Genomic DNA, 57,671 nt, shown 5'->3' with positions numbered 1-57,671 from the left:
GACCCAAGCTTTTTAATTCGAGCCCAAATGCAATTGCAAGCTCAACAAAAACAACGCCCACAACAACCTCAAAAGGAGTGGTAAGTCAGTGATAAAAAAAAGTACAACGCTGGTCATGATTTTTGTAGCTAGCCTTCTATCAAGTGCTTCATTACTTGCCCAAACCCTAGAGGCGAGTGTAAATAAAACTCAAGCCGTCAAAAATGAAGTCATTAACCTGAGAGTCAGCGCAGACACTGAGCTCAATTCTGACGCGCTCGATTTCACCCCATTGGAAGATGATTTCTTTTTAGGTCAACCAAGATACGGGCGTTCGAGCAATAATATTAACGGCCATACATCGGTACGTACCGAGTGGAGTATTTCCATCGCACCGATGAAAGAAGGCATTCTGACCATTCCTAGCTTTTCCGTTAACGGAATGCGTACCGAACCGATCAAATTAACGGTCTCGGCAAACCCATCCGAGCCCAACATCGACGATATGTTCAGCTTCAATATGAGTATCGATAGCCATACTCTTTACCCACAACAAGCCGCTAATTTGCGTATGGAGTTGCTGATTAAAGCGGATACCCGCCGCTTAGATAGCCCAAAAATCATCTCTCCTAGCGTCGTGGGTATGAAGTTAGAACCCATAACGAAACTGCAACAAAATCAAAAAGTCATTGATGGCCTGGAGGTCACTTCAATTGAACAGACGTTCCGTTTAACGGCTAAAGAACCGGGGGAATATACTCTCAACGGTCCAATGCTCACAGGATCCTACATTTATGGAGACAGCTTAACGGGTTCAACTAAAGTCATCCCTATCAGCACCGAAGTTGAGAAAATGCCACTCACTGTGAAACCTATTCCAAAGGAGTTTAAGGGTAACTGGCTGCCTGCCTCCGCGTTATCAATGACACAAAGCTGGCAAGACGATCAAGGTAAAACCCTCTCCGTTAAGAACTTGAATACCGTCAAACAAGGCACGTCTATTACACGAACCATTCAGATTAAAGCTCGTGGAACCCAAGCAGAGTATTTACCACGTATTGACTTACGCTACCCACCTTCGTTGCGCGTATACCCTGAACAACCTCAATTTGACACTGCTCCAGATGGCACATTAATCATGACCGTCAAACAAGTGCTCATCCCGACTGAAGTCGGAGAAGTAAGCCTGCCGAGCTACACGCTCGATTGGTGGGACAGCAAACGTGACGTCGCGAAGCAAGCCGCGTTGGATGGCATGACACTGAAAGTTGAACCAAGCAATGCAGGCCTAATCACTTTGCCTGAAATAGCATCAGCGCCACCAGCAGCCCAAAATACCAAAGACATGCCCTCACCGAGTGGCGTTAACGAGTTATGGAAAACCTTAACGTTCGTCTTTGCTGGTTTGTGGATAGTAACCTTGGTGGTTACATTTTCAGTTTGGAAAAAGCGCCCAGCTACCACTCATCCGAACGCCAAGCTGGTTGAAACGGTTGGCGATGTCGATGCGTTAAAAAGCGTGATTAAAAGTGGGGACGAAGCCAAAATTGAACGTGCAATTAATGCGTATTTAAATCGTTATCAGCAGCAGCTCGATGCAAATGCTGTAGACGCCGTGAGGCAGGAGCTTAAAGTCATGAATCAAGCTCGCTTTAGCCCCAATCAACAACCTTGGGACGCCACTGTACTGCTCTCATGTGTCGCTAAACTAAAAAGAGCGAAGCCAGAATCTGACCAGCCTTTAGAAAAACTATAGAACAAAAAAAGCCCCTCGTTTAGAGGGGCAAAATTACCATCGCTTTCGCTTATAGTTATTAATTTATTCCTGTAAATATGGCCTTTAACCTTTTACCGGTAACTTCTACCATTAACCAAAATCACCATTGACATAACCTTGAGTGCGATCATCTTGAGGATTACTAAAGATCACTTGAGTGTCATTATGCTCAACCAGCTCACCCATCAAGAAAAATGCGGTTCGGTCAGAAATACGACGTGCTTGCTGCATGGAGTGAGTCACGATAACGATGGTGTAGTTTTTCTTTAACTCTTCCATCAGCTCTTCTATTTTATGTGTCGCGATAGGGTCTAGCGCTGAAGTTGGTTCATCCATCAGGATAACATCCGGCTCCATCGCAATCGTACGCGCAATACATAGACGCTGCTGCTGACCACCTGAAAGGCCAAAAGCGTGCGATTTTAGGCGATCTTTTACTTCATCCCATAAGGCAGCACCACGTAAAGAACGCTCTACCACTTCATCAATATGTTTTTTGTCTTTAATGCCTTGAGCGCGCAAGCCGTAAGCAACATTCTCGTAAATACTCATTGGGAATGGATTCGGCTTTTGGAAAACCATACCCACTTTGATTCGTAGGTCAGAAATATCGATGTTGCCGTAGATGTCTTCACCATCCATTGCTAACTTACCCGTAATCTTGACACCTTCGATCAGATCGTTCATACGGTTCAAGCAACGTAATAGCGTCGATTTTCCACAACCAGACGGACCAATAAGTGCCGTGACCTGGCGTACAGGAATAGGCAGGTTGATGGATTTTAATGCTTGGTTTTCGCCGTAATATAAGTCTAGGTTTTCAATATCAAATTTGTTCATTTTCTTAATCTCTTAAATCTTGAATTCGTGTCTTTTAACGTGCGTTCTTAATTTGTGTAGTTAGTAAGTCGCGGTGTTAAAACGTCGTGCAATCAGTTTCGTCACCGTGTTGATCAAAAGAACAACCACGATAAGAACGGTTGCGGTACCGTAAGCCTGATTCCATTCTTCGACGGTGAACAGTTCGGTAGTCAGTTTGTAAAGGTGAACCGTTAGCGTACGGCCAGAATCCAATAAAGAATCAGGGATGCGTGCAACCATACCTGCTGTCAGGAAAACCGGAGCAGACTCACCAATGACACGACCAATACTAAGAATGACCGAGGTTAAGATACCTGGCATTGCGCTCGGAAGAATCAAACGCCAGATAGTATAAATTTTAGAAGCACCGAGACCGTATGAACCCTCTCGGTAGGTTTGCGGTACTGCCATTAGCGCTTCTTCCGTAGTACGGATGATAACTGGCAGAATCAGAATACTTAGTGTCAGCGCACCCGATAGAATCGAGAAGCCAAGACCAAGAATTGCCACGAAGAAAGTCATACCAAACAAGCCAAAAATGATTGATGGAATACCGGCGAGTGATTCTGTACAGAATCGAATGACTTTCACTAAACGGCTGCCAACTTTGGCGTACTCCGTCAAATAAATAGCGGTCATGATTCCCAATGGCGCAGCACAGCAATAGAAGCGATAACCATGTACACCGTTGAGACGATCATAGGGAAAATACCGTGCTCGTCCCCTGTACGAGTGTAATTATCAGTAATAAAATTCCAATCTACATGTTGTAGACCATTAGATAGGATGTACCAGATAATCCAGAACAAAAAACCTACCGTCAAGCCAGCCGCTATCCACACCAAAGCGTTGAAAACGTTATCCTTGAACTGGCGAGCTTGTTTTAATTTTGCGCGATCCATAATAGTCACCTTTAATGAGCGGTTACTTCGCTTTTTCTCGGTTTAGGTAAAGTAAGACAGCATTCAAGGACATGATGAATACCAACAGAACAACCCCTGTAGCATAGAGAGCGTTCGCGTGAATACCACTCGCATACGACATTTCTATCGCAATATTCGCGGTCAAGGTACGAGCGGAGTCGAGAATGCCTTCCGGCATCGCGGGCGCATTACCCATCACCATGATGATTGCCATGGTTTCACCCAGTGCTCGGCCGATACCCAAGATAACTCCAGTCATAATGCCTGAACGAGCCGCAGGAACGAGCAATTTAAAGATGGTATAAATTTTAGATGCGCCTAGCGCTAACGAGCCTTCTTTGTAAGCACGAGGCACTGCACGAATAGACGTTTCGGATACCGTGATTACGGTAGGAAGGATCATCACGCCTAATACAATAATCCCGGCCAGAATCGTATTACCCGCAGGGACATTAAAGATATTTTGGATAAGAGGAACAATAATAACCAAACCAAAGAAGCCATAAACTACGGATGGAATCCCGGCAAGTAGCTCTACAGCAGGACGAATGACATCGGCCAAACGCTTTGGCGCGATTTCAGCGATAAAAATAGCGGTGAGCACTCCAACAGGCACCCCAACCATCACCGCCCCTGCGGTAGATACCACAGAGGCCACAATCATCGTGGCGACACCATAAAGAGCAGGAGGCAGCCAGTTTTGGCCTAAGACGATGCCCGAGACACCCGCTTCCTGGAAGGCTGGGATACTCTCTCGGACAATAAAGAAAGCAATGACTGCTAATGACACGATACCAATGACGGCACTAGTCAGAAACAAGCCGTGAAAGATGCGCTCTTTCCAGTCAACCCCTTTTTTTTCACGGAGTTTTGACTTGCTGATAGCTTTAGCGTCAGTATTCATAAGCTTTTCACTATTTGTTGCGATGGTCATAAATAAATCTCACGGTTCTGGGTGCTTACCAAGGAACACTATGGATAGAAAGGGCTCAGCCCCAAACAGTGGGCTGAGCAAATTTAACAGTGTCTGGAATCAGATTAGTGGATAGAGATGTAACCGTTTTGGTCAACAAGTTTTTGCGCATCTTCACTTAGCATCCAATCTAGGAATTTTTGTGTCGCTGCAGTTGGTTGACCTTCTTTGTAAAGCACTAGGAAAGGACGAGCAACCTTGTATGAACCGTTTTTCACATTCGCGACTGTTGCGTCAACGTTGTCAACCGCTAGAGCGTGAACCGTGTTATCTACTGTACCTAGAGAGATGTAACCAATAGAGTATGGGTTAGAAGCAACCATTGTTTTTAGCGCACCGTTGCCGTTTGCAACTTGAGCGCGTTGAGAAATCGCCGATACTTTCTTACCAGACACTTTCATTTTTAGCGACATGATGTCTTCGAATGCACCACGAGTACCAGAAGCTGTATCACGCGTGATAGCGACGATTGGCTTGTCTTCGCCACCCACTTCTTTCCAGTTAGAAACCTCACCCTTATAAATCGCAGTGACTTGCTCAGAAGTGAGTCCTTTAAGCTTGTTTTGTGGGTTAACAACTACAGCAATGCCGTCTCGAGCTATGACTTCTTCTTTAAGTGCTGGCTCTTTTTCTGATTCCTTCAGATTACGTGAAGACATACCGAGATCAGCAGAACCATTTTTTGCTGCCTTAACGCCCGCAGAAGAACCAGGACCTTGAACTTCAATGAATACATCCGGGTTCGACTTAGTGTAAGTTTCAGAGAAAACTTCCATCAGTGGAGTTACGCTGCTAGAACCTACAGCAGAGATTGTTTCTTTAGCAGAAACTGGAGTCACTGCCATTGCGCCTAGAAGTGCGATTGCACCGATAACTGTCTTTTTCATCACAATATCCTTAAAGTGGCTTTATTGCCGTTGTGTTTCACTTGAACGGTGCTCACTTTAGAACTCAAATGTGACAGTTGTGTTTCAGTTAGTTGAAGCCTCTATGACACATCATTTTGTTCTGTTAAGGAACCAACCTTAAAATGGTGTCGTTTTCAACTGCGCCAGATCAACTTCTTATTAAATATGAATAATCATCATAATTTCTTTAATAAATAAGCATTTAAATATTTGAGAAAAGCAATTAAAATCCGCATGAAATCACATAAAAATGACAATAAATTTACTTTTTTGAGGACCAATCATGCGTCAATTTCTCAGCGCGCTTTCTATTAAACAGCAGATATTTTTACCTGTTTTGTTTACTGTCGTATTACTCATCATCGGATTGAGTTTAGGAATGAATAAACTGGAACAAGCCTTTGATCGAGTTTCCGAGTCAACTCATCAACTTGTTGTTCATAAAGATGAACTCAGTTCCATTGTCGATAATACCTATGCGATGCGAATCAAAGCTATCTATAGTTTATTTAACGCTGAAGATGTACAAACGCTCAATAAAACGCTTTCTGAACGCCAAGATGAAATTCGTACATTTTTAAATTCCATAGACAGCGTAGAAGGTGTCCAGCACGAAGTCGAGGCGATGCGCGATACAATGAATCACTACGTTGATTTTACGCGTATTACCATGACGCCGTTGCTGACCCAAAAGCACACCTCTAGCGCCCTCTCTGCTGACTTTACCCGTGAGTACGAAACGGCAATGGCAGAATATCGCATTGCGGGTGAAGCCATGATCACCGCCATTGATAACCTTTCTGAAAAGTTGAATAAAACGGTCATCAACGATGTAAAGAGAAGCGGACAAGAGCACGCCAGTACTCTGACTCAAAGCATCATATTAATCACCATTATATTGACCGCTGCCTCCATAATTAGCTGGATTCTGGCTAATTACATCGTCGCGCCAATCCGTCAATTGCAAAACACAATGCGAGAGGTCGCGCTTGGAAACTTGTCAGTTAAAGCGGAAGACTCTGGGAAAAACGAAGTGTCTCAGTTGGGTCACGACGTAAACCAAACCATCAAGCAACTGCGCACTACGGTTGGTGCATTGGTGCGCATCAGTGAAGATGTTGCCTCTGCTTCAACAGAACTGGCCACCGTAATGACTCAAAGCAGTGTCAACTCGGATCAGGAGAAACAAGAGGTAGAACAAGTCGCCTCAGCTGTGAATCAACTGGAATCCACCGCTTCTGAAGTATCAAGTAACGCCCAACAAGCCGACAGCGCTTCAAATCAAGCGAAAGAACTCACCTCACAAAGTTTGAGCATGTTTGAGGAAAGTACTCGTGCGAGTACAAAAATGGCCGACCAACTGAATGATGCCGCACAGGTCGTGACCTCTCTAAAAGAGCAGTCTGAGCATATTGGGCGTGTGATCGAAGTGATAGAGGGCATCTCAGAGCAAACGAATCTCCTTGCATTGAATGCAGCAATAGAAGCAGCTCGCGCAGGAGAAAGTGGTCGCGGATTCGCGGTCGTAGCAGACGAAGTCCGAATGTTAGCGGCAAGAACGCAAGAGTCTACGAAAGAGATTCAAACCATCATAGAAGAACTTCAACAGCAGTCAGGCCATGCCAACGAAAGTATGCACTCAAGTTTAGCCATGCTAGAAGACAATCAAACGATAGCAACGAAAGTCAGCCGCTGTTTGAACGACATCAGCGACGCCATTACAGACCTGAACTCGATCAATGCGCAAGTTGCAACAGCATCAGAGGAGCAAAAACAGGTGACCTCCGATATCAACAGCAACTTATCTAACATCTACTCACTGGTTAGTCAGAATGTAACGGGTATCACTCAATCAGCTGCCGCCGCTCAGGAATTGTCTGGTTTAGCCGAAAATCAAAAGCAGCAACTGCAACAGTTTCAAATTTAAACTGCAAGTTTAAACCAATCGGCTAGTCCTAATCTTTTTAGGATGAGTCACTTGAAGGTTTCATAGATAAGTCACCGAAGTATCAACTCATCTCAGGATGGGACACACAACCAAAAAAGTCCGAGCATTTATACTCGGACTTTTTTGTGCAGTTTCGTTCAACTCTATAAGATAATCAGAGCCGGATCAGTCTTCCGAGGTTGGCGCAGCAGGTTTCTTTTTAGGAATAAATACTTCATCACCCACGGATACATTCTTGTAAAAGCCTTTGTCGCGCTTAACCGGTTTCTTAGCCACTTTCTTCGCTTGAGGACGAGATTTCTTAACAGTGGCTTTCTTGCTACGGAAATCAGGGGTACGTGGCTTGAGTCCCTTAAACTTGCCTTTCAGATCCTCATATTCTGAGAAGCTCAAATCTTGCTGCAAATACGTTTCTACTCGTTTAAAGCTGTCCCAGTCTTTTGGTCCAACTAACGAGATAGCATCACCTTTATTGCCGGCACGTCCAGTACGCCCAACTCGGTGTACGTACTCCTCCGTGTGCTTAGGCATGTCAAAGTTAATGACGTGTGTAACCGTCGCGATATCAAGCCCACGAGACGCTACATCCGTTGTCACTAGAATTTTAAATACCGCGCGCTCAAACTGACTCATGATGGTATTGCGCTGAGTCTGATTTAAGTTACCGCTCAGTGCCACCGCCTTAAGTTTTTTCTCATTGAGTTTGGCTGTCAGGCGTTCGGTATCATCGCGAGTCGCTGTGAAGATGATCACTTGACGATATTCCGCTTCAGCGAGTACACGCTCAAGAATCGCTTCTTTATGATCAAGATGGTCGCACAAGTAGAATTTTTGCGTAATGTCTTTATGTTCTTCGTTCGACACACCGATAGCAATACGTTTTGGTGCATTAAGCATTTCAGACGCGATACCATTCACTTCGGCATGATCCAGCGTTGCTGAGAACATTAACGTCTGACGGCGACGATGTTTTGCGGCATTATGAATACGACGCAGCTCTGGTGCAAAGCCGAGGTCTAACATTCGGTCAGCTTCGTCCAAAATCAACGTTTCTAAACCATCTAAGTGAAGAGAGCGGTGTTCTAAATGGTCAGCTAGACGTCCTGGTGTGGCAACAATAAATTTTGGATAGCGGCGCAAGGCTTTGACTTGGTCATTGAAGTTCTCACCACCAAGAATCAACGTCGCGTCGTAAGACAAACCAACCAACATCGAGCGAAGCTCGCCATAAACTTGTTTAGCAAGTTCACGAGTTGGGGCAAGGATTACCGCACGAGGATCTCGCGCAGAAAACGACTTCGTCTTGAGGGCTTTATGAAGCATTGGCAATACAAAAGCCAAAGTCTTGCCCGAACCGGTTTTCGAAGATGCCAGTAGATCCTTGCCTGCAATCGCAACAGGAATGGCCTGCTGTTGAATGTCAGTCGCTTTCTTGAAATCATAGTGTTTTAGGTTCTTCAATAATCGGTTGTCTAAGCCGAGATCTTTAAATTGCAAAGTCTTCTCCAATAAATCAGTCAGCGTCTAAGCGCTCTGTCATGTTATATCTGCTCTAACGCCAGTGGCAGATAAAGCGCGGTATAATACCGCAGATCATAGGAGTATAGATAGAGATCGTACAAACTAATTCCTCAAATACTCCCACGTTGACTAAACTAAAGTCATCATTTCCAAATCATAGGTGGGTGAATTTGAGTAGGATATTGCACTTATTTAGTGACAGAAACTTTCATTTGCGTCAATTTCGTCTAAATTATTGATATCAGGTACGTAGCAAAGAGCTTGCTATAAGCACTGTTGTGAGAGAAATCATAGAGCGACATCGCTCTTGTGTTAGACTCATGTAAAAGTTAAAGTCAGGTACTCCATGAAATTCTTGGATTTTTTTGACTTTTGCTACATCATGTACTGATAGGATGTATACATACGTAACATCGCCCCCTGGTGTACAAGAGCTATGGAGCGATACTTTCACTCAAAGCAAGGAGTTCTTACATGAACAAAACGTTGATCGCAGCTGCTGCAACTTCAGTACTTTTACTAGCCGGTTGTGCTTCTTCTGATGATGCGGTAACAGCAAACGCAGCTAAACTAGATGAACTAAGCAACCAAGTTAGCCAATTGAGCCAAGATGTACAGTCTCTTCAATCTGACGTTCAAATGTCTAAAGATGCAGCTATGTCAGCTCAAGAAGAAGCAGCACGTGCTAACGAGCGTATCGACAACATCGCTCAATCTTACACTAAGTAATATTTACTCAAATAAGTTTGCTAAATAATATAAAGTGTAATGCCGCGCCTTACGGCGCGGTTATTTCTACAGGAACGCCATTCTGAGCAGCGATCACTGCTTTCGCCTTACTATCCTTCATTCCAAACTCAGAAAGCCACCATTCTAATTCTTTAGGTACTTCTAGATGATCTTTCTTGCCATTGCTGCGAGTTAAAGGTTCATGAGCTTCGACGAAAACACTTCTATCTGGTTCAAGTGATACTTTGATTGGTTGGTTGATGACCCTCACCTTTTCGCCACGGTTGACCTTGTCAAACAGCCATTCGATGTCTTCTGGGTTCATACGAATACATCCGGCACTGACTCGCATACCGATACCAAAGTCTTTGTTCGTACCATGAATCAAATACTCTCCGTTGCCATAGGCTAAACGAAGTGCAAACATCCCCAGAGGGTTATCAGGCCCAGACTGCACCACAGCCGGAAGATCAATACCCTTGGCTCTGTATTCAGCACGAATTGAAGCTGGCGGTGTCCACGTTGGGTTCGGGCGTTTTTGGCTGACACTCGTTTCCATCACTGGCGTATCACGTCCAATACGTCCAATTCCAACTGGAAAGACGTGTACCACGTCTTCACCCGCGGGGAAGTAATACAAACGCAGTTCCGCCAAATTGATAACAATGCCTCGATGGGAAACATTAGGTAGGATAAGCTGAGAAGGTATCGTCAACACATAGCCTTCTTGAGGCAGAAAGGGATCAACACCTTTATTTGCAGCCATGAGTGCGAGCATTCCCACTTCATAACGCTTGGCGATGTTTGCCATCGTCTCGCCTTCTTGTACAACGTGGGTTTCAAAGCGACCGATTATACGGCTCTCATCTTTTGGCAAGGGATACATTTTTGCAAACGACACTCCACTCGCTAAAGTCAAAGAGATAGCTAAAAGGGTTCGTTTCGCGAAACTCATCGATCGCTTTCTGCTAAGCATTTTCACTTAATTCCTTGGCACTTTTATAGAGACGTAAGGTTATCTCTCTTTCTGCCTTATGATCAACCATCGGCTTGTGATAATCCAGTAAAGAAAATTGCTCCCATTTCCACGGGTTATGAATAAACTTGTTTGGGACCTGCTTGATCTCTGGCACCCAGTAACGAACAAACTGCCCATCAGCGTCGAACTTCTCACCTTGGCTTATCGGATTAAATATCCGAAAGTAAGGCTGGCCATCACAGCCGGTCGACGCAGACCATTGCCACCCACCGTTGTTCGCGGCAAAATCACCATCAACCAATTTGCTCATAAAATAGGCTTCTCCCCATCGCCAGTCGATGTGCAAGTCTTTAGTCAGAAAGCTCGCGACGATCATGCGCAATCGATTATGCATCCACCCTGTTTGATTAAGTTGGCGCATAGCTGCATCCACTATCGGATAGCCTGTTTCGCCATTTTTCCAGCGCTCAAATGCCTGCTCATCGTATGACCACTGAATGCAGTCTTCCCAATCGATAAAGCCTTTCCCTTTTACGAGTTTTGGTTCAAACACCAACAAGTGCTGATAGAATTCTCGCCAGATGATCTCACTTAACCAGGTTGCTTTACCCTCAGTCAGATCAGCTTGATCGTTTTCGGCAAACAACCTTGCGATACATTGCCTAGGCGACAAAGCGCCTATCGCCAAATAAGGTGATAACTGGCTAGTCCCCTCAATGGCTGGGAAATCTCTTTCTACTCGATAATCGTCACTACGCTCCCGCGCAAACTGTCGCAATTGTTTGAGGATATCCTGGGTAGAGACGACCCAATGCTGACTGGATTCTCGTGGATAACTAAAATCGAAATCAGGTAAAAGAGTGTCTCTCTCTATCAAGCTCAGTATATCTTGCGGCAAGACATCCTGAGCATGAGGCTTTGAAACAGAAGGTAATTGAAATTGTTGGAGCCAAGCGCGTTTAAACGGCGTAAAAACTTTAAAGTACAGCCCTTGTTTGTTCAAAACCGTCGTTGGCGCGTGCACACATTTGTCGTGAAAACCCTCAAAGCTAATGTCATATTGCTTTAGCCTCTCAGAGGTTTGGTGGTCAAGCGCTTGCTCATTAACTTCATAATGTAAATTGGCCATGACACGCGTCGCACCAATGTGTTGTGACCAGCGACAAATCACATCAGGACACTCTTCAAAGCTAGGCACTTCACGGTAAAGTAATGGAATATTAAGTTCAGCTAACTCTTTATTGAGTATCTCTAAGCGACGAGCGATAAGATCGGCTTGCATCGGAGCCATGTGATGCTGCTCCCATTGTTTTGGGGTCGATATAAAACACGCCACAACGGGCAATCCTGTCGCTAAAGCTGCATTTAATGCCGTGTGGTCTAGCGTTCTTAAGTCCCGCCTGAACCATACCAGTACCATGCTCTCTCCTTAACTTTTAAGTGAATATACGCAACAATCCCAGCAACAAAGTTGACCGTTGATACTGTGATAGATGACAGTGAATGTTCAGTAGTAAAATTTACTGATTAAAATGCAATTTTCCGATCACGTCAGAGTATTGAATACGCTGTGGAAACTTAGCCTGAAGCGCTTTTAAGACGTCAAGTTGCTTTGCTGCAAGTGCTTTGTTAGAAAACAGATAAACGACCTGGTACCGTTCAAGAACCTGATGCTCAATCAACCCCGATATGTCTTCGACTTTATCAATCAAGGTCGTGTGATACCCTTGTTCACATAGCATTGCAGCTTGGATCCAACTTTCCGACTCGCGAGTTTGTTCGAAACTGATCAGTAAACATTTTCCTTTGGAAGATGCTTTATTCTCTGAGTCAATAACCAAAGCGAGTCGAGTGATCAGACAAGTTTGAAAAAGGCCGCGTTGCAAGGTTCTTAACGGGCCCTTCACCATCGCCAACGCATCGAAAATAGGCATAATGAACTGCTCGATAACTAAATTGAGTGGATACTCCTTCATTACCGACGACATTAGCGCCTCGGTCTTGCCATGATTAAGGTCGCTAAGGCCGAAAGTAGCACGCCCACTTCTTCTAACGGCGGTGTCTCAGTCCCAATGTCGACATCACTCGTTTGCCCTAATAACCCTTTAACTTTGCCAATTGCAACGCCTTTCGCCAGCCAGCCTTGAATCTCCTTAATCGTGTCAATATCCTGCTGACCATACAATCGATGCCCTTTCTCTGTCCGTTGAGGCTGAATAAGGTTATATCGTCTTTGCCAGGCTCTTAAGGTGACAGCTTAACGCCAGTGATTTCAGAGACATCTCGAATTGCGTAATATTTTTCTTCAGAGTTACAAGCCATAACGTAATCTCATCTCCTGAGGATGTGGATCTAAAAATTTTTGTTTTTGTAAATACTCATCTGGGTAAGTATTGAGGTAGTGCTTAATTAAGGTCAGTGGTGCAAGCAAAGGCAGCGTACCAATACGATAATCGTCAATCACGGTTGCCAATTCTTCCTTTTCCTCTTTCGTTAAAGAACGCTTAAAATACCCTTGCAAATGCATTAAGACATTGGTGTTATTTTTACGACTGGCTCGGTTTCCTAGCGCCTTCATCAAGCCCAATCGGTATTCTTGGTAAAACTCTTCTATGTCATACGCCGCGACATTGGCGACTAGACGCCCTAAAGAACGATACGATTCCGGATGGTGGGCCATTAGCGTTAATTTGTAACGGGAATGGAAATCTATAATTTTGCCTCTTGTGGGCTCTCCGTCCATTGAAGAATAGAAATCCTTGAGACAGAAAACTCGGGTAATAAAATTTTCTTTAAGAACAGGATCGTTTAATCGACCGTCTTCTTCAACGGGTAGCCACGGCATCTTTTTCATCAGGGTTTGCGTATATAGCCCAACCCCTTCTTTAGATGCATTGTGCTTGGTATACACCTTGACTCGTTCCATGCCACAGGTCGGTGACTTGGCACAAACGATGTAACCACATAAATCTTCACTCTGAAGCTCATCTACTTTATTCGCAGAGTAAGCTAGCATGTTGTCGGTATGATCATTTTCAGGGTTTTTTGTTTCCACTAAGGCAATTCGCTCATTATCAGAAATCAAACGAATCGTAGGCCTAGGAACTGGCATTCCGACCCCCACCTCGGGACACACAGAGACAAAATCGAAAAATTGACTGAGTTCTTTCGTGACGAAATTACTCACTTTGTGGCCAGAGTCAAAACGAACTCGTTCGCCCAAAACACAAGAACTGATACCGACCTTGATTAAAGAATCCATAACGCACCAACCTATACAAACGAATTTTATGTATAACTTATAGCAAGTCACTTAAAATTGTACAAGAAAATTAACTGTACAATTTAAATCTTCTACTCTGTTGTAGCCAAAGGCGATCATCAAGATGGAGAAAAGTTTTCAATAAACCATTATTTAATTCGGTGAGCTTGAAAATAACCGGAAGCAAATCGATTGCGCCTTTACTTTCAACATATTTAGTTATCTATATCGTTTACCTTGGGTAAATGAATGCTTTTTGTGACTAATCTCTCAAGTAAGTCCTACCTATCCCGATACTATTGCTTCAACGAAAACGAGCAATTTCAACAGAATTGGTAACAACGTTGTATAATTAAGACGTTTTATCAAAAAAAACTTTGGAGAGTACTTATGGCAACCCCACACATCAACGCACAACCAGGTGATTTCGCTGAAACCGTTCTTATGCCAGGCGACCCTTTGCGTGCCAAATACATTGCCGAAACTTTTCTAGATGATGTAAAACAAGTTTGTGATGTTCGCAACATGTTCGGCTACACAGGTACTTACAAAGGTAAAAAAGTTTCTGTCATGGGCCATGGTATGGGCATCCCTTCATGCTGCATTTACGTTCATGAGCTTATCGCTGAATACGGTGTGAAAAATGTTATCCGTGTTGGCAGCTGTGGTGCAGTACGTGACGACGTTAATCTAATGGACGTTGTGATTGGTATGGGTGCTTCTACAGACTCGAAAGTGAACCGTATCCGTTTCAACAACCACGACTTTGCAGCAATTGCTGACTTCAGCCTGCTAGAAGAAGCGGTCAAGCAAGCTCGCAGCCAAGAAGTGCCTGTAAAAGTGGGTAACGTATTTTCAGCGGACCTATTCTACACACCTGAAGCAGACATCTTCGAGAAGATGGAAAAACTCGGTATTCTTGGTGTTGATATGGAAGCGGCGGGTATCTACGGTGTCGCAGCGGATCTAGGTGCAAAAGCACTGACCATCCTTACGGTTTCTGACCACATCATCCGCGGCGAGAAACTGAGTTCAGAAGAGCGTCAAAAGTCATTCAATGACATGATGAAAGTCGCACTAGAAACGGCAATCAACATTTAATAAGCAATGATTAAACCATTCGCAGTCGGAGCCTGACCGACTGCCCGAATTACCCAGAGGGGGCGATCGTGTCTAACGGCAAACTGCCAAAAGACGCAGATGGGTTACAACTCAACTTTTGTAAAACATTGGCGTGTGACAACTTTGGATTGAGTGATGCAAAGTATTATATTTTGCAACATGCTAACCCTAAGCGTCCGGCGATGGTATGCCGTGAATGTGGAGCTTTCCCCCCTTTACTTAACAACCGAGACGTGGTGAACGAACTTCATCGCTTAAGACAGGTCCATAGCGACGGGCTGCCTGCGTGTCGAAATGACGCCTGTGAAAACTTCGGACTCTCAGTCCACACCCACAAACACCTCTATCACGCGTTTGGCTATAGTGGTGATCGCCAGCGATACCGATGTAAAGCGTGTCAAAGTACGTTTGTTGATAAATGGTCTGGTGCCAACAACAAGCTTCAGTTTCAAGAGAACCTAATGGGCTTGCTGTTTACCGGCTATTCGGTACGCGAGATCTGCCGCAAGCTAAGTATTAATCCGAAAACCTTTTATGATCACGTCGATCACATTGCCAGTCGTTGCCGTCGAAAGTTAGCCACCATCGACGCTCGTTGGGTGAACCATGCGAAACAATATGAACTCTCGTCCAATTACATCGCTCTACAGCCAAAAAGTAACAATGGCGTCTATTGGATTGTATCTGGTGAGGCTCATTCTGGTTATATTCTTTGCCAACACGTGAATTACTCATCAACCGATGAGCCTGTTGGTTCGATTGATCATAATCCCTACGACGATGTATCTCGTTTTGTCTCACATGAATATACGGCGGAAGCCAGCGAGCCGCTATCGGTTCCTTCTAACAACCTTCGTGAGCGTATTGATCATAAATACCAAACCATTCTGGCTCGCGGCAATGTAGAGGACCCATTAGGAAACCTCAGTACGTTCAATTATCCATCCAAAGGAGCGTTGATCTACCCGCCTTACACATCTTATGCGCATTATTTACACGTCTTGGACATGTGCGATTCAGACAAGCGGGTATCTATCTACATACCTCAAGATCCTCTACTTCGCTCTGCTGCATTAAGTGTTTGTCTTGACCGCATCCGACAAAAAAACGTCGATTTAATGTACGTAGAAGAGGATCCTGGATGGGACATCCGCGCACCGTTTGGGAAAATCGACATCGCCTACATGAGTTGGTGGCGAGATCGATGGGCTATTTCTAGTCAACGTACAGGAGAGATTGATTCCAACGAGCATAAGGAAAGTACCAAAAACAAAGGTGTCTGTTACCTTGCAGGGGACAACAATACTCCTGAAGCTTGGCTCAATGTGGCGACAATACATCACGTAGAGTTTTATCAAAGCCGCTTCCAACTTCTGTTTGAAAGCTTTATAAACGAACCTCGTCGCAAATTAAGACCTGGAGGGATTTTACCCCTTTTGGATATTTTCAGAGCTTGGCATAATTTGTGCTACCAAGATAAAGAAGGTCTCACCGCCGCACAAAGGCTATACGTTACTGACGCTCCTTTGACGATAAAACAGCTTCTATCCTAACTCTCTGAACTGTCCAGACGTTTTATATGAGGTGATGTTATGCGGTATTAATGTGCACCTGATAGTTGACTGTAATTCTAATTACAGGAAGTGCCAGTTCGATAGAGATGGGTGTTAAAGTTGGACAAAAGCCAAATAGTAGATGAGCTAAAGCAACTCAAAGAGCAAGCAAAACTTCACCCTGAAGCGACACTTCGGGCAACGGAGCTTTGTCGAATTCGTGCGGAGCAAACACTGTTTGTCGAAGGGGAAATCAAAGCGCTAATCATTATGGCTCATTGTCATTGGTGCTTAATGGACTACCGTCAAGGACTCAAGTTAATCAAAGAGGCCTATCGCAGACAGAATCAACTCGAAACAGACGATCATCTACCAGAAATTCTTCATTTATTCGCCCTGCAATATTGGGGACAAGCTAAATACTATTCTGCTCAGCAATACTGGATCAATGCACTTGAACAATCCGCACTGGTTGGTGACATAGAAATTCAAATAGAGTCTTTAATTGGCCTTGGTAACGTGTGGCGTATCACCAATGAGCACGAACTTGCCGCATCTACTCATGAGCTTGCTGTAAAAGTGGCAAACAACGTCCGGATAACGTGGTTAGAGGGCAAAGCGCGCATACTTTTGGCTTGGGATTACTACCTGCTTAAGCAATTCGTCAAAATGTTGACTGTTCTCGATGGCGCGACGGGACTGATCAGAGATCACGAAGACAGCACATGGGAAGCTGAAATTTGGGACTTTAGGGGTCTAGCTCTGATTGGTTTAGAGCGTTTTGATGACGCGGAAGAAGCAACAAACAAAGCTCACAACTTAGCCGTTAAACACGATCTGACTTGGATGAAAGCGCATTCATTCATTAGCCGTGCCCGCTTGGAGCTGCTGCGCAACAATACCGATAGTGCAGCAACACTATTACTCGCAGCGGAAGAGTCTGCACAAACCTTCGACAATGGTGAACTTCTTAGCCAAATCTGCTTTCAACAATCCCTGGTTGCCGAACAGCAAGAAGATTTTAAAGCAGCGTTTCTTGCGTTTAAAAAATATCGAAAACATGCGCTGAAGATGCTAAAAGAACAAACTTATCGAGTCAGTGCAGATAAAGCCCATAGCTCTAAACGACAACTTCAATTACGTGCACATAAATTGATCAACCATGTACGTTCACAGCATGAATACAATCCAGAGAAACAGTTTTCAAACGTAGTCTCCGAAACGTATTGGTGGGAGCAGTTGGTCTTGTTTAAAACCCAGCTAAAGCAATCCAAACATTCGGTCATCATGATTCAGCATGATGACCCCGATTTGTTAGATGTCTGCACCGAGCTCGTTCACTCATTAACGTTATCAAACGATCTTATTTCTCGTTTATCCAGTAACCGATTGGCCATGCTTATCGCAGAAAAGGGGCAACCGGCTGAAGATCTGTATCAAACGGTTAAGGTCATGTTAGACATTTATCCATGGGAACGACGGGGGCTGAAAGGGCCTAAGCCGGTACTGTACCTGCAAGATATCCTAACGTTCCCATTCACGTTAGAACAATTGGAAGAAAGCCAAATCGAGGTGAGAGCGCATGGAACAACTGCTTAATAAAGTCACTGAGGCTGGCATTGACCCTTGCTCTGTCTCTGGTGACGAAGCAATCACACTTTGGCAGTATATTGCTAATCACATCGCTTCAACCAACCGAGAAAAAGCACATTGCTACATCATTAGTGCCGAGTATCGAAAAGAAGTAAGACAACTAAACAAAAGCATTGCAGAATTAAGAAAAGCCCTAGAGTATCTGGAGCTACCTACCGATTTTGAAGACATTTTATCCGTAAAAGAAAGTCTTAGTGAACGCTTAGTGGAAGCTGGGGATTATAACGCTGCGCTCGCAGAGTATATCTCCTCCACCGATATCGCCGTCGAATACGGTCAAATTGACGAGTACGTTTCCGCACTTATTGGTATGGCGAATTTATGCGACACCTACGGTGACCATAACCGCGCATTGCGTTACTACACCAAAATTGACGCGATTGATCACGCCCTGAACAGCCGTTCACTGCGCTTACGCTATAAGCTTTATCTGCTTGCTTGTTACGTTAGCCTGCATCGCATCGCTGACGCTGAGCAGCTATTAATCGAGTGTGAAGAGCTCAGTATCTTAGTGAGTGACAAAAACCTCGCTGCTCAGATCCATTTGTATCGAGCCAAAATCTATCAACTGCAAAACTGCCACTCGAAGGCGTTGCTTTCACTCTCGAACGTCCAATACACCTCTGGAACGTCGACCACATATTGGCTTTCAACCGTGGTTAAAATTGAAACCGCGTATTGCTTAAATGCCATAGGGCGGGCGGAATTAGCCAACACACTGTTGAACTCAATCGAGAAAAGACTACAGCAAGACTCGTCTCCTACCATTGCGCGACGCTTTTACAGTGCAATGAGCGAAATCAGCTCGTCTCAGGGGAACTTCAGACAAGCATTAAACTGCGAGAAGCGTGCCTTTCATATTGAATCGGATCTGTTGAAGCATGTCCCAATAAGCGAACTGGGACCAGCTCAACTGCGTCGATTGACACGCTTTGAGTTGCAATTAAAGCTGATCCTGTCAGAAATAGAGAATAAAGAGCTCAAAGAGACAACCCAGCAACATAAAAATACCATGGCTCGACTCCAGCAAGATGTCTTTACCGATCCCTTAACTTCTTTGCATAATCGTCGCTGGTTAGAAGTTAAACTCAAAGATCTTTTACTTCACGACACTCCTTTTGCTTTGATGGTGATTGATATCGATCACTTTAAATCAATCAACGACGAGCTCAGCCATCTTGTTGGAGACAAAGCGATTACCCGTGTGTCTAAAGAGCTCGCCGAGTACTTTGTGTTTAAAGGCGCCTCTTGCGTTCGATTTGGAGGAGAAGAATTTCTTGTCATTATTGAAAACTGCAAGCTAGAGCGAGCAGAAATGCACGCGGAAAACTATCGAGAAAGAATTTATCAATATGATTGGGATAGTATTCTCGGTGAACGAGGGCTCACGGTTTCAGTTGGAATAACACTACACCGAGATGGCGAGAATACACAGCGTACTTTTTACCGTGCTGATAAAGCATTGTATCGAGCAAAAGCCAATGGCCGTAATCAAGTGTGCACCGAGCTGTAAGTCAATAGCCCTAGAATCATGTAACGTGAAAGCTTTTGTCGTGACTCCCCCGCTATACCGATAACGAGGGAGCATTTTTTGTGAAATAACCGTCTCTACGTGAACACTAGACGTTCCAGTGCACGTCAGTCTGGAACGGCTACTTTATTGATTTCTTAAGCGCTGCCAGTAACTTTCATATACCGCTAACGTCTCAGCACCAACATCGTTGATGAATTCACCTTTTTCCATATCGTCTTCCGCAGGGAAAATCGTTGGATTATTTTTTATTTCGTCAGGTAGGCTATTTCGTCCCGCATTAGTTGCAGACGCATAGCCCAGCGTATTGACGATTTCTGCTTGATTTTCAGGCTGATACATAAAGTTAATAAACTTATGCGCCAACGCTTTGTTTTCACTGCCTGACGGAATAGTGAAATTATCCATCCACAATACCGCCCCTTCTTCTGGCATCACAAACTTCAGTTCTGGCATTTCTACTTGACCTTGATATGCGTTGCCATTCCATTGCATACCAACCGATGTCTCGCCGGAAACATAAGGAACTTGCGGAGCATCTGAATTATAGAGCAATACATTGTTTTTTAGCGCGACCAGCGATTCATAAGCTTGTTTGATTTCCGACTCATTTTTGCTGTTCACACTGTGGCCGTTCATTTTCAAAGCCATCCCAAACACATCGCGAATGTCGTCTATCAACATGACTTGTTGTTCGTACTGCGCATTCCATAAGTCTGACCATTTGGTAACGGGTTGCTCGACCATTGCTTCGTTGTAACTTATACCAGTCACCCCCCAAATATAAGGAAGCGAGTAATCGTTATTCGGATCGTGAGCTTGTCCAAGTAGACCATGCATTGTGTCTTGCATATTCGGAATTTGCCCATGGTCAAGTTTGGCTAATAGGCCTTCTCTTGCCATTTTTTCGATAAAGTACGCCGACGCAAAAACAACATCATATCCAGTGCCTTTGAGCAACTTGAGTTTGGTGTACATCGACTCGTTGTTTTCAAAAGTAGAATAATTAATTGTCACGCCTTGCTGTTTTTCAAAGGCTTTTAATGATGCTTCAGGCAAATATCCGCCCCATGCATACACGTTCAGTGTTTTGTTTTCTGCATGAGCAAATAGGCTTAGCATCAGCGCGCTTAGCCCCAATCCTTTGATAAAAAATTTCATGGTACGCAATCCAACCAGTCCAGCGACGCGCTGGGATTCGGCTGCATCATTAGGCAATTTTTGATTAAAGAAAAGAAAAATAAATTGATCTTAAAAAGCAAAAATATTTATCGTTTTCTGCTCTTAAACAGGTCTGCTAAAGCTAAAAAAACAAAAAAGGATTGAAGGTTTTCCCAAACTTAGTACAAATTTTTCACCCTAGACCGAGAGCAACCTGTATAATGCATCGTTTGAAATATTTTGTTACGTTTGAATGGTGTTCGAGAAAACGATGAAAAGCAGTAAATGGTCGGGATTAGCGGTTGGCACTTTGGTATTAATCGCCGTATTACTACTATTCGGGTCTCCCGTGAATGCTTCATGGCAAAATATCCCATTGAAAGCGATAAATGACATAGCATTTAGTTTGTCTTTTGGTCTTGGGCTAAACCACGTAGTCGCTTATTCCGCTGCCATTATGACGCTCGCTGCACTTTTCTACATCGGCTATGTCGTCGGAGAACGCGTTTTTTATAAATTGAGATAACGATGATTCAATAAATTAACCCTGCTCACTTCCCCGAACTAAACCATTCTCCCTTGATTGATCATCCCATTGCTGGCGTTAGTCTAAATTTGCCAGCGAATAATAACTGCTCAACCTACGCTTAAATTCCTGAGCCCAACATGTTAGTATTCGCGACTTTTTGAAGAACCTCACACTTTCTAGCGAAAAGTGATGTGGTGAAATACACGGCCCAATGGCCCCCAAAAGCGAAGTACTTATGTCAAATATGACGAATACCGCCACTCATGCTCCGATTCAGGATGCTGACTATTCTGCGATTCACCCTCCCTCTCTAACCCAACGGCTTGAACTCAAAAACCCTGTATTTTGGTTAAGCGGTAGTTTCTCTCTCTATTCGTTCTTCTTGCACTGGTTAACTCCGACAGGCTCACCGCAATGGTGAACACAGGATTCAGTTTTGCCACTGACTATTTTGGTGCTTACTGGCAAATATTGCTTCTTCTTAATTTTGTTATTGGCTTGGCTCTCGCATTTGGCCGTACAGGATGCGTGCGTCTGGGAGGTTTAGCGGAGCCAGATATTGATAACTTCAAATGGCTGTCTATCGTACTGTGTACATTACTAGCTGGGGGCGGCGTATTCTGGGCTGCTGCGGAGCCGATAGCCACTTTGTTACCGCTCCACCTCTGTTTGGCGAAGCATCACCTAAAACAGCAGCAATTAATGCTTTGTCTCAGTCTTTCATGCATTGGGGTTTCTTAGCTTGGGCGATTCTCGGTGGATTATCTGCGATCGTATTAATGCATCTACATTACGATAAAGGGTTACCACTAAAACCACGTACGTTGCTCTACCCAGTCTTCGGAGATAAGGCCATTCATGGCTGGATTGGTACTGTGCTGATGCCTGCAGCATCATTGCGACCGCTGCAGGTACCATCGGTCCAATTGGCTTCCTGGGTTTACAAATCAGTTACGCGTTAAATGACTTATTTGGTGTACCAGATAGCTTCTTTACCCAGAGCATGGTAATCGTTGGAGCCATTATCATGTATACCTTATCGGCGCTGAGTGGCGTAAGTAAAGGTATTCAAATTGTCAGTCGTTACAACGTCATCCTATCTGCACTTTTGATCGGCTATATTCTTTTCTTTGGACCGACGAGCTTTATTGTGGATGGTTACATTCAAGGCGTTGGTCGACTCATCGACAACTTCTTTCCAATGGCGCTCTATCGAGGAGATACAGAGTGGTTAAGTTGGTGGACAGTGTTCTTTTGGGGCTGGTTTATTGGTTATGGGCCAATGATGGCAATCTTCATTGCGCGTATCTCTCGAGGTCGAACCATTCGCCAACTGATCATGTCGATTAGTATTGCTGCTCCTCTCATTACTTGCTTCTGGTTTAGTGCTGTGGGCGGTAGTGGCCTCGCATTTGAACTAGATAACCCTGGTTTAATTTCAACTGCGTTCGAGGGATTCAACCTTCCTGCCGTTTTGCTTGCCATTACCTCTGAGTTACCGTATCCAATGATCCTTTCGGTACTATTTCTGATCTTAACTACAACGTTTATCGTCACCACTGGCGACTCAATGACTTACACCATAAGCGTTGTCATGACGGGAACAACCGAACCGAACGCTGTGATTCGATCTTTTTGGGGGATGATTATGGGCGCAGTCGCTATTGTCTTGATTTCGATGGGATCAGGCGGTATATCCGCACTACAATCCTTTATCGTTATCACTGCTGTCCCTGTATCCTTCATTCTGCTGCCAAGCGTTTGGAAAGCGCCAGGGATTGCCAGTCAAATGGCGAAAGACCAAGGCTTAGTTTAACCGCCAATCTAATCAAGCTTTCGACTCCCCTCGATACTCTATCGGGGGGACGATTTAAGCCGCATGTCATCACCGCATCTGGTCGCCAGTGTTCAAATTCACAATCCATCAATACGCCGTCTTGCATATAGTTAATACTGGCTGATTATCCGCCAATTTGAGTGCCTGTTACTTGGCAATAAACGCTATTTTAGTGCTTGTCATGCAATCGAAATCAAGTTGGATTATTGTTTATACTCAAAGTGCCCTCAACGAAATTCAACCCTTCGGAGTCTAAAACATGTCCAAACCTTTATATGTCTTTGATATGGACGAAACCTTAATCAATGCTGACTGTGCGATGCTTTGGAATGCCTTTCTGGTGAGAAAAGGGATTGCAACACAAGCCAATTTCCTTGAAGACGATAAACGCATGATGGCGCTTTATGCAGAAGGAAAAATGGACATGGAGGATTACCTCACATTTTGTATGGCGCCATTAGCCAATATCCCTATTGCACAAGTAGACGCGTTAGTGGAAGAGTGCGTAGCACATGACATCTTACCTAAACAATTTGCTCAGGCGAAAACCTTGATTGAGCAACTATCCCAAGACAGAGTCGATATGGTCATCATCTCTGCTAGCGTCACTTTCTTAGTCAAAGCGGTTGGCCAACGTATCGGTGTCCCAACGGCACTAGGGATTAACTTGGTTGAAGAAGAAGGTTGTTACACTGCTAAGATTTCCGGTATTGCGAGCTATAGAGAAGGTAAGGTCACGCGTTTAGAGCAGTGGTTGAAGGCACAAGATGAGCCCTATTCAGATATCCATTTCTATACCGACTCCATTAACGACTTGCCTTTGTGTGAATACGCAGATTACTCATACTTAGTAAACCCCTGTCCACGCCTGAGAACGCACGCTAACCGACCGAATTGGACAGTGCTAAGTTGGTAGTTATCATTGCACCTTTGCTCTTATCAAGGTCAAAACTAAGAAAATTGTATGGCCTTGAGGGAGGTTTGCTCATTCGATGGTTCTGCTGAAAATAGCGTCATGAACCTCAAAGACAAACACAAAAAAACACACATAACATTAACAAAAGTATGGTCTTTATTCTTGTCGGCAGAAAAATGAAAAGTCTAAAATCAGAATAGATCCGTGTTTATATAACCAAACAAGATAAACAAACTATTAACCAGAACAACAATGGCTATTAAAACAACCAGTTATATCCACCCTCATAACAAAACATCAATATTGCAACAATTGCACCTAGTAATAATGCAACCATTGATTGAAAAATTAACATTTTGTTAATCATTACAACAATGTTAATTTTATCGCCACTGGTCGTACTGATGATAAGCCTCTCACCAAGCATATTGTCAGTGGTATAAGGACGTTCGACCATCTCCAAAATGAATAGACACCCAATTTGGTGCCCTTTTTAGTTTGCCCACATACATCGTTCTTTGTGGGCTTTTTTCTATTTGAAAGCTTGTGATGAAACTGGTCATTTGGATTCATGGGAGTCGTCAATATTAAGATTTACTCGCCTCCGACTTCTGACATGGCACCTTAACCAACTGTCCCTGCTCTTCTTTAATGCGTTTCACGATCTGTGCATCACGTGCTTCGATATCATCCATATTTAGTTTTTGGATATCTGCGATTGCTTCGTGCCTCATTTCTGAAAAATCTTGTCGTAAATCTGCACTCCACTCCTCCTTGTCTAACGTGTTCGCAGCAGTAAATGGTGATGACATGACAGCAATAAGACCTAAAGTAGAAAGATTGACATATTTCATAGCAAGCTCCTTGAAAGTTAGCAGTTTATTTTGAACACATGACTTACATGACACGTTAGACATAGCACGTTAAATGCCAACTTTTAACTCTATTAATAACAATGACTTAGCAATCTTTTTGTCTTACGATCTTTCATGGGGTGGTTATTTTTACACTTTATGCGTCAAATTAACCAAACCCATATTTACGTGAATTTATATTCACTCAGCATATAAAACCAGACTAATACCACTATGGATGACGAAGTGATCAATTTATTGTGCAGGACTTACTTTACAAGGGAGATCGCTTAGATCAAGGCATAGATTGCTGTAACTAGTTATTCTAATTGCAAAACCTACAACGCAGCTATCAGTAATTTTAACAAGCAAGAATGATTAAATACGTATTAACCTTGGTTTAACTAATTGTTTAAATTAATAAAAAATCTCTCGCCAATGTGTTTAATTCAAAATAAAAGAGCAGCTCTCGAAGGCTGCTCTTATAGATTATTCCATTAATATTGATATTCCCTTAAGACTCGTTCACAGGTTCTTCCCGGCCTTCCTCTTGCCTTCTAAAACGAGAAACTAAGCGCAAGATAAAACGTTTCACAGCCCTGAAGATATTTTTTATATCCTCCAGCATTAGGTACAAACACGGTACAAGCACTAGCGTCAGTACCGTCGCATAGAGGACGGCAAACCCTAACGCGACGGCCATAGGAATAACGAAACGTGCCTGTAAACTCGTCTCAAACATGATAGGTAAAACGCCTGCAAACGTGGTGATTGATGTGAGAGTGATTGCACGAAAACGCGCACACCCAGCCTCTACCACAGCTTGTTTTATACTCATCCCTTTTTCCCGGACGTGGTTGACATAGTCTGTCAGAACAAGAGAGTCATTAATAACGACGCCCGCAGCCGCAATCAAACCAAATGTCGACATCATACTGATATCAAGCCCTAACCAGAAATGCCCCCAAATTGCACCGGTTAAACTAAAAGGGATAACAGACATCACGATGAGCGGTTGCGTGTAGCTCTTCAGAGGGACCGCCAACAAAATGTAGACGATAACCATGCCAGCCACGAAGAACATGATTTGTTCAGTACGTTGCGCCGCTTGCTCTTCTATGTCACCGCCCAGCTCAGTCTTAACGCTTGGGTATTGCTGTTTCATATCTGGCAGTATGTTGTCGTCGATGGTCTTCACGACCTCTTCAGGCTCAACCAATTCTTCATCAATAGAACCATACACGTAAACCGTTTGGTAACCACCTTCACGGCGAATGGTACTCACACCCGGCTGCTCGCTGATTTGAACGACATCGCCAAGCATGACTTTTTTGCCTGATGGGGTTGTGATCACCGCATAACGCAAAGAAGAAAAGGCTTCACGTGTTAGCTGTGGATATCGAACCATGACCTTTATTTCCTCACCATCGCGAAGAATGCGTTGGGCTTCTCCACCGTAAAAGCTGCCCCCAACTTGCTGAGCTATCATGGTAAGGTCCAGCCCAAGATCATAGGCTACAGGGGAGAGCGATAGAAGTACCTCCTTACTACCCGAGTCAATAGAAGAAGAGATATCAAACAGTCCCTCTTGTTGCTGTAATCGTTCAATTAGGTAGCGTCCCGCCTCGTTTAGCTCTTTGATGTTTGAACCAAAAAGGAGATAGCCAAATTCATCACGCTCCCCACCACCAGCACTCTGGTCGCGGATTTTCATACTCTTTATGCCAGGAATAGTTGGCATAGATTCTCGCCAACGTCGCGCAAGCTCAAACGTGTTGTAAGGCCGCAGGTCTTCGTCTACCAGTGGCACCAAAATACGCCCTTCATTACGGCTTCGGTTGTAAGAAAGCACATCGCGGATCATTCCTTGACCGAATTCTTCAATCGTTTGAGACTCCACGTTTTGCATCACCGCTTCAATGGATTGCAGCGCTTCAATCGTCTGCTCACTCGATACGGTATCATTCATTTCAATGGTAATAGCGGGGTAATCCGTTGGGACCTTCGGGTTTGGGATCACGCGAACATAGTTTGAATTCACTAAGGCGGCACTGATTGCTAACAAACCACAAAATACAGCAAAAACTGTCCAACGCCAGTGTGTGCACGAGGTAACAAAACGGCGATACGAACCATTAACAAAACCAAAGAAACGTCGATTAAAGCGGTCACGCCAACCGCCAGGCTTACTCGGTTTGAAGTTTGTGTGGGCAAGATGTGCTGGCAAAATTAACTTTGATTCAATCAAACTGAATGTTAAACACAAGATCACGACGCCAGAGATACCATAAAAGAACGCGCTATCGATGCCACTCGAGAGTAAAAAAGGCGCAAATACCGCAATGGTGGTCAACACACCAAAGGTCGCGGGCGTCGCCACTCGTTTGACGCCTCTTACAACGTTCTCAACACCGCCGCCTTTTTCCTCTATTTCGCTGTAAGCACTTTCGCCCATAACAATGGCATCATCGACCACGATACCGAGTACCATAATAAAGGCGAACAGCGACACGATATTCACCGTGATCCCTAGAGCAGGCATCAACATGACCGCGCCAAGGAAACAAACGGGCAAACCAATCATCACCCACATTGCGAGACGGAAACGTAAGAAAACGCTCAACATTATCGCAACCAATGCTGCACCCTGTAATAGGTTTTTCAACATCATATCGAGACGACCGTTCAGATAGTATGTCATATCGACCAACACCTTTAACTGAACATCGCTTGGTAATGCTTTGTTTTTGGCCTTTATATACTTGTGAACGGATTCAGCAACAGGAATGATATTTTGGTCACGCGTCGCTTGTACCGACATATAAATGGCATTTTGCCCTGAGTATTCAAAGTAGCGCTCTTCTTCCGTAAAGCCATCTTTGATCGTCGCAATGTCCTGCAGCAACACTTTGGCACCATTTGCCCCCAGTTTTACGGGTATATTGCGGAACTCGTCTCCATGATAGTACTGATTTTCAATACGCACGGCGATCATTCCGGAATTGGTTTTCACCTCACCCGCAGAATAATTGGCAGAGTAACGACGGATGGCATTACTCACGTCATTCAGCGTTAAATCGTATTTGCGCAGAATACGCGGATCGACTTCTATCGCAATCTCTTCTTCCGGAGCACTTAAATCAACAAGCATGACGTTTTGCAATTGAAGCAACTCGTCTTCAACTTCCTTGGCTATGGGCTTTAATTCTTCGAGTGGGCGGTCACTCACTAACCCCATTTCAATCACATCTTGGCGCCATTCAACCTGATAGACGTTTATTGGCTCCATACCAGCGGGTAAATTCGTTAAAGTATCTATTCGCTGTTTTACGTCATCCAAAACACGTTTGATATCCGCGTTGACATCCACTTCAATCGACACATAAGCACTACCACGAGACGCTTGCGCCACTACTTTTTTGATTCCAGTAACATCTTTTATCGACTCCTCGACTTTCATCAAAATGCTCTCTTCGATTTCTTGAGGAGAGGCACCAGGATAGGTCGCTTGAACATCAATGTAGTTTACTTCTATGTTCGGGAACATCTGTCTTTGAATGAAGACGTAGCTGACGATGCCCATGATAATAATGAATACCATCAACAGATTGGCAGCCACTGGATTATTGGCAAAATACGCGATTAAGCCTTTTTGTTTGGTCTCTTCCATGACAAGCTCCTAGTTACTGAACAACGGTATCGGAGTTGTCATTCTTTTTTGCGATTTTCACCGCCATGCCTTTTTGTGGGTATTCTGGTAAGGTTAGGACCAGTTTATCGTTAAGCTCTAATCCGTCCTTCACCAACATAAACGCCCCTTCAGCTCTTAAAACGGTAACCGTTCTTGGTTGAAGTTTATTGTCGTCAGTCACTACCCAGACCGTGCGGTTTTTCACTAATTCTTGTGGGAGACGATAAATATGCTTCAACTCTTTGCCCGTAAAGCTGACTTCAACATACGAGCCAAACTTAATCGGTGGTTTCTTGGTTTCAATACCATAAGGGTCGGCCACCTGAATCACCATATTGATCATACGTGTTGCACTATCAATCATCCCTAGATCCCGAACAACCTTACCATCGCGAGTCGTCGATAAAACACCTTGCTGAGTGACAGTAGCATGCAGATCGTCGATAGATTCAGGCAAAAATACGCTATCAAACCCAGCAATTGGAACATGCACTTCTGCGACTTCAATATTATTTATAGTGGCAACTCGAGAGCCTGCTGTCACAAATTGTCCCACACCAATGTCGCGTTCAACGACAAGCGCATCATATGGAGCAACCACTTTACAGTTTTCCAGATCACGCCTAGCACGCTTAAATGATGCAAGGGCGGATTTGACTTGCGCTTGGGCACTCAATAATTGCGGTTTACGCAAATATAAGTCCGTCACCTGTTTGTCACTCATTTGTTTCGCCTGGCGTTTTGCAACTTCTGCTTTTGCTTGTTCCTCAATCAACGCTGCTCGCGCACTTGCCAGTGCAGCTTCAGCTTGCAGTACTGCCGCTTCGTAGTTATCACTTTCAATGGTGAATAACACTTCACCTCGCTTTACGATGCCTCCGGTAACAAAATTAGCATGCCAACTGATCACTTCCCCGCTCACTTGAGTCGACAACTGAGTTTTTTCAAAAGGAACCAACTCTCCGTAGCTCGTGATAACAACATTATGATTGGTAGGAAAAAGAGAAGACGCTTGAACGGTCGGTTCAACTACAGGCTCTTTCGTGGACTCTTTCTTTGGCGCAGTCATCGCTATTGCTGAATACCCGGCATAAGAACCACCAGCAATAACGAAAGGCAAAAGCCAACGCAACATGGGTTTTGTAAACATCAAAAATCCTTTTATATGTATCTCACCAACAAACCCTCATCCAATCCCTTTGTACTATCGTAAAAAACAGCATTTAAGGCTTAAAGACTTGAGTATGAGGTAAGGCAATTGCATCTGAAATAAATAATCACCGAAGCCGATTACCGCGTTCCATGGCATCAACATCAGTGTAACTTTTTATAATCTTCATTTTTATAGGTATAAAATATCAAAGATGGTTCAATTAACGTAATTGAAATTAACACTTTCTTAACTTAGATCTCAGGTTGTAGTGACACAACGCAGCGCTTTGACTAAGCAGATGCCAATTTCATAGCGTTTGATACGAATAAAGTGTGATTAGCGAGTTAGAAAGGACGACCTAAGCCATACAACTCAAAATCATTCAGATCTATAATTCACTCGATGAAATGCTTTTTAAGACAGGGACATGTCATTGTTCGATTTTATTTTGCCGCGCTTTTTACTTCGAGAATGAAGCCGTTCAGCAAACCGCTGACCAATTTGATGTTTAGTTCCAATGGAGTGGATAACATCTGACTATCAACAAATCACTGATGGCATCATCAATAAGCAAATTTGAGAGTTACACCGGACGAAAAATTCAAATCCGGCATTAAATACGTTACGGATTTGGAAATACATCAGGAGTTCAGCAAGGCATGCGGAAACTCTATTGGTAGAATAGGACTCCGCCACCTCACCCACTGAAAACCAGCTTTAACAGAAAAAGTCTTTGAACACATAACGTTACAACTCTTCAAACCGTAATCCGTTACATAACGTGAAGAACTTTGCTAAAGGTTTGTTTAATCTGCTATTGTTGCACGGTCTATCTGTATTCCTAACGCAAAAGGACGTTTTATGCGCTTATTCATTGGTATTTTGTTCTCACTGATTCTTGCACTGCCTACCTTGGCAGCCGAAGAAAAATATTCAGAATCAGATTTATTAGATAGACCGTTGATGGAGCGCTATATTCTTGACGAGATTAAAGCGCTGCGTCAGGACTATCAAAGCCTAGAAAAACGTATGATTGTTGAGATCACCGACCGTGAGCTTGCCGTAGCAGATAAATCACTCAACTACGCCAACGTTACTGTCACCTACTTCTTTTACATCATTGCTGGCGTGGCCTCTTTGATTGCTTTTGTTGGCTGGCAATCCCTGCGTGAGTTTAAACATAACACCAAAGAAATGGCGGATAAGCGACTAGACAAAATCGCCAGTGAATACGAGAAAAAGTTCGTCGCACTTGAGCGAGATCTGAAACGCAAGACCCGCATCATTAGTGAAAACAACAAAGAAATCGAAAAAATCAACGAAATTCATAACTTGTGGCTGCGTGCACAAAGCTCGCAAACGCCGGAACAGCGTATCGAAATTTATGATGAAATATTGGTTATTCGCCCTGGAGATCTAGAAGCACTGACCTACAAAGCCGATGCTGCGATGGAAATCAACGAGTACCACTGGGCACTGAGCTTGTGTAACCGAGTACTAGAAGTGGACTTCACTAACGGTCCAGCCCTATATCAAAGAGCTTGCGCGTATTCTCGATTAGGTGTTGAAGAACAAGCCATTGAGGATTTAGAGCGCTCGATCGAATACAGCCCGTCGATTCGTGATCTGCTTGCTGAAGAGCGTGATCTTGAACTCCTTCACGGTAATGAACGATTCGAAAAGTTATTGCAACTTGGCCACCATAATTCAACGGATTAAACACAATGAGCCGCCACTTTAATTTAGAAGATGCCAGCCAAGTCTTGGTTGGTGCATTTGCCCTTGCAGTGCCGATTTCATTTTCTGAAGAAGCGTGGCGGTTAGGGGAAGAATTGCCATTCACCAATCTGCTTATGTTGTTGAGTTTATCGGTGATTTTTCTCAGCTTTTTTGCTTACCAAAGCGTATTCCAAAGCCGGATTCGACATCGGATCGCAATCTTTATCTTTCGCGTGTTTATCGCCTACTTGATAACAGCCATCGTGGTCGCGCTTGTGCTGCTTTGCCTTGATAAACTCCCACTTGCAACAGAGCCCATAGTCGCAATCAAGCGCATTATAGTCATTACAATGCCTGCTTCCATGGGCGCGATTGTTGTGGACAGCTTTGATAAAGAGTAAAGCGTTATTCTACTTATCTAACGACAATCCGATTTGGCTGATTTTACTTTCAAACTCTTCGATGCTTTCTGCTTTGTACGTCGGCGAGCCATTAAAGTAACGTGGTTTCTCTGGCAGCATCGCATTTTTCAGCTCTTTTTCTTGCTCGACATTGTCATGATAAACCGTGACACGATGTGGGATATCCTGTTTCATTTCAGCCATATTAGGTCTCCTTATTTAAAACCAACTATAAGCGTAGACTGAAATATAAAGGTTACAAATTCATCACACGAATTCAGTTCAGAAATAAGGTCGAAGCTTAACGAAATCGCTGAACTTTACAGTCCTCTGAATATTCTTTCAACTAATTGACTCACATAGGTTTTACTGACAAATTGATATCATTCTCTTGCTTTCCTATGACGTAAATTTCATAAGTGCGACTAATATTATACTCAAATGTCCTCAAGCAACCGGGTTCAGTTTACGTTCACTGAGCACCCCATCTTCGAGGCATTCAGTATTACCTTAGATCTTGACAAAAAGAGGCACAGAATGAAAAAGACGATGTTGGCGTTAACTGGTGCAGTGATCATCCTGGCAGGCTGCCAAGACGAAAAGCCTGCGGAAACAGTAGCAGTAGAAGCACCTCAAGCAAGTGAAGCACAAGTTGCAAATGCTCAGGCCGCTGAAGATGAATTAGTCGTCACAGCACCTGTAGTTGAAGAGAAAGTGACTGAGGATCAGGGAATTACCCCAGAAACATTCGTTGACTCTGCGCACAATGCTAGTAACTCACTTGACTGGAATGGTACGTACAAAGGCACGCTACCATGTGCAGATTGTTCTGGCATTGATATCACTTTAACCTTGAACCAAGATGGTACTTACGTGCTAGAGCAGAGTTACCAAGAAAAAGACAATGGTCAAACCAAATCAGAGGGATCATTCACTTGGGGTGAAAATGGTAGCGTAATCACTCTCAATAATGAAACAGCACCAAACCAATACTTCGTAGGTGAAAACGTACTCATGAAGCTAGACATCAACGGTGAAAAAGTCAGTGGTGAAATGGCACCCCTGTATAACCTGAGCAAACAGCAGTAACCATACTCATGGCTGTGAACAGTTAAGTCTAAACCCGAGCGCTACGCTCGGGTTTTTCATGATACTCATTTTGACGATTATCCCCAGCATAGGTGCTTTAACCAATTGGTGATTTTGATAATCTCAGACTGTTTCGAACGGCTTTTTTTGTGAATAAAGTAAAAGGAATCCCCCGTTTCTAAGCCATGAGACGGAATGTACACCAAATCTTGTGCTTTATCGCGCTCATTGAGCATAAAATCATTCGCGAACGCGATACCTTGGTCGTATCGAGCTGCTTCTATTGCGAGCAGCATGTGGCTAAAGTGCTGTATATCCGCGTGTTTAGGTAAAGCGTAACCTCCCGCTTTGCACCATTCTGCCCAATCCTTCCCTCGCTCATAAAAAATTGAATCCGTTGATAGTATTGGATATTGCCACAAAGCTTCTGGCAAAGGTTGATCTTGTATTTCCTTCCAAATCTTATGGCTACAGACTGGGTATAAGATTTCATCATACAAGTGCGTCGCCATATAATTGCGCTTTGGCGGTTGAACGGTGATAAAGCAATCCCCTACGCTGTCCGTTTGTTCTGGATCGCTCGCGACCATATTCAATGTCAGATCAATTTCTGGATGAAGGCGTTTAAACTCAGACAAGTGAGGAATTAACCACTTCACGGCAAGCGAGCTGTATATCGCCAAACGAATACTCCCTTTCTCCCCATCACGCACCCGATTACTTGCGGTTGCAATCATACTTATCGCTGGACTGATATCTTCTAAATATCGCGCTCCCGTGTCAGATAGCGACACCTTTCGCCCTTGGCGAATAAATAGAGACTCTCCTAAATAATCCTCTAGCAAACGTATTTGGTGGCTAACCGCGCTTTGCGTGACTTTGAGCTCTTGTGCCGCTAGCGAGAAACTCAGGTTTCGAGCGACCGATTCAAAACAATGCACCGCTCTTAGTGGTGGCAATTTCATTATCTAATAAACTCATAGTTGAACTAATAAATATCATTTTACTTCATCCTATGACATCCCCTACTCTTACGCAAAGATTAAGGGAGTGGAAAAAGTGAAAATTACATCTGTTGGCGCTGCTATGTTGCTACTCATTATTGGAAACCTTATTGCGGTGGTCTCTGACTCGTTAATAAAAAGTGTCGGCAACGACGTGCCTGTTTTTCAGTTTGTCCTGTTTCGCCAAATTTCTGCAGTACTTTTGCTTCTGCCATTCTGTTTTTTCGCAAAATCGACTCGTCTAATGGAAGGATTTAAGTGGCACGCTATTCGAGCTCACGTTTGGCTACTTGGTGCAGTATTTATGGTATTGGCAATATCGTCTTTGCCTTTAGCAACCGCAAACGCGGTGTTTTATGCCGCACCTTTGATCATGCTACCTTTAGCGGCATTGTTCCTTAAAGAGCAATTATCTAAGCAATCGATCGCGGCAGCGATCGTCGGATTTACTGGTGTGTTGGTGATCATTCGTCCCGATCAATTCGACTGGGCAGCCATGTACGCGTTTGTTGTCGCTCTGTCTTTAGCAGTCAATAACCTACTGATACGTAAACTACCTAAAGATCAGTCAGTGGCGCATACTCTGCTTATGACTAACCTAGCAGGTATCCCAGTTGCACTATTACTGGTCTTCATCGAAGCGCAACCCTGGCAATGGGACGCGTTCCCAATCGCAGCTGGATCAAGCTTATTTATCATGATTTATGCCGCAACGTGTGTGATGGCTTATCGCTCTATCGACAGCAACAAAATTGCAAGTGCAGAATACAGTGGCTTAATTGGTGCCGTTGTCATTGGCTTTATGTGGTTTGATGAAGTGCCAGATATTTACATGGCAATTGGTACGGTGTTGATCGTTGTACCACTGATTTGGCTCTCTAAACGTGAACGTCGGATAAAAAAACGGCAAGCTCAAATTCAATTGGAGAAGGAACAGCAAACAAACTTAGCGTAATCCCAACCTGTTCGTGACGAGGCCAACTTGCCTTTGCATGCAGTAAGCTAAAGATTAAAAGCCCTTTCGTCAAAATAGACAAAAGGGCTTCACTTAATGGGCAACCTAATTATTGTGGCAATACCACTTTACCGTCTTCGATAGGAAAGCTCTTCACTGTCGGCTTACTTGCTAAACGAACCGTTGTTGGCGCTCCCGCAACTTCATAGGTAACATCATAACCAACAACTTTTTCTGACGTTGTATATTCGGTGTGGCACTGTTGCCTCGTTGTCGATACGACATCACCTTTTTGCACATTTTCTTGGATTTTACGGCCTGTTAGTGCACCTGCAATTGTCCCTGCGGCTGTAGCAATAATTTTACCTGAGCCGCCACCAATCTGATTCCCAATAGCAGCGCCTGCCGCAGCTCCACCAACGGTACCGAGAATTTTGTTATCATCTGTCGGTTCAACTTGCTGCGTCACAACCACATCCTTACAGACTTGATGAGGCTTCTTGACCGCTTCTGTAACGGATTCAATCAGCGTAATATTTGCTTGTGTTGGCGCTGTCGGTGTCTTCTCCTTACAGCCCGCTAAGACAGCAAAGACCACAGCCGCAATAGCGATAGATTTTATTTTCATGGTATACATCCCAGCATGTTTCCGTTGCATTCACATATCGAATGACTTCCAGGTACAGGATGCAGAACGCAGTCAATGACGCCAGTTCAAGGAAAGAGCGCAATGACTTAGCGCACGCGTTCCAAGTTATTTGACGATGAAATGGTGTCAACGACACCCTTCAATAAGGACTGAGCCAAGCATCTTGTGGTTATGTGGGTATAGTATGTTGTGAAATGTAAACCACATCAGGCGAAACCAAAGCCTGTGTCATTTACTAGTAAAAAACGGTGTTTTTTAAAAGCACGGTTAATAAATATCTAGCGGAATGTCAATTCAGATAGAGAATGGGAAAAGCATTCGTTAAGCCAAGCTGAGAAATAGCTCGTCATCGGTGAGGTACTTATGACGATGAGTCATGTGTCTCACATGCATAAACATAAAATCGGGAAAACCTGGCGCTATAATGTTGTTTGGCTCCCAACAAATACCACCGACAAAGACGTAACGCCCTTGCTTCTCATCGTCGTGAAGTTGGTTATTGATCGCAGAGGATAATTCGGCTCGACATCCTTCTACAACACAGACAATTTGGCCTTTGAATAATCCAATCACTCTTTTGACTAAGTTCGCTTTCATGCCACACTTCCAAGCTTGGCGAGTCGCTAACTCATAGCCGTATTTTCTGATGGTTTTCTTTTGTAAATGTACAACCAAATTCATGTTTCTCTCCTGATTCCAGCGAAGGCACTGCGGCCAAAAGTCGTCTAGAACAGAGTGACTATAACTGAATAGCTCCCTACCTATAGCAAACTAATTTTTGTTGATACGATAGAGAGTAGTTATCAATACGAGAAAAACACAACTCAGGCGTCAATCAGATAGTTTTTACCTTCATGTTCTAGACGATCAATAAGAAGACGGCACTCATCGAGATCTAAAGGTTGTTCAAATCGACGTTTTAAGTTCATTAAAAAGAAGATGTCTTCACACATCGCTTTTTCTGGTTCGTCACTGATTTTCGCCACTGGTGAGCCGTTACAAGAAACCATTTTAATCACCATAGACAATGGCTCGTAAGCTTGACCTTTTTTATTGGCATAGTTGCCCATATCATTGGCAAGGAAGGTTCCAATACCGAAGCTCACTTGTACTCGCCCTTGGAAATATTCACAAATATCCAACGCTTGGTCGAAGTTCAGTCCATCAGTAAAGACTAGAGTTTTGGTCATTGGATCGATATTCATTGCTTGATAGTGCGCAATCATCTTTTCGCCCCAAGTGAACGGGCAGCCGCTATCATGACGAACGCCAAAATAAGCGTTGCTAAGCTCTTGGTCAAAATCCTTTAGAAACGCATCGATACCGATCGTGTCCGTTAAAGCAATACCTAACGCTCCATTAAACACCTGTTGCCATCGTTGTAGTGCGACTTTTTGTGACTCCTGCACACTAACGAGTGCTTGGTGCCCCATAAACCATTCATGAGCCACCGTCCCGATGGGTGTTAGGCTCAACTCTCGTGCTAGATGGTAATTACTCGTGCCTGTTAAGCAATCTGGCAACGTCTCACGTAAATACTCGACCATCGTACGCTGAGCTTGGAAAGAAAAGCGACGGCGAGTCGACATATCAGAAAACTTAAAATTCCTGATATTACGACGTTTAAGCTCGGATTTTAGATGACGAACTTTATCTTCCAACACCGCTTGAAATTGTTGCAAGGGAATCTCGGACCATCGTAGCCGACTACGCACTTCGGACACAATGCTCATGATGATGGTTTCGTACAGTATCGTCTCTTTCCATAACCCACTAATAGTAATACGAAGTTGGCTAGAACCATCTGGCATGGCTTTACTATACAAAGAGACATCGTTTTCGGGATTAAACTGGAAGTAACGTAAAGCATCAACAAACTCAGAGTTAAGATAAGGCGCAACGCGCTTCATGTAGTCAATTTCATCTTCAGTAAATCGAAGGTCTTGAAGTTTGAGAATCTCGGCTTGTACCTCTGGCAACAAATCAGACAGATCTTCATCACTGCGCACAATGAATTTATATGACACCTCTGCATTTGGGTACAGCTCTGCCACTGCACTCATCATGTTCACTTTGTACACATCAAAGTCCATTGCACTTTGGATGATACGTGAAGAAAATAATTTGCTACTCATTAGGTGCCCTTCTATATACTCTTTGCTCAAGTATATAACTTCTTGTTACTAACCAAATCAGCGTAAACAATAAACATCCACAGCATGTTTGTCAACTTATGTTACTAACCACTAATATTCCTCATTTTTTTTCGCTTATAATCGCTCACCTCTATGTGTGTAAATCTATTAAATGCCTTTATTTATCCACAAAAAAGGCTAAACGTTATACATTTGGTTTTAACATCTCGTTTATAACAAACAGTTACTTACCTATTGTATAGCCAGTTTTTATACGCTAGATTACATACAAATGAATAGTAGGACTCAACTATGATCGTAACTGTCGACATTATCCCATTCAGGTTATCTGGTTTTGCCGATAAAGGATTGGAAGTGTTGTTGATAAAACGTTCAAACCCAAACCGACCTTATCACGGGGTGTGGGCTTTGCCCGGTGGATTCGTCTTTGATAAAGACTTAACCCCTGAGGGAGGACGCCCTGCGGATGAAAACTTTGAAGCGGCGAGACGAAGAATTTGCCGAGAAAAGATCCACACTTATCCACGTCATTTTAGTGAGGCATTTATCGATGGGGATCCTAAGCGCGATCCTGATGATTGGAGCCTCAATATTACTCACTATGCATTGGTGGACCGGGCAAATATCGAACAAATCAACAACGCTGGTATCCCGGAATGCCATCTAAAATGGTTTCCTATACAAGCTATCTTAAATGGAGAAGAAACACTGGCATTTGACCATCAGAACACGATAGAAAAAGCGTGGCAAAAGTTACGCGCTTCTATTGAATATACATCGGTACTTTTGTTCGCGTTAGACAAAGAGTTTTTAGTGGCCGATATCATCTCCGCTTATCAAGAGTTTGGTATCGATATCAGTCGTATGACGATAAAGCGCCGTTTGATTGATTCGGGAGTGCTGAAACCAACGAATAAGGTTGCTTCGACCAACAAAGGCAAAGGCGGTAAACCTGCGATGATTTACACATTGACGAGTGACGAAGTGACCTTTTTTCAAAACTGTTTGCGTGGATAGACGCAATCAAAAAGCCAGACAAGGAGTCTGCCATGACTGTTCGAGTACACTATCAAACCACGGCGGTTTTCGACATCGACCCCGAGAAAGGGTTTACGGAACTTTGCCCCGAAGAACTGCCGGTTTCTGATGCTTTAGAAATCGTACCCGAGTTACTGAAAAACCACACGAAAGGTCGGCTAAAACTAGTAAGTCGAGACTTGCATCCGCCAAAAGCGGCCTGGGATGCTGCAACACCAACCGATATGCTTAAACCCGTTGGCTTACCAAACGTGGATGTGAAGTGGAATCGTCACTGCGTACTCGGAACCAAGGGAGTTGAATTACTTGATGGTTTGCCACCGATTTTAGACTACGACTTTCAAGTCAATAAAGGTATGGATCCTGACGCGCACCCTTATGGTGTATTCTTTCATGACATCGCCGATACCAAAACCACTGGCGCCAATGAGTTTCTTAAATGCCAGGATATCGATACGCTTGTCGTTGGTGGACTCGCACTTGATTTCTGTGTGAAAAAGTCGGTTCTACAAGCACTAGACCTCGGCTTCAACGTCATCGTAAATCTCGCCTCCACGCGCGCGGTATTGCCAGAATCTATGCAAGAAGCGATAGCAGAGATGAAAGACAAAGGCGCAGTGTTCGTTGAACATGCCGATGACATCATCGTCGAGCATTTTGCGTAGCATTACTTCACGAGTAGCGAGAGAAAACATGGTGGTCGGATAAGCGCTTTGCTTCTTGCAGTGAGCTCTACGGTCAAGACATAATGCGGCAAACTTTCAAGCAAACAGAGTTATGCAAGAGATATACTTTGCAGGCGGCTGCCTTTGGGGCGTGCAAGAATTTATGCGTCACCTACCCGGTGTAACAAATACAGAAGCTGGTCGAGCGAACGGTACCACAAGCTCTACCTCCACCGACTACGATGGTTATGCAGAGTGTGTACGCACGCAATTCGACCCTAAGCATGTCTCAGTCGAAACGCTGATGGGCTATTTCTTTGAGATCATCGACCCGTACAGCGTTAACAAACAAGGTGACGATGTCGGCGAAAAATATCGAACTGGGGTTTACAGTCAAAATACGCAGCATCTTGAAGCAGTAAAACGCTATATTGCAGCAAGAGAAGACGCTGAGAGGATAGTCGTGGAAGTCCTCCCTCTGAATAACTACGTGCCGAGTGATGACGAACACCAAGACCGACTGACCCGCTTCCCAAACGACTATTGCCATATTCCTTTGGACTTATTGCACAAATACAAAAACAGCTAAGAAACATCAGTGCTCTATTCAAAGCAATAGTTCACCTTAAAACAACAGTTCGACTCAAAACAACAGAAAGGGAGCTCATGGCTCCCTTTCTGTTGTTCAGATTGATTCGGTCATCGTCATGCCTAACGAGCCGCTTCTGCTTGCAATTCTTTTTCGGCCACGGACAACATCGCAAATTCCTCTTCTGCTGTTGTCGCTACCAGTTTAGCGCCAGCTACAAACAACTGTTTGGTGAAACACCTTCAGAGACAAGATCGACAAATCAACGACCTCACTCCCTCTAGGTTGAACCATCGATTCAAGTTTGTTCAAGATTAATCACTAAGGACGGCACTCTGACATTTGTGTCTGCAACCAGGCAATAAACCGACTCTCCAGCTCGGTTGGTTTTTGATCTTGAGTCAACAGCACATAATCATGGCCTGACCGAACGAAGCCAAACGGAGCAATTAAATTACCTCGCCGGATGTCATCCATGACTAATGGATAGGACCCAATCACTGCTCCAAGCCCATCTACTGCCGCTTGAATACAAAAGTAGAAATGTGCAAATGTCTGCTCAGTATTCTCATACATCTCGTTCCGATCTGTACTCAACATCCACTGTGTCCAAGCATCCGTTCGAGTTTGGCTGTGGAGTAACTTAACCTCGCTCAAATCTGCTTTTACTTGCTGCCAATAATCCGGAGAGCAAACCGGACCAACCCACTCTTCCACTAACGTTGCTTTAGGGTAACCATATAGAGGTTCAAAATCATCGCGACGAATCGCCATCGAAAGCCCGGTTGAGCCAAGAATGACTGGGCCACCAGCGGTAGACAAACGAACGTCCGCTTCGACCGCTTCATTAAACAGTGATAACCGAGGCATCAGCCAACGCATCGTCAAGGTCGGTTCACACGATACCTCTAAGCAATGACTCTTCTCTTGCGTCAGTTTACTTACCCCGTTTTCCAGAGCTTGAAATGCGTGTTGAGTATAACTTTGTAGCATTTCGCCCTCTTTCGTCAGAAGTAAATCTCGCCCTTGCCGATAAAATAAGGGTTGCGAGAGGTAACTCTCGAGTAATTTGATCTGCTTACTCACAGCACCATGAGAAACGTTAAGTTTATGCGCGGCTTCACTAAAACTCGATGACGAGGCGGCAACATTAAATACATAAAAGGACTTGATATGACGCATGTGTGAATTTTTCTCACATATAAAGGAATTCATTTCGATTATAGTAACCCAACAATACGCCTACAATCTCTCCATCAAAAATAACAGTAAAATAGGAATTATATGGAGATCTTTAGCCTCGCCTTATTGGGTATACTTATCGTTGTTAGCCCCGGAGCTGATTTTGTATTGGTGCTAAAAAATAGCCTTAACCAAGGGAGGCGTGCTGGCATTTTAAGTGCGATTGGAATCAGCCTGGCCATTACAATACACATCACCTATTCCATGCTCGGTATTAGTTACTTAATTTCACAAAATGAGTGGCTATTTAATCTGATTCGATATTTAGGTGCCGCCTACTTAATCTATCTTGGACTAAGAGGGATATTTAATTCCGCAACTAAATCAACTGAAGGAAAAAATGGCCAGCAAAGTGCTCTCCTATGGCAATACTTCTGGCAAGGTTTTCTGTGTAACGTCCTCAACCCCAAAACCATGTTATTTTTTCTGAGTATCTTTAGCCAAGTGATCGATCCTGATGCAGACACTCAGTATCTAGCATTAATTTACGGCATTTATATGATTGCACTTCATGGCCTGTGGTTTTCCATAGTAGCGGTACTATTCACTTCAGACCGGCTACAAGCATTCCTGTTCAAAATCAAACATCGACTCAACCAAATTTGTGGCGCTGGATTATTGGTCTTCGGTGCTATGCTTGGGCTTAAGACTTAATAAACTCAAAGGATGCTGTTATCATGAACAAAGCGATTTCTACACTTCTGACAATAGTAGCGTTTAGCATTGTAATTCCGAATGCACTGGCCTCTGAACGAGCAGATAAAGGCTGGAAACTGATTGAGCAAGGCGCAATGATTGTGGATGTTCGAACACCACAAGAGTTCTCAGCAGGTCATCTAGACAACGCGGTCAACTTTCCTCTTTCAGAGCTCGACAAACATGTTCAAAGTATCGAGAAAGATCAAATGATTGTGCTTTATTGTCGTAGCGGTAACCGTTCCGGTCAGGCTTACCAATATCTGCAATCGCAAGGCTTTACTAATCTTCATAATGCTGGCGGGTTAGACGAGTTGAAAACAGCCCAATAGCTTGTGTTCATCAAAAGTACTCATAAACGAAAAACGCTAAGCAGGGCGCTTAGCGTTTTATCTTTCGTTCAGAGAAACATCAATTAAAGCAGACAGTGCTTGGTGTAACTTGTCGCTTCGTTCGCTGTCCAATCACCTTTCGGTTTTTCTTTCAGATCTTCACACCATTGCTCACTACCCACACCATCCTGTAGAACACAGTGCTTAGCAAAATCGACCGCACTTTCGGTTGTCCAATCAGATTTTGGTTTTTCGCGCATATCGTTACACCAAGATTCAGTGCCCACTTCATCGCTACAAGCTGTTAAAGCCAAAGACGCCAACAGTAACATCGCCAGTTTTTTCATAAGTTTTGGTTTCCAGTTTCAAATAATGTTCTAGCAAGTTACTCCATACTACCGAATGTTAAACTCGGTATATTGAAGCAAATTTTGTGCAAACTATATCGAAATTAGCAGTCTAGGTGTTAAGACTACGAAAATTTATCGATCAGTATATCGTTATCTATTGGATTCAACGAGGACAATTAAAGTCGATGAGCACTGGTCAACGATATCAGATTCTGCGATCCGGTTCCGAAGCAAGCCAAACGTAACTCAAGCGCCATTTGTTCGAAATGTGCCACGACAGACTCTGTACTGATGGTGGCGGCGTTTAAAACCGCAGAGGCTTGGCCAACAACGCTCGCGCCAAGATGAATCGCCTTGGCTGCATCTAATCCATGATGTATCCCACCTGAAGCGATCAAAGGAAGCTGAGGGTGATGAGTACGAATGCCTTCTAGGCATTGCGCTGTTGGTATTCCCCAATCTCGAAACAACTCTGCCGCACGCTGCATATTGGCATCGTCTTGGCAAAACCCTTCAACTGCACTCCAACTCGTACCACCAGCACCAGCAACATCAATCGCGTTGACGCCGGCCTCCACTAGCCTTTGAGCGACAACACAACTGATGCCGAAGCCCACTTCCTTTACGATGATCGGGACACTGACACGTGATTTTAGTTTTTGTATCGCATGAAGCACTCCAATCCAGTTATGATCCCCCTGGTCCTGAAAGGCTTCTTGCATTGGATTAAGATGAATGATCAAGGCATCGGCTTGTAACCGATCAACAGCACGCTGCGCATTGTCTAGGTTTCCCTTGTCCCTCAGTTGTGTGGCACCAAGGTTGGAATACAACGGCACACCTTTCGCTAAATCGCGAATGGTTTGACTCAAACCAGAATGCTGGTTTTTTTCTAAGCTAATCCGTTGCGATCCAACCCCCATCGCAATACCTAACTCGCTGGCCGCTTCTGCTAAGCGACAGTTGATCTTCTCCGCCTCTTTCGCCCCACCAGTCATTGAGCTGATGAGAAACGGAAGTGCTAATCTTTTGCCTAAAAACTCGGTGGAAAGGTCAATCGTTTTAAGGTCACATTCTGGCAACGCGCAATGCTCAAACTCTATAGACTCGAAGCCAGACGTTTTGGTTTTCATGTTCATATCATGATGTAACACAGCGTCTAAATGTAAATCTTTTCGGTTAGTTTGCGGAACCATAACGTCACCCTAAAGTAAAACAGTCGCGCAGTATTGCGATCCTAGCTTTGAAGGTCAATGCGAATTTTCTGAAATTTCCACATTGTTTTCAGAAACTCACCACAAGCACTCACTCTCCTCCCATAACAGTAGACCATTAGCTTGGTGGCTGGAGGTGTAATCAAACTCACTTTGAACATCTACGATGCCTGTTGCACTAGGATCAACGAAACAACCGTGCTGTTATTAGACGGCTCAAATTGGTCTGGATCGTCACAAAACTGTATCTTTCCCTTTTCTTCTACATGAAACATTGGGATGACTAAATTGCTTTTGTGGTGCTGCAAGTAATCTTGGTAAGTAAAATTGTCACTCAGTTTGGTGTGCTTCATTTCCGCACCACGACTGAACAAGCTAGCCAGTTGGCTGTAACTGACCGTTCCAGCCATTAACAACTTACCATGGTACTCTTGGGCAACCATGTGTTTCTCGCCGCCATTCCCGTTTGCCTTCACTTTCTGGAGGCAATGAACTTTCTCTTCGCCAAATTCTCCGACAAACTGCATGCAAGCCATGATGTTGAAATGCTGATCCGGCGTTAACGCCACGACCTGCCCAATGCCAATCAAGTTAAGATTATCATCTGCATGACTGGATATTGGATTACCATAATAATAATCAAGCCCTAACATACGAACTTGGCTGATGTATTCCCAGTTGGAATCCGTCATGAGGACTCGTCTATCGTAACGTGCGAGCGCTTGACCAATTTCCCGTGCGACTCGGTTCGCCCCAATCAGCAAAAAGCCACGTGGAGCGGGTTCTGCGACTCCCAAAGCAACAGCAATAGGACGAGCGGTTGCGCTCTGTAGCACAACCGTGCCAATAATCACCATGAACGTCATAGGCACCAGCAACATCGCGTCAGTGATGCCATGTTCTGCCAGCTTAATCGCAAAGAGCGATGAGATGGATGCCGCAACAATCCCGCGCGGTGCGACCCACGATAAAAACAGCTTATCTTTAAACTCGAGGTTGCTACGCATCGTGGAGATAAAAATAGACAGCGGACGTGACACAAGCTGCATAAAGATAAACAGAAACAAAGCGCCGCTACCCAGTGCCGCGAAATCGTCCAAACTAATTCGAGCAGCCAAAAAGATAAACAGGCCAGTAATCAGTAAAATGGTTAAATGCTCTTTAAAGTGCAATATTTGTTGAATATTGATCTCTTTTGAATTTGCAAGCCACATCCCCATAATCGTTACGGTTAACAGACCCGCCTCTGACTCGATATAATTGGATATCGAGAACACCCCAAGTACGACCATCAATACAGAGAATGGCTGCAAATATTCCGGAAGCCACGCTCGACGCAATATCGTTGAAACTGCCGCACCAGACGCTATCCCAAGAAGAACACCAACGGCGACTATCGTACCAAACACTTCGAGACTATTGACGGCACTGTGCGACACAATGAACTCATACACCATAACGACGAAAAGCGCCCCGAGCGGATCAATCAGTATCCCCTCCCAACGAAGAATATTGGCTAATTTACTGTTGGGCCTCACGGTTCTAAGTAACGGAACGATCACGGTGGGGCCGGTCACGACCGTTAAGCTGCCAAAAAGCATGGCTAATTCCCAAGAAAAGCCAAGAAAATAATGAGTTGCGACACTGGTTGCCACCCACGAAATGATCGCCCCTACCGATACGATGCTCCAGACGGAGCCACTGACACCACGAATTTCTTTGCGATTGAGCGTCAAACTACCTTCAAATAGAATCACAGCCACGGCAAGCGAGACGAGAGGAAACAGCAGATCGCCTAATATCTCATCCGGCTTTAACCATTGCAGAAACGGTCCGGCAACGATACCAGCCAAAAGTAAAAACAGTATCGCAGGTAAGCGCAGTCGCCAAGCTAACCACTGGCAGCCCAAGCCAATCACACCAACCGCTGATAACACCAATGCTTCATTCCCAACCTGCATCTACCACCACCTACTGTTTATCATCGTTATTTACACTGTTGCATGTCTGAGTGATTCTAAAGTCGCTCTCAGCAGGATGCGTTGCAAGAAATTACGTCTCAAAAGTTGAATGCACCCTAAAGTTCACGAAATTGGCGCGAGCATACATCGATTTAGTTCATCCTACTACTTATGCCATAGGTATAATATATTGAAATTGAATTAAAATTCTTACTCGGCAAATAGAATAGATTGTCGGCATATCAACTAAACTCAGTTCAAATAGCATCAGCGGTTCCATTCCAAGACGCCATTTAGCTAAGCGGTGTTTGAATACATTATAGACGCGCAAAATAGAGCGCATAGATTGGAAAAACGAAGAAGGGAGAGCGTCGCTTGTATACCTTATTGGCTTTGATCATGGCTTTTTTTGCAATAGTGATGACATTGAAAGCGATTAACCGTATTTCAAAACTGGAAAACGACATCGCTGAGCTTCATCGTAAGCTAGCTCGTTTAGGTGAGCGATCACCTGAACTGACAGGAGCTCAGCAGGCCACGTCACAACAACCAACGGCCGAAAATATCACTGCACCTTTCATTATCGAGGAAAAACCACAAGTTGAATCAACCAATGAGGAATGTTCTAAAGCCCAGCATAATGACCATGGTGAATCAGATTTGCGCTCCCTCCATGTGGAGCATGACCATACAGACCTCGCGGATAGCCAATTGGCAACGTTTGCTGCACGCCAAGAAACGCGTCTAGAACAACAGTCGAGAAAGCTACTGTCAAATATTCAAGAGAACTGGTTGGTATGGGTTGGTGCTATCGCTATGCTGATCGGTGGCGGTTACTTGGTTCAAGTCATTGGTAGTCATATTGAGTTTTCTCCGCTTATGCGCGTCTCCCTTGCCTTTGTGCTATCGGGCGCCATGGTTATTGCAGGAGAGTGGTTCCACCGCAAAGAACAAAACAGCCCTGAGAGAGCCAAGCGTTCCCAAGGGTTTAGTTACGTACCAGCGGCGGTCACTGGCACTGGCTTAACTGGGGTTTACTGTACAGTGATTTTTGCGTTTGTCGTATACCAGATGCTCTCACCCAGTATTTCACTACTCATCTTGGCACTGGCTGCATTTTCAAGTCTCGCTCTCGCCTTACGACAAGGCCCCTTAATGGCAGCGCTTGGGCTAATTGGTGGCTACTCAGCACCACTCTGGATAAGTGGGAGTAATCCAGAATACTTCTTACTGGCTAGTTACATCAGTGCCATATCCGTTGCCGCGACGGTGTTAATGCTAACAGTTCGCAAGGCGTGGATAGCACCCAGCATAGCCATTCCTCATTCGATATGGATGTTCGTGCTTATCGAGAACATTCCAACAGACTCTTTGTTCTCTTGGCTTGCGGTTTATTTATCTATCTCGTTATACCTCATCTATGCTGTCCCGAGAATGGGTTGGGCATTCAATCCTCGCTACCGAAAATTCCAAAACCAATGGACGAATTCACCAACGGCAATGTCTATCATTGTTGCGCTGCTGGTATTTTCCGCTGTCACTCGTATGCCAGAACTCCATTGGCTTCACATGACCTATTGTTATGTGTTGCTATTAGCGACAATCTGGTTACCCGCGCTACGCAAAGGGTGGTCTGTGCGCGCATTTCTTCCATCGATACTGGTTTCCGCCATCACGATGTTAGTTCTTAGCTTTTTATTTGATGTGCTGTACATGAAAGATAGCGAAGCGATCATTCTATTGGCGTTAGCAATCTGTGTGGGGTTAATCAGTATGAGGACATGGAATCAGATACTCTACGATCGCTCTAAAATCAGTGTAATTTTACTGCTCGCTCTAACACCAACCATGACGCTAGCGACACTGCTATACACACACGAGTTTACCCAAGACTACGTTTGGCAATGGACATGCTTTACCGCCATAGTCGCACTTTCCTACGTGTATCTCGGTCTACGTTTAAATGCCATCGTATATCAGTGCTCTGCAGTAGTGCATGCGCTTATCGCAGGGACCGCTTTTGTTTGGCTAAACGACACTTGGCTAACAACCGCAATTTCCCTACAAGTTGCAATCATTGCGCTACAAATTAAAACAGACTTATTCAAGCCAGATCCGTGGGCGGTCAAAATCGCCATGGGCATCTTAGCGATACGACTTACGCTATTGCCGTTTATTCCAGAATGGCAGCCAATTGAAGCTGGCCACTGGTCTTGGATTTTGCTGAGCTACCTACCAGCATTGATTATCTTAGCCTATGCCCGATCTATTTTAATGAAGGTAGATACTGAACTTGCTCGCTGGTTTGAAGGCGCTTTTTTACATGTGTTCTTAGTCGCGTTGTTTACCCAAACTAACTATTGGTTGACAGGAAAATACGGCTATCTAGACCATATTGACTTTACCAGTGCCGTTGTATTCGCGAATCAAGCACTTATCATGGGCTTAGTCTACAGCCATCGCAGTCAATTCGCTCTAACACTCTCTCGAATGTATCAAGGATACAGTTACCTACTTTGGGGGATGTTTGCAGTGATGCTACTGTTACTTAATACACTAGAGTCGCCTTTAAACGTAGATAATATCTCCGCCCAAGCGATGCCTGTTTTCAACATGTTAAGTGTGGGCTGGCTACTTCCTGCTGGCGTTCTCGTTGCAGCGGTAATCAGACGTTGGAACACACTGCGTATTCACCGCCAAGTTGTCGCTGGGATGGCATTGACTCTCGCAGTGTTATGGTTAGGCATGTCAATCCGACAATTCTGGCAACCCACTTCCATGACGTTATACCAACCAACCAGTATGGCAGAGCTATTTAGCTATTCTATTGCCGGGTTAATGGTGGGTAGTATGCTGACTTGGGCTGGCGTCACACGTAAAGCAATGGCGGTTCAACGCATCGGACTTATCGTATTAGCTTGCGTGGCTCTGAAAGTCTTTCTATGGGATGTACGTAGTCTGGATGGTTTCTGGCGGGCAGTCAGTTTCTTAGGGCTCGGAGCGTCGCTCATTGCTCTGGGTTGGCTATTCCAGAAATTGAATCGTTCAGTGGCAAATATTTCAACGCCGAAACCACAATAACCCCCTTCACATTCTTGGAGAAGCTATCCCTACGCGAGAATAGTGATTGGCTTGCAAATGGCAGTTTTGGTACGAAAACTGCCATTTTTATTAAAAATAACCTACGTTGTTCGCACAGTAAATGCATTATATTCAGCAGGTAATTGATGAAAACTCATCAAACATATGCACTTAAGTGTTCGATACACAGATAAGCCAGTTCGCTATAAGTACTAAAAACTGATGGATATGCCGCTACTGACAAGCTAAACGTTTTAATCCAAGTTTTTATTTGTTAGTGAAACCCATCGTCTTTCTCACCTACTGCTCGACTTTAGTCGACTGCGTCCGCTCATTATTCTGTAATTTAAATGATTCTTAGATGACGTCAAGAAAGTGTAAAACATCAAGCTATTGTGCTGATATTTTTTTAACTCGTGATCTCAATTCAAACGTGTATAGACTAATTAGGGTAATGTATCTCAAGATTAAGAAAGGTTATCATTTATTGATACCTCTTCGTTTTAAACTGGTGTGCTAGATAGGTATGCATCTCATTCCTTGCGCAAAAACAGTGAAAACGGTCAGTTAGACTTATTAATTATTTACACAGTGAAGACAAAGCAGCTATTGTTTTTATCAAGCAATGAAATGTTTTATTAAGCACTGAACAAAGCTCAATGAACACAGAATATAAAGATGACGCTTCGCTTGCGCGTCTGGAATAAGTCCGAGTTCCGGGGGGGAGCTCGGACTTTTTTATTTTCTAGACATTCACGTCGTTAGTGTCAATGTTGGCGTTCAATCGAGAATAAAATCACAGCATTTCTTTGGCGATGAGATGCAGCAAAAATGTTTCTCTCTCAATACTCATTCCTTTCTTTGGACTTTCCGACATTGTCTTTTCATTGTGCTCAATCGCCTTATAAATATTCATCCATACCGGACGCATACCATTCTTAACTTCATAATCTTCATAATCGGTTTCGCCCAACTCACGATCGATTTTGCAGCTATAACAATATGAAATCATATGGACAACATCAGCGTCATCCTTATGCCACGGACGAAATTCTTCAAAAATGCCGAACGGCTTGATTGCATGGATATTTTTCGCTCCGGTCTCTTCTTGCAGTTCACGAACCAAACCCGCGATAACATCCTCGCCCGCATCGATGCCTCCCCCTGGGAGGGTATAATCGTGATATCGTTCTGTATAAAGGAGTAGAACATCTTCTCCATTAACAACAATGGCACGCGCGGCATTGCGTTTAAAAATAATTTTGTCATCCAAGTGCTCAATGTCAGGATGAATCGTTGATTTTAAATGTCTCATCAAACGTCCCACTATCAGTATTTGAGCGCATATTACCGAAACATACCCGCTTTCCCAAATTTATATAAGACCATTAAACAGAGTTGCTATTAGGTTTGTTAGAGAGAACTCAGAGAATCCTACCTCATTAAAATCATTAAGTATCAAACGAAGAACAGATGAAAGTGTCCTATAATCAAGACAATAGTCGCTCACCCAATGCGGAGATACAGAAATGAAACAAAAAAGTTTAATGCTTACTTTGACAGTCATGACAGTCGCAGGCTGCTCTACTTACGAAGGTGCCACTCGCGATACTGAATATACATCAGCGGCCAACCCTGCCTCGGTATATTGCGTCCAGCAGGGAGGTGAACTCAAAATGCTGTCCGAAAATGGGGAACGCGTGACTCACTGTGTATTTTCTGAAGATGAAAGCATAGAGCAGTGGGAGTACTTCCGCCAGCACCACCAAAGCAGTGAGTAACCAGCTCACCTCTTGATACAAACCTGAATTTGCAAGGAGCCCTAGGGCTCCTTTTGCTTTCATGGCGCCTAACACCTTGTCTCTTCATCAATTTATTCTGCTCAAATTCTATACTAGATAGGCGAAATGTAATATTCCTGACATTTACCTGACAAAACTTTCCAAGTGGACAATAAAATTTCGCGACATAAGTCACATAAATTCTTTCCCCTTATTTGTTCCGATCAGGTGGTCGATATGAAGATACAAACGCTTAAACAAGCGGAATCCACTCAAACCAATGTCATAACCGCTGAGACAAAACTGACGATCTACAAATCATGCTTGAGTGCATTGATGATCGCGGCTATTAGTATTCTCGTAAACTTGAGTATTCGTCTTGATTACACTGTGCTAGGCGGTGATCTCGGTGAAGCCTCAGTGACAGAGTCACTGCAGCTTGCAATGCTATTTATTGCCTCGGGGACGTTTTTTTATCTCGCCAAGAAACAGCCACAACTAAAACAGGCTGCCCTATTGATCTCGGGTTTTTTTGCTGTTTTAGCAATTCGAGAGATGGATTATTGGATGGATATGATCCAACATGGTTTTTGGATTTTTCCGGCTCTTACCGTGACAGCGCTAGCATGTATCAATGCCTACAAAGGCGGTAAAAATACCGTTAATCAAATGGCGACAATCTTATCCGTTCCCTACATGAAGCTGTTAATCGGATCTGTGATGATGTTGCTTGTATTTTCTCGCCTTTACGGCATGGGTAGCTTTTGGCAACAAGTCATGGGAGAACATTACGTCCGCGACGTCAAAAATATTTCAGAAGAGGGTTTGGAGCTGCTGTTTTATTGCTTAATAGCCTTGAGCGCGCTTCGCACACAGCGAGAGATAAGCAAACGTTGATTATCGTGACCCGTTTGATTCTGGGTCAAGTCGACGATTCAAACCCGTGAGAATCGGATGGAGTATCTCTAGTGACGCCTTTGCGACTGTCACTGATTCATCAAAGGCCGTCAATTCGATGGCCTTTTTCATTTCTTCAATTTTCCCCAGAATTTCCGGTGATAAACTCAATGTTTTTAGTTGCTCTATCGCCTTTCTCGCGATAGATAAAGGTTCAGCTCTGACTTCTGACAAGCGCCGCTTAAACGCCCCGTTTATTACCCCTTCTAAATAAACCCGATAGGTCGTCAATTCATCGAGTAGCAAAAATGACGTTGCTAACGGATGTTGGTGAGGATAAGGGACACTAATATGCTTTTTCATATTGACTGGAATATTGAGTGTCAGCCCCATGGAAGCACTGCTTTCTTCTAGCACCCGCAACAGCCCCTGCTCATTCATCAGACTCTGAATCTCGATAATCCGCTGTAAGTGATAATCATTGGAAAGCAATATGACGTCAATTGGCGTGTTTTCTGGGGAGAAAAGCGGAAACAAACCACTTCGACACAATACTTCTGCCGCGTATTGCATGTTTTGCACCGTATTCACTGAACGATTTTCAAGTAATACCTGAGCATCTGGAAATGAGTTTGAAGACGATGCATTGACGGCTTTAAACTGATGATACATGGCATCCGCTTCCGAGATATCCTGATCTTGAGTGATACCACCACAAAAAACTATGATCGTGTTTTCTACAGATAACTCACCGAGCGCTTCGGCAAGAGCATTAACTCGTGATATGCCTTCAGGACTCAAGCGATTATTGATAAGACGCTTCCCTAGAACAATGACAACATGTTCAAATGCCATACCAAAACCTCATGTTTTTACCCAAATCGTCTCTAGATCAAAAAGAGAGATAAAAGTCTCTCAGCCATTAACCCTGTCGTCGTTTGGGATAATCTAAAAAATACCTTTGCCATTCACCCGAAAAACCTTAACATTAACTTAACAAAACCAATCAAGAGACCTAGCAAAGGCTCAATACTAAAGGAAGTCAATTATGCTGTCGATTTTCGATATATTTAAGATCGGTGTTGGCCCTTCCAGCTCCCACACAAATGGACCAATGATTGCCGGGTTTCATTTTACTCAATTACTCGGGGATGCGTTACCAAAAGTAAGCCGAGTCCAAGTCGATTTATACGGCTCACTATCACTAACCGGCAGAGGGCATCATACCGATAGAGCGACCGTACTAGGGCTAATGGGCAATAAGCCTGACACAATTAAAATGTCCAGTGCGAAAAGTGCCCTACAACATACTATTGAAAATAATACGCTGTCTTTATCAGGTCATCATCAAATAACGTTTAGCTATGATCATGACATTGTATTTCATAGCGAAAATCTGCCGTTACATGAAAACGGAATGACCATCACTGCACTTGATGTTCACGGCGAGCAAGTCGCATTTGAAATATATTACTCTATTGGCGGCGGCTTTATCGCTACCGCTGACGAACTAGAACACGGCACAAAACAAACTGAAGTTGACGTACCTTACCCTTTTACTTCCGCCGATGAGATGTTGCAAAAAGCCGAAGATAATGGCTTTAGCTTGGGAGGTATGGTTCTAAAAAATGAACAGGCCTTCCTCGACGACGAGGAAATAAGTCGCAGAGCTGAACAAATCTGGAAAGTCATGTCGCTATGTATGCAACGAGGATTTGATACGGAGGGCATTCTCGAGGGCGGATTAAATGTTACCCGACGTGCTCCTAACCTTCTGAAAAAGCTTGAGGCCAATGCCGCCGTAGAAAACGATCCCATGGAAATTATGGATTGGATTAACCTGTTCGCTTTCGCTGTCAGTGAAGAAAATGCGGCAGGCGGACAAGTTGTTACGTCTCCCACAAATGGCGCTGCAGGTGTCATACCTGCTGTCTTGATGTACTACCATCGATTCATCAAAGAATTAGATATCAAACAACTCAAAGACTTCCTGGCCGTAGCTGGTGCTATTGGCATTTTGTATAAAACTAATGCTTCAATTTCTGGCGCTGAAGTGGGCTGCCAGGGAGAAGTAGGCGTTTCTTCGTCTATGGCTGCCGCGGGGTTAACCGCATTGCGAGGAGGCAGTAACGAGCAAATTTGTATCGCCGCTGAGATCGCTATGGAGCATTCGCTAGGGATGACCTGTGATCCTATTGGCGGATTGGTTCAGGTTCCGTGTATTGAGAGAAATGCAATGGGAGCGATGAAAGCCATCAACGCGTCTCGCATGGCGTTAAAGCGCAATAGTAAATGTCTTATTTCTTTAGATAAAGTTATAGAAACCATGTATCAAACGGGTAAAGACATGAATAAGAAATACCGAGAGACATCATTAGGAGGGTTGGCCGTTATTCATATGGCTCCGCCTTGCGAATAGGACCTGAATAGGATCCAGTGCAGCAGTAGATTAAGATTCACTACGAAAAAAGCCAGCGACATGCGCTGGCTTTTAAATTTTTATTTGTCAGTGAGACAAATTATTGTGCTGAAGTTTCGTATTCAAATTCAGGAACAACAACTTCTACACGACGGTTCATTTCACGACCTTGGCGAGTTTCGTTGCTTGCTACTGGGTTCTCTTCGCCCGCACCTTTAACAGTCATACGGTCAGCAGAGATGCCTTGAGCTTCGAACTCTTCAGCAACAGATTGAGCACGTTTCTCTGTTAGTTGCTGGTTGTAGTCAGCAGAACCAGTTGTATCACTGTAACCAGTAATCTCAACTTTAGCTTGAGGGTAAGTGTTCATTACTTCGATTGGACCAGATAGCGCTTCTGCGTTTTTCAGTTTCGCGCTTTCTAGATCGAACTGAACTGTCGCAGTTTGCTCTGGGTACACTTCAACAATGTTTGTTGCAGGACGAGCTTCAACAACTTCTTCAACCACTTTCTCTTCAACTACTGGCTCAGAACCAAACTTGTAGTTAAAGCCTAGACCAAAGTAGTTTGCGTCCATGTCTTCGATGATGTCGTCAGACATGTCTTGGTAGCGTTGGTATTCTGCGCGTAGGCTCCAGTTGTAGTTAAGCTGGTATTCTGCACCTAGAGAGCCAGTTGGTACGAAATCTTTCTCGTCACCAGCAATCATGTAAGCTGCGCCTACTTTAGCAAACAGGTTGAAAGAATCTGTTAGAGGAAGGTTGAACTTAGGAGCAAGAGTAAGTGCCCAAAGATCGCCGTCTACAGTGTTTTTGCCTGCTTTGTCAAAAGTACCAGTGAAATCACCTAGGTAGTCAACACCGTACTCTGCATCAATGTAGTCATTGAAGCTGTAGCCAAGGTGAAGTGATGCAGCAAAGCTATCGTCGTCACATGGTTTGCTTAGGTAGCATGAATCATCGAGGTTGTTGTAACCGATCTTACCACCGATGTAAGTGTCAGCAAGTGCAACGTTAGACATTACACCACCAGCAAGAACAGTAGCCACTGCAATCGCGATTTTTTTCATTGTTTTTTCCTTATTCTTGTACCAAAGGCAACACATTAAAGCCGTTTATTCATGTGAAGCCGCAACTTTTTTCTCATTAAGTCGAACAGAATTTAGCTAAATAGCGTAAGTGTTGTTCAAAGCAACATTCAAACACCAATGACGTAGCACGGAAAAAGCCACCTTCCTGTGTATTCCAGAGCTAGCTATAACACCAAGTCGAGGCGAAAAGAAACCAGCGATGATGGTTTAGCAAACAGTCAACTCGCTACATACATTAACACAGCTTTTCTGTTCTAATGAGAGTTATATCACATTTAATTTAGTTTTTCTCAAACTTAAGATAAAAAAGGTAACTTAATGAAATAAAGAATAAATTTTATATACTGAAAGGTAAATTGTTTAAGAATTAAGCTAAAATGAACGGTGTCGAGTTGGTTTTAACAAAAGCGATGGAACTATCTCGATTAAAAATTGCCCGACATCTTGGCGTTTTTTATTCGCAGGCCTTCCTTACAATATGCAAACAAGATAAATATTGCTTAAGGCCTTAACTCCGCAACAGATTCAATACTAATCGCATCGTGTCGCCAGTACTCAACATCACAGTCAATCAATTCGCCGTGTTGATTGTAGTTAACTCGCTCTACAACCATTGCAGGTGTACCGGACGTCGCTCTTAACGCTTGTGCTATCTCACCAAGAAGTGTGCTGGTAGAAATACGATAGCGTGTTTTTTGATATACCACCCCAAAGTGCTCACGATAGATGTCGGTCAGTGAGTTGGTTAGGTCGAAATCCAGTAAGTTAGGAAACAGATCCGGACGAATATAATTGGTCACATACACCACCGGGCGGTCTTCTAGGTAACGAATTCGGTCGACTCGAAACACATCAGAAAACGGCTGCAACTTCAACAGGCTCGCTGCTTGTTTATTGGCAAGCGTGCCTTTTGCCACCAAGACTTCTGTTTTTGGCGTGCGGTTCTGTGACTTTGCCATATTAGGAAAATTGAGTGTTTGAGTTGGATCATAACGAAGAGGTTCAGGTGAAATAAACCAGCCTCTTCGGTCTTCTCGATAAATTCGTCCTTCCGCTTCAAGCAACGATAAGGCCTCTCGCAAGGTAACTCTTGTCGTATCAAAGGACTCCGCCAGCTTGCGCTCAGCCGGCAATTTTTGGCGAGGCGACAACAGACCATCTTCAATTTGTTCAACAATTGAGTTTTTAATTTTTACATACTGCATGAAGGTTCCTTCTCTTCATCTTCTCTCAAAGCCTAGGAAACGCTGACCCTTCCCCAGTTTAACCAAATGGAATATACCAAAATTTATCTACAACTATCCTACATTAAAGTTTTATGAACTTCATTGGTTGCGTATTTACTCCTCTTTTCTTCCTTTGGTAAAGTCTAAATTCAATCTGGTATATACCAAAAGAGAAAAAGGATGAAAAACGAATACCTACTGCTGACTCCTGGCCCTTTATCTACTTCAGAAACTGTACGTAAAGCAATGTTAAAAGACTGGTGCACATGGACGATGAGTATAACAAAGAGATAGTCGAAGTAATCCGTTCGAAGCTCGTGCAGCTCGCAACCAAACAACCAGGTTACACCAGCGTTCTCATGCAAGGCAGTGGCACTTCTTCGGTCGAAGCTACTATCGGCAGTGCGATTGGCAAAGAAGGCAAACTGCTTGCCGTGGATAATGGCGCTTACGGTGCTCGCATCGCCCAAATCGCAACCTATCTGAATATTCCATGCCACGTTATTTCCTCTGGCGAAACATCACTGCCACACTTGAACGAGGTGGAAACAGCTTTGGCTACGGACCCTACAATTACACACGTTGCCATCGTGCATTGTGAAACCACCACAGGAATGCTCAATCCAATTGCAGATTTTGCAGCAATAGCAAAAACATACGGTAAAGTATTGATTTTAGATGCAATGTCAAGCTTTGGCGGCATTCCAATGGACATCGCCGAGCTCGATATTGATTTTATGATCAGCTCTGCCAATAAATGTATCCAAGGCGTGCCGGGCTTTGGTTTTGTCATTGCAAAACAGAGCGAGCTGGAAAAATGCCAGGGCCAGGCTCGCTCACTGAGCCTCGACCTGTATGATCAATGGCATTGCATGGAAATGAACCACGGCAAATGGCGTTTTACTTCCCCAACCCACACGGTCCGTGCCTTCTATCAAGCCCTACTAGAGCTGGAACAAGAAGGTGGTGTGGAAGCGCGTCATCAACGTTACCAAACCAACCAAAAAACGCTAGTTGCAGGTATGCGCTCTCTCGGGTTCAAACCTCTGGTTGATGACGCTCTGCATTCGCCGATCATTACCTCTTTTTACTCGCCAACACACAGCGATTACCAATTCAAAACTTTCTACACACGCTTGAAAGAGCAAGGGTTCGTGATTTATCCAGGTAAAGTCTCAAACGCAGATTGCTTCCGAATCGGTAATATTGGTGAAGTATACCCCACCGATATTGAGCGGCTGCTTGTTGCGATTAGTA

The 57,671-nt window shown here is 43.9% G+C and carries 46 protein-coding genes and 5 pseudogenes (2 of these 51 cut by a window edge); 25 read left to right on the top strand and 26 right to left on the bottom strand.

Going from position 1 to position 57,671, the window contains the following annotated elements:
- Both SU60_RS15860 and SU60_RS15855 read left to right on the top strand, forming a co-directional pair.
- A pseudogene (locus SU60_RS15860) lies at positions 1-84 on the top strand (hypothetical protein); its annotated part reaches 272 nt to the left of the window's first position; the annotation flags it as partial.
- Between the two features lie 4 nt (positions 85-88).
- Entirely contained in the window at positions 89-1,735 is a 1,647-nt protein-coding gene (locus SU60_RS15855; RefSeq protein WP_041156374.1) for a BatD family protein, read from the top strand.
- 111 nt (positions 1,736-1,846) lie between these two features.
- Here SU60_RS15855 and pstB read toward each other — a convergent pair whose 3' ends face one another.
- The 4 genes and pseudogenes from pstB to SU60_RS15835 all read right to left on the bottom strand — a co-directional run bounded on the left by pstB (position 1,847) and on the right by SU60_RS15835 (position 5,400).
- Positions 1,847-2,596, bottom strand: coding sequence for a phosphate ABC transporter ATP-binding protein PstB (pstB, locus tag SU60_RS15850; RefSeq protein ID WP_041156373.1), 750 nt, complete (start codon positions 2,594-2,596; stop codon positions 1,847-1,849).
- Positions 2,597-2,656: 60 nt separating this feature from the next.
- Positions 2,657-3,519, bottom strand: a pseudogene (gene pstA, locus SU60_RS15845) (phosphate ABC transporter permease PstA).
- A gap of 22 nt (positions 3,520-3,541) precedes the next feature.
- Positions 3,542-4,474, bottom strand: coding sequence for a phosphate ABC transporter permease subunit PstC (gene pstC, locus SU60_RS15840; protein ID WP_041156372.1), 933 nt, complete (start codon positions 4,472-4,474; stop codon positions 3,542-3,544).
- Between the two features lie 104 nt (positions 4,475-4,578).
- The gene (locus SU60_RS15835) at positions 4,579-5,400 is read right to left on the bottom strand and encodes a phosphate ABC transporter substrate-binding protein (protein ID WP_041156371.1); all 822 of its coding nucleotides are present in this window, start codon (positions 5,398-5,400) and stop codon (positions 4,579-4,581) included.
- Positions 5,401-5,704: 304 nt separating this feature from the next.
- On the opposite strand from SU60_RS15835, the gene SU60_RS15830 reads away from it, so the two are divergent.
- Entirely contained in the window at positions 5,705-7,348 is a 1,644-nt protein-coding gene (locus SU60_RS15830; RefSeq protein ID WP_041156370.1) for a methyl-accepting chemotaxis protein, read from the top strand.
- 186 nt (positions 7,349-7,534) lie between these two features.
- Here SU60_RS15830 and SU60_RS15825 read toward each other — a convergent pair whose 3' ends face one another.
- Positions 7,535-8,878, bottom strand: coding sequence for a DEAD/DEAH box helicase (locus SU60_RS15825; protein ID WP_041156369.1), 1,344 nt, complete (start codon positions 8,876-8,878; stop codon positions 7,535-7,537).
- Between the two features lie 486 nt (positions 8,879-9,364).
- Between SU60_RS15825 and SU60_RS15820 the strand changes: the two genes are divergently transcribed.
- A complete protein-coding gene (locus SU60_RS15820) occupies positions 9,365-9,619 on the top strand; it encodes an Lpp/OprI family alanine-zipper lipoprotein (RefSeq protein WP_041156368.1) in 255 nt (84 codons plus the stop codon).
- Between the two features lie 49 nt (positions 9,620-9,668).
- On the opposite strand, the gene SU60_RS15815 is transcribed toward SU60_RS15820, so the two are convergent.
- The 4 genes and pseudogenes from SU60_RS15815 to SU60_RS15800 all read right to left on the bottom strand — a co-directional run bounded on the left by SU60_RS15815 (position 9,669) and on the right by SU60_RS15800 (position 13,860).
- Positions 9,669-10,595 (bottom strand): L,D-transpeptidase family protein, encoded by a 927-nt coding sequence (locus SU60_RS15815; protein ID WP_084735902.1) that lies wholly within the window; start codon positions 10,593-10,595, stop codon positions 9,669-9,671.
- Positions 10,588-12,018 (bottom strand): deoxyribodipyrimidine photo-lyase, encoded by a 1,431-nt coding sequence (gene phrB / locus SU60_RS15810; RefSeq protein ID WP_041156367.1) that lies wholly within the window; start codon positions 12,016-12,018, stop codon positions 10,588-10,590. Before phrB ends, SU60_RS15815 begins: the two co-directional genes overlap by 8 nt.
- A 100-nt stretch (positions 12,019-12,118) precedes the next feature.
- Positions 12,119-12,920, bottom strand: a pseudogene (locus tag SU60_RS15805) (MerR family transcriptional regulator).
- The gene (locus SU60_RS15800) at positions 12,910-13,860 is read right to left on the bottom strand and encodes a YbgA family protein (protein ID WP_041156366.1); all 951 of its coding nucleotides are present in this window, start codon (positions 13,858-13,860) and stop codon (positions 12,910-12,912) included. The pseudogene SU60_RS15805 and the gene SU60_RS15800 overlap by 11 nt, the downstream one beginning before the upstream one ends.
- 390 nt (positions 13,861-14,250) lie before the next feature.
- Here SU60_RS15800 and deoD point away from each other — a divergent pair, with 390 nt between their 5' ends.
- The 4 genes from deoD to SU60_RS15780 all read left to right on the top strand — a co-directional run bounded on the left by deoD (position 14,251) and on the right by SU60_RS15780 (position 19,701).
- Complete coding sequence (gene deoD / locus SU60_RS15795; RefSeq protein ID WP_041156365.1) at positions 14,251-14,961, top strand: purine-nucleoside phosphorylase; 711 nt, start codon at positions 14,251-14,253, stop codon at positions 14,959-14,961.
- A 68-nt stretch (positions 14,962-15,029) separates the two neighbouring features.
- On the top strand, positions 15,030-16,535 hold the full coding sequence (locus SU60_RS15790; RefSeq protein WP_041156364.1) for a lactate dehydrogenase: 1,506 nt from the start codon (positions 15,030-15,032) through the stop codon (positions 16,533-16,535).
- Between the two features lie 120 nt (positions 16,536-16,655).
- On the top strand, positions 16,656-18,134 hold the full coding sequence (locus SU60_RS15785; protein ID WP_041156381.1) for a hypothetical protein: 1,479 nt from the start codon (positions 16,656-16,658) through the stop codon (positions 18,132-18,134).
- Positions 18,118-19,701, top strand: coding sequence for a GGDEF domain-containing protein (locus SU60_RS15780; protein WP_041156363.1), 1,584 nt, complete (start codon positions 18,118-18,120; stop codon positions 19,699-19,701). The genes SU60_RS15785 and SU60_RS15780 overlap by 17 nt, the downstream gene beginning before the upstream one ends.
- A gap of 144 nt (positions 19,702-19,845) precedes the next feature.
- Here SU60_RS15780 and SU60_RS15775 read toward each other — a convergent pair whose 3' ends face one another.
- A complete protein-coding gene (locus tag SU60_RS15775; RefSeq protein ID WP_041156362.1) occupies positions 19,846-20,880 on the bottom strand; it encodes an ABC transporter substrate-binding protein in 1,035 nt (344 codons plus the stop codon).
- A 271-nt stretch (positions 20,881-21,151) separates the two neighbouring features.
- Here SU60_RS15775 and SU60_RS15770 point away from each other — a divergent pair, with 271 nt between their 5' ends.
- From SU60_RS15770 to SU60_RS15760, 3 genes and pseudogenes are all read left to right on the top strand, one after another.
- The gene (locus tag SU60_RS15770) at positions 21,152-21,406 is read left to right on the top strand and encodes a hypothetical protein (protein ID WP_041156361.1); all 255 of its coding nucleotides are present in this window, start codon (positions 21,152-21,154) and stop codon (positions 21,404-21,406) included.
- A gap of 238 nt (positions 21,407-21,644) precedes the next feature.
- Positions 21,645-23,225 (top strand): annotated as a pseudogene (locus tag SU60_RS15765) (BCCT family transporter).
- A 280-nt stretch (positions 23,226-23,505) separates the two neighbouring features.
- On the top strand, positions 23,506-24,162 hold the full coding sequence (locus SU60_RS15760; RefSeq protein ID WP_041156360.1) for an HAD family hydrolase: 657 nt from the start codon (positions 23,506-23,508) through the stop codon (positions 24,160-24,162).
- A gap of 587 nt (positions 24,163-24,749) precedes the next feature.
- Here the strand turns inward: SU60_RS15760 and SU60_RS15750 are convergent.
- The 3 genes from SU60_RS15750 to SU60_RS15740 form a co-directional block, all read right to left on the bottom strand.
- Positions 24,750-25,016, bottom strand: a complete 267-nt coding sequence (locus SU60_RS15750) for a hypothetical protein (RefSeq protein ID WP_041156358.1) — start codon at positions 25,014-25,016, stop codon at positions 24,750-24,752.
- Positions 25,017-25,530: 514 nt separating this feature from the next.
- Complete coding sequence (locus SU60_RS15745; RefSeq protein ID WP_041156357.1) at positions 25,531-28,686, bottom strand: efflux RND transporter permease subunit; 3,156 nt, start codon at positions 28,684-28,686, stop codon at positions 25,531-25,533.
- Positions 28,687-28,699: 13 nt separating this feature from the next.
- Complete coding sequence (locus SU60_RS15740) at positions 28,700-29,857, bottom strand: efflux RND transporter periplasmic adaptor subunit (protein ID WP_041156356.1); 1,158 nt, start codon at positions 29,855-29,857, stop codon at positions 28,700-28,702.
- A gap of 864 nt (positions 29,858-30,721) precedes the next feature.
- Here SU60_RS15740 and SU60_RS15735 point away from each other — a divergent pair.
- Both SU60_RS15735 and SU60_RS15730 read left to right on the top strand, forming a co-directional pair.
- Positions 30,722-31,579 carry a tetratricopeptide repeat protein gene (locus SU60_RS15735; RefSeq protein ID WP_041156355.1) on the top strand — a complete coding sequence of 286 codons (858 nt, stop codon included), beginning with the start codon at positions 30,722-30,724 and terminating at the stop codon, positions 31,577-31,579.
- A 5-nt stretch (positions 31,580-31,584) separates the two neighbouring features.
- Positions 31,585-31,980, top strand: coding sequence for a DUF2391 family protein (locus SU60_RS15730; protein ID WP_041156354.1), 396 nt, complete (start codon positions 31,585-31,587; stop codon positions 31,978-31,980).
- A gap of 9 nt (positions 31,981-31,989) precedes the next feature.
- Here SU60_RS15730 and SU60_RS15725 read toward each other — a convergent pair whose 3' ends face one another.
- The gene (locus SU60_RS15725; protein ID WP_041156353.1) at positions 31,990-32,184 is read right to left on the bottom strand and encodes a hypothetical protein; all 195 of its coding nucleotides are present in this window, start codon (positions 32,182-32,184) and stop codon (positions 31,990-31,992) included.
- A gap of 333 nt (positions 32,185-32,517) precedes the next feature.
- Between SU60_RS15725 and SU60_RS15720 the strand changes: the two genes are divergently transcribed.
- A complete protein-coding gene (locus tag SU60_RS15720; protein ID WP_041156352.1) occupies positions 32,518-33,069 on the top strand; it encodes a copper resistance protein NlpE in 552 nt (183 codons plus the stop codon).
- A gap of 77 nt (positions 33,070-33,146) precedes the next feature.
- Here SU60_RS15720 and SU60_RS15715 read toward each other — a convergent pair whose 3' ends face one another.
- Positions 33,147-34,034 carry a LysR family transcriptional regulator gene (locus tag SU60_RS15715; protein WP_041156351.1) on the bottom strand — a complete coding sequence of 296 codons (888 nt, stop codon included), beginning with the start codon at positions 34,032-34,034 and terminating at the stop codon, positions 33,147-33,149.
- Between the two features lie 94 nt (positions 34,035-34,128).
- On the opposite strand from SU60_RS15715, the gene SU60_RS15710 reads away from it, so the two are divergent.
- Entirely contained in the window at positions 34,129-35,028 is a 900-nt protein-coding gene (locus tag SU60_RS15710; protein WP_041156380.1) for a DMT family transporter, read from the top strand.
- A gap of 109 nt (positions 35,029-35,137) precedes the next feature.
- Here the strand turns inward: SU60_RS15710 and SU60_RS15705 are convergent, their stop codons facing one another.
- The 3 genes from SU60_RS15705 to pncB form a co-directional block, all read right to left on the bottom strand.
- Positions 35,138-35,656: a glycine zipper 2TM domain-containing protein gene (locus tag SU60_RS15705; RefSeq protein ID WP_084735915.1), complete on the bottom strand. Its 519-nt coding sequence runs from the start codon at positions 35,654-35,656 to the stop codon at positions 35,138-35,140.
- A gap of 342 nt (positions 35,657-35,998) precedes the next feature.
- The gene (locus SU60_RS15700; protein ID WP_041156349.1) at positions 35,999-36,358 is read right to left on the bottom strand and encodes a hypothetical protein; all 360 of its coding nucleotides are present in this window, start codon (positions 36,356-36,358) and stop codon (positions 35,999-36,001) included.
- 143 nt (positions 36,359-36,501) lie between these two features.
- Positions 36,502-37,812 carry a nicotinate phosphoribosyltransferase gene (pncB, locus tag SU60_RS15695; RefSeq protein WP_041156348.1) on the bottom strand — a complete coding sequence of 437 codons (1,311 nt, stop codon included), beginning with the start codon at positions 37,810-37,812 and terminating at the stop codon, positions 36,502-36,504.
- 312 nt (positions 37,813-38,124) lie between these two features.
- Between pncB and SU60_RS15690 the strand changes: the two genes are divergently transcribed.
- The 3 genes from SU60_RS15690 (at position 38,125) to SU60_RS15680 (ending at position 40,125) form a co-directional block, all read left to right on the top strand.
- Complete coding sequence (locus SU60_RS15690; RefSeq protein WP_041156347.1) at positions 38,125-38,850, top strand: NUDIX domain-containing protein; 726 nt, start codon at positions 38,125-38,127, stop codon at positions 38,848-38,850.
- A gap of 32 nt (positions 38,851-38,882) precedes the next feature.
- A complete protein-coding gene (locus tag SU60_RS15685) occupies positions 38,883-39,536 on the top strand; it encodes an isochorismatase family protein (RefSeq protein WP_041156346.1) in 654 nt (217 codons plus the stop codon).
- 112 nt (positions 39,537-39,648) lie between these two features.
- Complete coding sequence (locus SU60_RS15680) at positions 39,649-40,125, top strand: peptide-methionine (S)-S-oxide reductase (protein ID WP_041156345.1); 477 nt, start codon at positions 39,649-39,651, stop codon at positions 40,123-40,125.
- A gap of 321 nt (positions 40,126-40,446) precedes the next feature.
- Here the strand turns inward: SU60_RS15680 and SU60_RS15675 are convergent, their stop codons facing one another.
- Positions 40,447-41,307, bottom strand: a complete 861-nt coding sequence (locus tag SU60_RS15675; protein ID WP_041156344.1) for a LysR family transcriptional regulator — start codon at positions 41,305-41,307, stop codon at positions 40,447-40,449.
- Between the two features lie 102 nt (positions 41,308-41,409).
- Here SU60_RS15675 and SU60_RS15670 point away from each other — a divergent pair, with 102 nt between their 5' ends.
- Positions 41,410-42,021, top strand: a complete 612-nt coding sequence (locus SU60_RS15670; protein WP_041156343.1) for a LysE family translocator — start codon at positions 41,410-41,412, stop codon at positions 42,019-42,021.
- A gap of 23 nt (positions 42,022-42,044) precedes the next feature.
- Complete coding sequence (locus SU60_RS15665) at positions 42,045-42,395, top strand: rhodanese-like domain-containing protein (protein ID WP_041156342.1); 351 nt, start codon at positions 42,045-42,047, stop codon at positions 42,393-42,395.
- Positions 42,396-42,478: 83 nt separating this feature from the next.
- On the opposite strand, the gene SU60_RS15660 is transcribed toward SU60_RS15665, so the two are convergent.
- The 3 genes from SU60_RS15660 to SU60_RS15650 form a co-directional block, all read right to left on the bottom strand.
- Positions 42,479-42,742, bottom strand: coding sequence for a DUF3012 domain-containing protein (locus SU60_RS15660; protein WP_041156341.1), 264 nt, complete (start codon positions 42,740-42,742; stop codon positions 42,479-42,481).
- A gap of 179 nt (positions 42,743-42,921) precedes the next feature.
- Positions 42,922-43,941, bottom strand: coding sequence for a type 2 isopentenyl-diphosphate Delta-isomerase (gene fni / locus SU60_RS15655; protein WP_041156340.1), 1,020 nt, complete (start codon positions 43,939-43,941; stop codon positions 42,922-42,924).
- Between the two features lie 179 nt (positions 43,942-44,120).
- Entirely contained in the window at positions 44,121-45,920 is a 1,800-nt protein-coding gene (locus SU60_RS15650; RefSeq protein ID WP_041156339.1) for a cation:proton antiporter, read from the bottom strand.
- Positions 45,921-46,319: 399 nt separating this feature from the next.
- On the opposite strand from SU60_RS15650, the gene SU60_RS15645 reads away from it, so the two are divergent.
- Complete coding sequence (locus SU60_RS15645) at positions 46,320-49,001, top strand: DUF2339 domain-containing protein (RefSeq protein ID WP_084735912.1); 2,682 nt, start codon at positions 46,320-46,322, stop codon at positions 48,999-49,001.
- Positions 49,002-49,797: 796 nt separating this feature from the next.
- On the opposite strand, the gene SU60_RS15640 is transcribed toward SU60_RS15645, so the two are convergent.
- Entirely contained in the window at positions 49,798-50,316 is a 519-nt protein-coding gene (locus tag SU60_RS15640; protein WP_041156337.1) for an NUDIX hydrolase, read from the bottom strand.
- 214 nt (positions 50,317-50,530) lie between these two features.
- Between SU60_RS15640 and SU60_RS15635 the strand changes: the two genes are divergently transcribed.
- Complete coding sequence (locus SU60_RS15635) at positions 50,531-50,782, top strand: putative hemolysin (RefSeq protein ID WP_041156336.1); 252 nt, start codon at positions 50,531-50,533, stop codon at positions 50,780-50,782.
- Between the two features lie 237 nt (positions 50,783-51,019).
- On the top strand, positions 51,020-51,679 hold the full coding sequence (locus SU60_RS15630) for a hypothetical protein (RefSeq protein WP_041156335.1): 660 nt from the start codon (positions 51,020-51,022) through the stop codon (positions 51,677-51,679).
- Here the strand turns inward: SU60_RS15630 and SU60_RS15625 are convergent, their stop codons facing one another.
- Positions 51,680-52,534 (bottom strand): YdcF family protein, encoded by an 855-nt coding sequence (locus SU60_RS15625; protein ID WP_041156334.1) that lies wholly within the window; start codon positions 52,532-52,534, stop codon positions 51,680-51,682.
- Positions 52,535-52,727: 193 nt separating this feature from the next.
- On the opposite strand from SU60_RS15625, the gene SU60_RS15620 reads away from it, so the two are divergent.
- Positions 52,728-54,098: an L-serine ammonia-lyase gene (locus SU60_RS15620; protein WP_041156333.1), complete on the top strand. Its 1,371-nt coding sequence runs from the start codon at positions 52,728-52,730 to the stop codon at positions 54,096-54,098.
- 100 nt (positions 54,099-54,198) lie between these two features.
- Here the strand turns inward: SU60_RS15620 and SU60_RS15615 are convergent, their stop codons facing one another.
- Together SU60_RS15615 and phnR are read right to left on the bottom strand one after the other, a co-directional pair.
- Positions 54,199-55,167 (bottom strand): OmpA family protein, encoded by a 969-nt coding sequence (locus tag SU60_RS15615; RefSeq protein ID WP_041156332.1) that lies wholly within the window; start codon positions 55,165-55,167, stop codon positions 54,199-54,201.
- 521 nt (positions 55,168-55,688) lie between these two features.
- Positions 55,689-56,393, bottom strand: a complete 705-nt coding sequence (gene phnR / locus SU60_RS15610) for a phosphonate utilization transcriptional regulator PhnR (protein WP_041156331.1) — start codon at positions 56,391-56,393, stop codon at positions 55,689-55,691.
- A 201-nt stretch (positions 56,394-56,594) separates the two neighbouring features.
- On the opposite strand from phnR, the pseudogene phnW reads away from it, so the two are divergent.
- Positions 56,595-57,671, top strand: a pseudogene (phnW, locus tag SU60_RS15605) (2-aminoethylphosphonate--pyruvate transaminase); it runs 38 nt beyond the window's last position.

The sequence above is a fragment of the Vibrio mytili genome (assembly GCF_000830505.1).
GTDB lineage: Bacteria > Pseudomonadota > Gammaproteobacteria > Enterobacterales > Vibrionaceae > Vibrio > Vibrio mytili.
The sequence above is the reverse complement of the archived record's forward strand: the minus strand, read 5'-3'. Positions and strand labels throughout refer to the sequence as shown.

Excerpts from the sequence above, each read along its gene's own strand:
- SU60_RS15620 (WP_041156333.1), top strand. The coding sequence starts at position 52,728 with ATGCTGTCGATTTTCGATATATTTAAGATCGGTGTTGGCCCTTCCAGC.
- SU60_RS15720 (WP_041156352.1), top strand. The coding sequence starts at position 32,518 with ATGAAAAAGACGATGTTGGCGTTAACTGGTGCAGTGATCATCCTGGCA.
- SU60_RS15675 (WP_041156344.1), bottom strand. The coding sequence starts at position 41,307 with ATGCGTCATATCAAGTCCTTTTATGTATTTAATGTTGCCGCCTCGTCA.
- pstC (WP_041156372.1), bottom strand. The coding sequence starts at position 4,474 with ATGACCATCGCAACAAATAGTGAAAAGCTTATGAATACTGACGCTAAA.
- SU60_RS15640 (WP_041156337.1), bottom strand. The coding sequence starts at position 50,316 with ATGAGACATTTAAAATCAACGATTCATCCTGACATTGAGCACTTGGAT.
- SU60_RS15685 (WP_041156346.1), top strand. The coding sequence starts at position 38,883 with ATGACTGTTCGAGTACACTATCAAACCACGGCGGTTTTCGACATCGAC.
- SU60_RS15645 (WP_084735912.1), top strand. The coding sequence starts at position 46,320 with ATGGCTTTTTTTGCAATAGTGATGACATTGAAAGCGATTAACCGTATT.
- SU60_RS15745 (WP_041156357.1), bottom strand. The coding sequence starts at position 28,686 with ATGGAAGAGACCAAACAAAAAGGCTTAATCGCGTATTTTGCCAATAAT.
- SU60_RS15730 (WP_041156354.1), top strand. The coding sequence starts at position 31,585 with ATGAGCCGCCACTTTAATTTAGAAGATGCCAGCCAAGTCTTGGTTGGT.
- SU60_RS15760 (WP_041156360.1), top strand. The coding sequence starts at position 23,506 with ATGTCCAAACCTTTATATGTCTTTGATATGGACGAAACCTTAATCAAT.
- SU60_RS15665 (WP_041156342.1), top strand. The coding sequence starts at position 42,045 with ATGAACAAAGCGATTTCTACACTTCTGACAATAGTAGCGTTTAGCATT.
- pstB (WP_041156373.1), bottom strand. The coding sequence starts at position 2,596 with ATGAACAAATTTGATATTGAAAACCTAGACTTATATTACGGCGAAAAC.
- SU60_RS15725 (WP_041156353.1), bottom strand. The coding sequence starts at position 32,184 with ATGGCTGAAATGAAACAGGATATCCCACATCGTGTCACGGTTTATCAT.
- SU60_RS15735 (WP_041156355.1), top strand. The coding sequence starts at position 30,722 with ATGCGCTTATTCATTGGTATTTTGTTCTCACTGATTCTTGCACTGCCT.
- SU60_RS15670 (WP_041156343.1), top strand. The coding sequence starts at position 41,410 with ATGGAGATCTTTAGCCTCGCCTTATTGGGTATACTTATCGTTGTTAGC.
- fni (WP_041156340.1), bottom strand. The coding sequence starts at position 43,941 with ATGGTTCCGCAAACTAACCGAAAAGATTTACATTTAGACGCTGTGTTA.
- SU60_RS15715 (WP_041156351.1), bottom strand. The coding sequence starts at position 34,034 with ATGAAATTGCCACCACTAAGAGCGGTGCATTGTTTTGAATCGGTCGCT.
- SU60_RS15660 (WP_041156341.1), bottom strand. The coding sequence starts at position 42,742 with ATGAAAAAACTGGCGATGTTACTGTTGGCGTCTTTGGCTTTAACAGCT.
- SU60_RS15830 (WP_041156370.1), top strand. The coding sequence starts at position 5,705 with ATGCGTCAATTTCTCAGCGCGCTTTCTATTAAACAGCAGATATTTTTA.
- SU60_RS15625 (WP_041156334.1), bottom strand. The coding sequence starts at position 52,534 with ATGGCATTTGAACATGTTGTCATTGTTCTAGGGAAGCGTCTTATCAAT.
- phnR (WP_041156331.1), bottom strand. The coding sequence starts at position 56,393 with ATGCAGTATGTAAAAATTAAAAACTCAATTGTTGAACAAATTGAAGAT.
- SU60_RS15750 (WP_041156358.1), bottom strand. The coding sequence starts at position 25,016 with ATGAAATATGTCAATCTTTCTACTTTAGGTCTTATTGCTGTCATGTCA.
- SU60_RS15740 (WP_041156356.1), bottom strand. The coding sequence starts at position 29,857 with ATGTTTACAAAACCCATGTTGCGTTGGCTTTTGCCTTTCGTTATTGCT.
- SU60_RS15690 (WP_041156347.1), top strand. The coding sequence starts at position 38,125 with ATGATCGTAACTGTCGACATTATCCCATTCAGGTTATCTGGTTTTGCC.
- SU60_RS15700 (WP_041156349.1), bottom strand. The coding sequence starts at position 36,358 with ATGAATTTGGTTGTACATTTACAAAAGAAAACCATCAGAAAATACGGC.
- SU60_RS15705 (WP_084735915.1), bottom strand. The coding sequence starts at position 35,656 with ATGAAAATAAAATCTATCGCTATTGCGGCTGTGGTCTTTGCTGTCTTA.
- SU60_RS15630 (WP_041156335.1), top strand. The coding sequence starts at position 51,020 with ATGAAGATACAAACGCTTAAACAAGCGGAATCCACTCAAACCAATGTC.
- SU60_RS15650 (WP_041156339.1), bottom strand. The coding sequence starts at position 45,920 with ATGCAGGTTGGGAATGAAGCATTGGTGTTATCAGCGGTTGGTGTGATT.
- SU60_RS15800 (WP_041156366.1), bottom strand. The coding sequence starts at position 13,860 with ATGGATTCTTTAATCAAGGTCGGTATCAGTTCTTGTGTTTTGGGCGAA.
- SU60_RS15635 (WP_041156336.1), top strand. The coding sequence starts at position 50,531 with ATGAAACAAAAAAGTTTAATGCTTACTTTGACAGTCATGACAGTCGCA.
- deoD (WP_041156365.1), top strand. The coding sequence starts at position 14,251 with ATGGCAACCCCACACATCAACGCACAACCAGGTGATTTCGCTGAAACC.
- pncB (WP_041156348.1), bottom strand. The coding sequence starts at position 37,812 with ATGAGTAGCAAATTATTTTCTTCACGTATCATCCAAAGTGCAATGGAC.
- SU60_RS15775 (WP_041156362.1), bottom strand. The coding sequence starts at position 20,880 with ATGAAATTTTTTATCAAAGGATTGGGGCTAAGCGCGCTGATGCTAAGC.
- SU60_RS15820 (WP_041156368.1), top strand. The coding sequence starts at position 9,365 with ATGAACAAAACGTTGATCGCAGCTGCTGCAACTTCAGTACTTTTACTA.
- SU60_RS15770 (WP_041156361.1), top strand. The coding sequence starts at position 21,152 with ATGAAAAGCAGTAAATGGTCGGGATTAGCGGTTGGCACTTTGGTATTA.
- SU60_RS15680 (WP_041156345.1), top strand. The coding sequence starts at position 39,649 with ATGCAAGAGATATACTTTGCAGGCGGCTGCCTTTGGGGCGTGCAAGAA.
- SU60_RS15835 (WP_041156371.1), bottom strand. The coding sequence starts at position 5,400 with ATGAAAAAGACAGTTATCGGTGCAATCGCACTTCTAGGCGCAATGGCA.
- SU60_RS15615 (WP_041156332.1), bottom strand. The coding sequence starts at position 55,167 with ATGAAAAAAATCGCGATTGCAGTGGCTACTGTTCTTGCTGGTGGTGTA.
- SU60_RS15780 (WP_041156363.1), top strand. The coding sequence starts at position 18,118 with ATGGAACAACTGCTTAATAAAGTCACTGAGGCTGGCATTGACCCTTGC.
- phrB (WP_041156367.1), bottom strand. The coding sequence starts at position 12,018 with ATGGTACTGGTATGGTTCAGGCGGGACTTAAGAACGCTAGACCACACG.
- SU60_RS15815 (WP_084735902.1), bottom strand. The coding sequence starts at position 10,595 with ATGCTTAGCAGAAAGCGATCGATGAGTTTCGCGAAACGAACCCTTTTA.